The sequence below is a fragment of the Bacillus cereus genome (genome assembly GCF_007678085.1).
Classification (GTDB): Bacteria; Bacillota; Bacilli; order Bacillales; family Bacillaceae_G; genus Bacillus_A; species Bacillus_A cereus_BE.
This window is the reverse complement of sequence record NZ_VEDW01000004.1, coordinates 1-53,802: the sequence shown is the minus strand read 5'-3', so window position 1 is coordinate 53,802 and position 53,802 is coordinate 1. Positions and strand designations below refer to the sequence as shown.

Here is a 53,802-nt window from a genome sequence, read left to right as displayed (position 1 = left end):
AATAATGGGAATGAGCAAGGTAACAACGGAAGAGGATCCCAGAAAGAGAATGTTGGAAACGGGCAAGGGAACAATGGTAGGGGGTCTCAACAAGAGAATAGAGGGCACCAGTAAGGGAATGAAAAGAAGAATTAATAGAAATATGGAAGTGGGAGATTCATTTTAAAGCGAAAAGGAGTTATCTCGCTATTGCGGGCAGTAAAACTCCCATCTCAAAATTTGGCTGGGGCAAAGAAGTTAGGTGGGAGTTGGGCTGCTTAAAGTTGCACTTTATTATTCTATAGTTCTATTAAGAAGGAGTATGTGAGGAATATAATGGAGAAAAACATTCAACAAGAGAAAGATAAATCAAAACCTATTTTTTATGATCCGAAAGGAAGGAGAAACATAGCTTTTATCTCGTTTCTATGTATCTCAATAGTTAGCGTAAGTATTGTATTTTATTTTTTCTTTCAAAGTATTTTTACAACACCAGAAATTCCAAATATGAATCCTACTGTAAAACAAGATACGAAACTTGTACCAATTAATCAAAAGCTTAGTGACGAGCAGTTAAAGAAGGAAGAAGTCAAACCAAGTACCGAAATGAAGGATAATAAAAATTTGGTAAATCCGACGAACGATAGTAAACAACCTAAAGAAGTGTATGGTTTTTATGTAAATTGGGATGAAAATAGTACAGCGTCTTTAAAAGAAAATATTGATTCATTAACCACGTTAGTACCAGAATGGTATCATTTAAAAGAAGATTTAACGATTAGAAGTGAGATAAAACCAGAGATTGTAAAACTAGCGCAAAAAAATCTTGTGAAAATTATGCCGTTACTTACTAACTATACAGAAAAAGCTTCTGGACCTGATAGTGAGCTTATTCATAAGTTATTGAATTCGCCGAATGATGTGAAGACGAAATTTATTAATGATTTAGTAAAACAAGTTGAAAAGAATCAGTTTTCAGGTATTAATATTGACTTTGAGGCCGTACCTGAAAGTGATAGAGAAAACTTAACAAATTTTATGAAAGAACTTACTACGGTCTTTCATAAACATGATTTGCTCGTTACACAAGATGTTCCAGCTAATGATAAGGCTTTTGATTATGGTGCATTAGCAAAAATAATAGATCGTATGATTGTAATGATGTACGATGAGCACTATGGAGCGGGGGAACCAGGACCAATTGCTTCAAATAAGTGGTTCCAACATACATTGAATGAACTGAATATTCCGTCTAATAAACTTATAGTTGCTTTCGGTAACTACGGATATGATTGGGAAGTAAATAGTAAAAAACCTGCGAAGTCTTTAACTTTTTCAGAAGTTATGACAATGGCGAATGATTCCAATATGAAAATTCAATGGGATAACATGAGTGGAAATCCTTATTTTAGATATAAAACAGGAGAGAAAGAACATACTGCTTGGTTCTTAGACAGTGTTACTCTCTATAATCAAGTGAAAATCGCAATGGACAACAATGCAAAGGGGTTTGCGTTATGGAGATTAGGAGCAGAAGATCCTACAATATGGAAAGTTTTAAAAAATCCGATTGAGGCACAAAAAAATCCTGATGTATTACATAAAATCACTAGTTTAGATGAAGTGAATTATGCTGGACAAGGTGAAATTTTACAGATTGAGAATGAAAAGCAAAATGGATTGAGAGATTTTAAAGTAGGCAAAGATGGTTATCTTACAGATGAAGTATATCAATCTTTACCATCTGCATACGAAGTGCAACGATATGGAAAACCCAAAGGGAAACAAGTAGTATTAACATTTGATGATGGACCAGACCCGAAATATACGCCGGAAATTTTAGATATATTAAAAGAGAATAAAATAAAAGCTGCTTTTTTTGTCCTTGGTGAAAACGCGCAACTAAATCCTAGTATTGTAAAAAGAATATACGATGAAGGGCATGAAATTGGCAATCATACTTTCAAGCATCCTAACGTAGCTGATACGTCTTTACTACGAACAAAAGTAGAACTTAATACGACGCAACGTCTGATCCAGGAAATAACTGGGCATTCTACAGTTTTGTTTAGGCCACCATACGAAGCGGATGCTAACCCGGATTCCTCAAATGAAATATTGCCTATTTTACGGGCACAAAATATGAACTATACAATGGTAGCAGAAAAAGTGGATCCTGAGGACTGGGCAACACCATCAACTAATGAATTAGTAAAGCGTGCTCTTAATCCCGTTTATAAGGGAGAGGGAAATATTATTCTTCTCCATGATGCGGGAGGGAATCGTACCCATACGGTAGAGGCATTGCCGATCATTATTAAAGAGCTTAAAAAGCATGGATATAGTTTTGTAACAATTTCAGATTTAATGAATAAAGAACGAGATGAAATTATGCCCCCAGTTTCTTCTGAGGGTGAGCAATATTTACTTTACAATAAAGCTGTCTTTTCAGGGGCGGGATACTTTAAACATATATTAACAACTATTTTTTATATTGCTATTGGATTAGGGATTTTTCGATTCTTATTCTTAATTTATTTTGCATGGAAGCAAAAAAGAAAAACGTTATCTCGCTCTATTAATTCGTCCTACCAACCTTTTGTTAGTGTTGTCATAGCAGCATATAATGAAGAAAAGGTGATAGCTAAGACAATTCGCTCAATTTTGGATAGTAAGTATGGAGAATTTGAAGTTATTGTTGTGGATGACGGATCGACAGATGGTACGTCAAAAGTAATGCAAGAAACATTTTATAAACACCCTAAAGTTCGTTTCATTCAGAAAGAAAACGGCGGGAAATCATCGGCAATGAACCTAGGGTTTCAACAATCTCGAGGAGAGATTATTGTCACTTTAGATGCGGATACTATTATTGCGCAAGACGCTATTTCTCTCATGATTAGACACTTTGAAAATCAGAATGTAGCGGCAGTTTCAGGTAATGTCAAAGTGGGAAATAGACGAAACTTGTTAACTACTTGGCAACATGTTGAGTATATTACCGGGTTTAATTTAGAACGTAGAGCTTTTGATGAGTTAAATTGTATTACAGTAGTTCCAGGAGCTATTGGAGCATGGCGTAAAAAAAATGTAGTTGAATCTGGATATTTAAGTGAGGATACGTTAGCAGAAGATACGGATCTTACTATTACATTTTTACGTCAAGGATATAAAATTGTATATGAAGAAAAGGCCTATGCTTTTACGGAATCACCTGAAGATGTGAAAAGTCTCATTAAACAGCGATATCGTTGGTCATATGGTACACTCCAATGTCTTTGGAAACATCGAAAAGCAGTGTTTCATACAAAACATAAAACGTTAGGATTTATTGCATTGCCTAACATGTGGTTATTCCAATATGTTCTGCAATTCATTGCTCCTTTTGCAGATATTTTAATGATTATGGGGCTGTTTGGTAGCAATCCGCTAAAAGTGTTAGGGTTTTATCTTGTATTCTTTTTATTAGACCTTTTTGCATCTCTGTTTGCATTTAAATTAGAGAAAGAGGACCCTAAACCGTTAGTGTGGTTAATTTTACAACGCTTTATTTATCGTCAATTTATGACTTATGTTGTCATTAAATCTATATTCTCATCTATTCGAGGAGTAGCGGTAGGATGGAATAAATTAAAGAGAATGGGGAGTGTTAAGCATTCCGCGGAACATAAGGAGGCATCATAAGAGGGCAGTTGACCTGCTCTCTTTTTCATTAGTTTTAGTAAGTTGACTTTAGTTTTTGGACTAAAGTTTTTTTATTTTTTTTTAAATGACGGACACAAAATCTTATATCCTTTCGAATTATATATATGGATATCAATAATGTTTACATAAAAGGGGAGTAAGAAATATGAAAATGAATAAAGAAATGTACGTAGAAATCACTGAAGTGTTAAAAGTATTGGCACATCCTGTCCGTTTATCTTTAGTAGAAATAATGCTAACAAAAGGCCCTACTAATGTAACAACAATGTATGAAACATTACAAATGCCTCAAAGTACAATTAGTCAACATTTATCTAAACTAAAAGCCACTAAAATGGTTACAGGTACTCGGAAAGGATTAGAAATTTATTATGAAGTAACTGACAGTCGCACAAAATCAATATTAGCATGTTTAGTTTAAATACTGATTGTCTAGACATTAAGAAGATGATGCTAAAGTAATTCTATGACTACAATTTTTAAGATTTTATACGAAAGTAATATGTATAAGTGTATGTGATTTTCTTACTAACATAAGTTGTATGTAGACTGGTTATTAATTTGTTATACTTCTTAATTAGATTATTTTATTTAATAATATTGTATGATTTTTACCTTGTTAAATTTAATATTATTTTATTAAAAATTAGTAAGGTGAAGGATCATTTATGTACACATGAAATGTTTTATAAAGAGTACGACTTTACTCCAAAGCTACATTTTTAGTTTTTTATCTATAGATCTAATACTAAAGGGAAAAGAACTGAAATATAAATGTAATTGAAAGGAGTGAAGTAACAATGGAGGTAAGCCTTTTTTTAGGATTTTTTTGGGGATGGATAACGGTTATCATCTCAGGAATACTTTTTATGCGACCATCTATACTACGTGAACTGAAAAAGTTAGTGGTAGAAGACAGAGGATTTGGAATTATGTATGGCTTTCTATCAATTTTCCTCGGGTTAGGTACAGTTATCCTACATAATGTTTGGACACTTAATTGGCAGGGACTCATTACACTTATTGCATGGCTCGCACTATTAAAAGGGATTTATGTAATTGCATATCCTGAACCATCCAAGAAAACCGATTTTGAAGTAAGAGTGCTATCTACTCGTATAGTGCTTGCTATCCTTTGTGCTTTATCTTTATGGATGCTTATCATACTTTATATGAAATAGAGACAAATGTTTTTGAGCATGAGAGTATGTAGGTGGAAGTTTTCTATAGTTCATTGGAGTGGAATTTTATAGTTAACTGTAAGTTTAGTATTTTTCCCTTGTAGACATGTTTTTATAAATAGTGAGATGGGTAAAACGAAAAGAATCCTAAATAAATAGGATTCTTTTCGTTTTATAAAAGTGAATTTATCTTGTATCACTAATACAATTGATAATCGTTTTTCAGGAATATTCCCAGTTATCTATCTTGGTATACTCAATGTCGGCTATGTGACCATCTGGTCGAATCAAAATGGTATCTATATTTTTTAACTCGGAATCTTGTATTTCTCCTACAACTACCTTTATGTGCGAATCAATATTCATTTTATTTATCTTATCTATATAAGAAGGGTGAATTAATAAAATAAAGTTACCATCTTTCATTAATTCAAAGAGTTTATAACTTTTCTTATTTAGAGAAGAAATAGTGAGATTTGTACATCTTTTTCCTATTAATGGATGCCCTTCTGTATCGTGCATCGACGAATACATTATCCCTAAGCCACTTACTCTTTCAGATAAATCGTGATTTATCTCGGGGTATGTAAGTAGGTGCGAAAATAAATCCCTTAATTCCATTCCTGCGTTTGAAAAGTTTATCATTAATTGTTCTTGTGCTTGTACTTCCTTGAAAAATTGTTTTCCCACAGCATGTCTTTCAATATGATAACTTTCTAATAGGCTTTCATATTTTTTTTGTTTTATTGCGAGTCCTAATTTCCAGCCTATATTAAAAGCATCTTGTAGACCTACATTCAAACCTTGTCCTCCAGCAGGGAAATGAATATGTGCTGCATCCCCTGCTAAGAATACACGCTTATGTTGATAAGTATTTGCTAGTTTGGTTGCATTGCCAAAACGAGAAAGCCATATTGTGCTCTTAATTGGAAGATGTTCACCTGTAATACTATAAATACTATCTATAAACTCTTTTTCTGTAACAGCAACATGAACGGGTATTGTCTGATTCTTAGAATCAACAATTGCAAAACGAAATACATCAGGTGTAATAGGTACCATCATTAATATCCCATTTATATTAGAAGTAGATAAAAATGGAGTATCTGGTATATCTTCTAAAATAACATCACCTAATATAGCAGTAGTTGTTGTGTTTGTTCCATTAAACGGTATATTTGATAATTCACGAACTTTACTTCTTGCTCCATCAGCTCCTATTACATATGGAACTTCTATTATAGATATTGTTTCTCTTTGTTCTATTTCTAGTTGTACGAATGTTTCATATTGTTTTAAGTCTTTCAGAGTATGCCCGCGTTTAATGACTACACCTAATTCTAATGCACGTTCTTCTAATATTTCTTCTGTAATAGATTGGGGAATAAAAAGTGTATACGGAAAATCAGTATTTAAATTTTTAAAGTTTAATCTTGTATCTAAGGCAGCAAAATGACTCGTATTTAATTTCTTGCCTCTAGCTAAAAATCGATCTGCAATACCTCTCATAGCCATCAATTCTAAGGAGCGGGGGTGTAGTGTGAGTGCTCTAGAATTTCGTACCCGGTCTAATCTTCTCTCTAAAACAACAACTTTTACGCCTTGGATAGCTAATTCACATGCTGCCATAAGTCCAACTGGACCACCACCAACTATCGCTACATCATAATAATTGTCCATATCATACCCTCCATTTATTTAATTGTTTAAGAGCTAATGTAAAAATGTAAATAGATTTATAAATGCTATCTATTGTACATATATAATTATACTTCATTTTAGTTTCCTTGGAAACTAAAATGAAGTTCCTAGGAGAAGTCTACATAGTAAGTGTGTAGTTAAAGCTGTATAGCGTGTCTGCAGCAGTAGCCATTGGATAGCATTGATATGTAATGGCTACTGCTGCAGATTCTTCTGCTTGTGCTATTTGGGGTAAAAATGCTACTACTGTAGTTCTATGTGGGAGTTGTAAAGGTCTTTCTGCTATTCGTAGTTTTAATGAAGTAGTAGTGGTTTTAACTCGACTTCAAATAATTCGCTTTCCATTTCATTAAGTGCATACATTGATACAGGATATGGAGAGGTATTAGATAAGACTTGTGATGAAAGAAGTTCTCCTGATGATGAGTAAAATGTAACAAACACTTGTGAAAATGGAGGGACCATAATGATTACACGATCAGCTTTTTGTAACGTATTAACCAACTCCAAAATAATATAGTTTTATAAAAATCAAAAAATAATAGATAAATATAAAGATATTATTATGGGTACTTTTCCGATAGTGAATTAAGAAAATTAATAAACTCTTTATTTTATTGTAAATAATTTAAGAGCACACAAATATGCGTGCTCTTAGAATAGAAAGGTAGTTTTCTATGAGTAGGGAGTCCCCATATAATAAAATATGCTTGTCCAATTTAAATGTGAGAAGTTTTTTATAAAAATGCTATTTGGTAAGTCTATGTGAAAAAACACCTTGTACAGAAACTCTTTGCAAAGTATTTTGTCTGCAGTCATGATTATTAAAGTTGATGAGAGCTGTTATCCGACTAATAAAACTAGCCATTAAGCTCCCAAAAAAGAAACCCCATCGACCAGTTACTAGAGCGACAGTTAAGAAAAGAGTGCTATTAAAATAATTAGTATTAAAGATGTTCCTTTATATGAAGTGAATTCTGAAAACAGGAAACAATTATAGTCCATCTATCACTTATGATTGCTGTTAATTATATGGAGCATGTAGAACTAGGATTGAAGAAAGTCCCGATATTTGTGCATATTCCACTTCAGATTATTATACAGGTAATTTATATTTGTTATTGCTATAATTCGCAAAAGGATACATTCATAAGGGGATATTTTAAAAGATTAGCGGTGATCAATATATATAGTGTCAAATGCAGTGACGATGTTTTACTATGACTATGAGATAACCTGTATTTTTCTAGGCATAATAAAACCACATCTCAAATTGTTGATTATATGTCTAACAACTAGGATGCGGTTCAATTAATAAAAAGTGTCCGAGTTAAATATAAGGTAAAAAGTATAGGATACTTTTGTTATAAAGAATATTTATAGATCAATGTTATTGTTTTTTACTTCTGAAAGATTTGGGGTTCTAAATTAAGAGTTGTTGGAGTCCCACTAATATAACATTTCAGTAGAAATATTGAACTACTAATATGAATGTAGAAGATTTAATAAAGACGGTAATGTTCTGTTAGTCATGTAATCTTTTCATTTGATGATCTTTTCCCCATTCACATAGTTCATCCATAATTTGCATTAAAGATTTCCCGTATTCACTTATTGTGTATTCAACCTTTGGTGGTACTTCTTGATATACAGTACGATAGATAATGCCATCAGCTTCAAGTTGCCGAAGTTGTTGTGTAAGAACTTTTTGCGTAATGTTTGGGATTTCTCGCCGGATTTCATTTGTCCGCATTTTTCCATCCATCAAAACACATAAAATATGAACTTTCCATTTTCCACCAATTACATCGAGTGTCGTTGCAATTGGGCAGTCTTCATTTTGATTCATATAACACCTCCACAGGTACTTTAAGGTTCCTATAGCACTTTAAAGTACGTACTTTTCAATTATATGTGACTCATTCATACTAATACGTAAAGGATTGATTAATTTATAAAGGGGATGGAAGATGATGAAAACACTTGTAATTGTAGCACATCCTGATATTGAAAAATCAAAAATTAATAAAAGATGGATTGAAGAACTTGAGAAATATTCGGATGAAATTACGGTGCATGAATTGTATAAAGTGGCACCGAATTGGGAGTTTAATGTGGAAGAGGAACAAAAGCTGTTAGTAGAACACGACCGATATATATTTCAATTTCCACTCTACTGGTACAGCTCACCACCATTATTGAAAAAATGGTTTGACGATGTATTAACATATGGATTTGCTTACGGATCAAAAGGGGATAAAGTGAAGGGGAAAGAGTTTGGGGTAGCTATTTCTATAGGTGGATTAGAAAAAGACTATGAAAATAGCGGAATCACGATGGATGAGTTAACGAAACCATTTCAAGCTACGTGCTTATATACAGATATGAAATTTATACCTTCATTTTATTTATATGGTGCCGAATATAAATTAAGTGATGAAGAGATTGATAAAAGTGCACCTGAGTATGTACGATATGTGATGAATAAGGAGTATTCTAATATATAAGAGGAAATAGCCATTTACTTGTTAAGTAGATGGCTATTTTTATTGATTTTATATTCACTAAGTGTAATCTTTAGTAAATTAATAGTTAATCTGATAAAATAAAAAATCTAACATATATAAAGGGGAGTTTTACTTGAGAACGATGCAAAAATTATTACAAAAAAGAGCAATGCAATCACCAAATTTGGAAGCGCTTGTAGGCGGAGAGAAAAGGTATTCGTTTCAGCAGTATAATGAACGAGTAAATCAGCTGGCACATTATTTGTTACATAATGGTGTGCAAAGAGGGGATCGTATAGGAATACTATGCAAAAATAATCACCCGTTTCCAAGCGTTATGATGGCAAGTTTAAAAATTGGAGCGGTATGTATTCCGCTAAATCATCAGCTTACTGTTTATGAACTAGAAACGATTGTAAAAGAAGCGAAATTAAAAGTGTTAGTTATTGATGAAGAATTTAGTGAAGTGTTATTAAAGATTGATGCTGTTAAAGAAATTCCTTATGTAATGAAAACGACAGAAGAAGGCTTTGGTTCATTTGAATTAACATTACAAGAACAGCCAATGACAGAACCGAACGTAGAGGTTCATGAAGATGATGATGCAATTTACTTATTTACTTCAGGAACGACTGGACAGGCGAAAGCATGTGTAATTGGACATAAAAACTTACATCATTATTTTATTGAAATTGCGGGCCAAAGAGAATTTCCTGCAGGTGAACGCTTTTTATCCGTGCATCCATTGTTCCATATGAGTGGCGTGCTTTCTATTTTAAATTGTATTTATCATGGCGTTACGATGATCTTCTTAGCTGATTCGAATCCTACTCTTATTTGGGATAAAATTGAAGAAGAGAATATTACAACGATGCTTGCGTTCCCAGCTGTTTATAGCTACATGCTTGATGAGCTAAATAAAAAAGAACGTAACATTTCAACTTTTAAAGTAGCACAAAGCGGTGGTACAAAAGTGCCAGAAACACTTATTCAAAAATATATGGAAAAAGGAATATATATGGTGCAAGGCTATGGGAGTACAGAAGGTTGGGTTGTAACTTCATGGCATCCAATGATGGGAAAAGAAAAGATGTCTTCTGTAGGAAAAACACTGAAACATGTAGAGTTAAAAATTGTTCATCCAGAAACAGGTGATGAACTAACAACAAATGAAGTCGGAGAAATTCATGTAAGAAGTCCATACATGTTTAAAGGGTATTGGAATAATGAAAAGGCGACAAAGAAGGTAGTAAAAGATAATTGGTTTAACATGGGCGATGCTGGCATGATAGATGATGACGGATTCCTGCATATTATGGGAAGATATAAAGACGTTATCATACGCGGTGGTGATAACGTATATCCAGATCAAGTAGAAGATGTCATTCATGAACTACATGGTGTTTTAGAAGTTGCAGTAATTGGAGTTCCAGATGACTTTTGGGGAGAGATTCCGACAGCGTACATTGTAAAAGATATGCAAACGTCTTTAACGGAAGAAGACATTATGCAGCACTGTAAAGAAAAACTAGCAAGCTATAAAATACCCGAAGTTGTATTTATGGAAGAATTACCGAAAAATGCTTTAGGGAAAGTGCTGAAGAGGGAATTAAGGGAAGACGTACTTGTAAAATAATAAGTGATTAGATGATGAGGAATCCAGTTATGTACAAACCATAACTGGATTTTTTGTTTATGATTCTGTTAGTGGATATTGTTAATATTTGAAACTTTTTGTTTATTTTTAGTGTAATATTGAAAATAAAGGAAGTTAATTCATTTCAGTACAAGGGGGAGAAAATGTGGCTATAAAATTAGAATCTGAGCATTTATGTATAGAACCTTTTACCAATGATGATGTATGTAGAATTAAAGAATTAGCTAATGACAAGGAATTAGCCAATATTCTTGGGCTTCCACACCCATATAAATTGGAGTTCGCGCAAGATTGGGTTGATATGCAACCAGAACTTATAAGTCAAGGAATCGAATATCCTTTAGGAATCATTTCTAAAGAATCAAGAGAAATTGTAGGTACAATTACATTAAGAATTGACAAAGGTAACAATAGAGGTGAGCTTGGTTATTGGATTGGTAAGAATTATTGGGGGAAAGGTTTTGCAACCGAGGCTGTAAATAGAATGATTCATTTTGGCTTTATTGAATTAGGTCTAAACAAAATTTGGGCATCTGCTATTTCCAGAAACAGATCATCGATTAAGGTGTTAGAAAAGTCGGGTTTGCGTAAAGAAGGCACATTGAGACAGAATAGACTTTTATTAAATACATATGAAGATGTTGATGTTTATGGGATATTAAAGACAGAATATACCGTTTTAAATCATAGATAACATTGGTAGTGTAATGGCAAAAGGAAACCCTTCAGAACGGGGTTTCCTTTTTGTATGTCTCAAAAATCGACATTGTAGTTTAACAGAGCTCTGTTTATCAAAAACATAATAATTTACTAGATTTTGTATTTCATGTAAGATAATAAAGAATATTCAATCAATAATTAAAGGAAGAGATATAAATGAAGCTGCCGCTATTACAAATAGAGACAGAGAGACTTATGATTCGTCCGTTCCAAAATGATGATTATGAAAGTTGGTTCGATGGATTTCATAAGAGGTTACCATCGCAGTATAAATATGACGATGGCTATCAAGTTATGGCATCATCAACGAAAGAATGGTTTACGGAATGGATAAGAGGTTTTGATGAAGCAGCACATCGAGATGAGATGTATGTATTAGGTATTTTTCGTAAAGAAGACGGGGCTAATATTGGAAAGCTAGAGCTGATAAAAATTTTACGTATGGACTATCAATGGGCGATGATGGGGTATTCCATACATAATCAATACTGGAAAAATGGATATGGTATTGAAAGTGTGAAAGCTGCGTTATCGTTATTTTTTAATAACCTTCGTTTTCATAGAATTGAATTACATATACATGTTGATAATGAGCCATCCGTCCGTCTCGCGGAAAGAGCAGGTTTTTCTTTTGAATGCAAGAGAGAGGCATTTTCTTTAGAGAATGGTAAGTGGATGGATTTTCTTATTTATTTTAAAAATAAGGAGATGAATATATGAGAGTGTTTATTACAGGTGGAAATCGTGGATTAGGATTACAGTTGGTAAAAGTATTTCATGAAAATGGGCATATTGTTTATCCGTTAGTTAGAACTGAGGTTGCGGTAACACAATTGAAGCAAATGTTTAGTTGTAGATGTTTTCCTATATTGGCAGACTTATCACTTGATGAGAGTACGGAGCAAATTAAGAACCAGCTTGCGGAATATACAGGGTATTTGGATCTAGTTATAAATAACGCTGGCATTACTGGAAAGGAGACTGAAGTTTTACATACGAATTCAGAAGAGTTAACGGATGTATTTAATATTCATTGTTTAGGTGTAATTCGAGCTGTAAAAGGTACATATGTAGCTTTAGAGAAATCGGATCATCCGAGAATAATAAATGTGTCCTCTCGATTAGGTTCATTACATAAAATGGCGAACAAAGAGTTTTCGCAAGGTCAGTTTTCCTATTCCTATCGAATTGCTAAAGCTGCACAAAATATGTTAACGCTTTGTCTGCAACAAGAATTTGAAGATAAAGGAATTCGTGTAACTGCCATTCACCCTGGAAAATTAAAGACTGACATTGGTGCTTTTGATGCGAATATGACTCCGGCTGAAGGAGCGCAAAATATATATGATTGGGTAATAGATTCAAATGAGGATGTTTCAGGGAAGTTTATTGAGCCGGGGATAGGAGAATTAAAGTGGTAAAGTACGATCTTACAGTTGTTCAAAGTTTATTTGGTCCTATGAATAAAGTATTAAATGGTTTACCAAATGCAGTAACGATTGAAGAGATAGAAGAAGATGCCTTTTATAACGTACAAACTTATAAAGAAAAGATAAGTAGATTTGAAGAAATTTGTTTTAACTGGGAGTTAAAAAGAGCGAGTATTGTATTAAATAAGAGGTTTAGTAGTTATAACTCAAGTGCGAGAGTGTTACTTGATGCGGATTTTTCTTTACATGCAGCAAAGATAGAAGTGTGTAGAGAGTTAGACAATGTAGATGCACTTGAAAAACAATTTACATACCGTTCAATAGAAGAAAGATTATCAGAAAAAGAATTTAAACGCATTTGGGAGCAGTGTATGTTGAATTCAGGAAATCAAACTTCCAATTTAACTATTGATGAGCATTTTTATTCAGTGCAAACAGAGTTAGGTAAAGGCTGGGAGAAGTCATGTATTGTTTTTTATGATGAAAATGAGCCAATTGGTTTGTCCATACCGCATATAGAGCATGGAACAGAAAGTGAAGGACGATTATTTTACTTTGGGGTAATGCCTCATTATCGAGGGAAAGGAATCTCTTCTCAACTGCATCTTCAATCTTTACATATGTTAAAAGAAATGGGCGCTACTTATTATATCGGAAGCACACATACTTCAAATGAAAAGATGCAGAGGATATTTTGGAGAAATAATTGTTCGATGAAAACGGAGATAGAGCTTTATTATAAAATTTTTAAAGAAAGTTAAAAAAAGCCCGGCATTTTGCCAAGGCTTCCCTTTATCTGTTCAACACTTCAATATACGAAGCATCTCCAGTTGTTCTTAAAGCAGAGCGGAAATTGTTATTTTCTAACGTTTTAGCGACTTGTTGTAACTGCTGTGCATCATCATGGTGAATAAGTAAGCTGTCCGCACCGCTTTCTTCTATATGAATGTGCTCGACATTTCCAATGGCATCATGTACAGCTTTTAAAAATTCTGGTTTCATATTGACCTCCTATATGTATATAGCGTTGTTTTTATTATTTCCTTATTTTTGAAATATAAAAGTAAATGAATTTTTGTTATATTAAGATTTTGGAAGGGTTTCCTATTTGTTTGTCAAATAATAGTAAAGTTGTCTTTTTAATTGAGGGAATCTTCGGAATTAAAGGGTGAGGGAATGGATATTTCAATAATTGCTGCACAACTCGTTAAGGAGAAAGTTATTTTACATTATCCAAATAGCGTGAAAGTGTTGAACGGAGGAACGACAAGTACTGTATATTTGTTGGATGAAAAATATGTAGTAAAGCTGAATGAAGCGGAAGTAATACGTGAAGAATCTCATTTTCTTTCGTTTTATGAGGGGAATACTTTATTGTCAAAGCTTTTGTATAAGGAACCTTTCCATACATATTTCGTGTATTCTTTCCTTGAAGGCAGTACGTCGTGCGAACAAGGATATAAACGAAGTACGCTTCGTACACTTGTAAAAGAAGTGATCAATAAGTATAAAATTGTTCCAGAGGCAGGTGGCTGGGGATGGAAAGAAAATCCGGTTCAATCTTGGAATGAATTTTTAACGGGAAACGTGAAGACAGCTTATGAAAATGTAAAACGTTACACAAGTGAGGAAGAGTATAGAAAAGTTCTTAAACTAGCAAATAGGGATGCCGGAGTAAATCAGCCATTCTTATTACATGGTGATTGCGGATTTCATAATTTTATATTCCGGCAGAATAAGTTACATGGAGTAATTGATCCGTTACCAGTCCTTGGAGATCCTTTATATGACTTAATTTATGCGTTCTGTTCAACTCCGGAAGAGTTAACGAAAGAAACGATTAATTATGCGATGAAACAATGTGTATTTCATAAACAAGAACGAGATTTGTACGAGGAAATAGTCATAGGATTATATTTGCGTATAGATATATGTGTAAGACATCACCCGAAAGATTTAGAAGATTACTTAATAGCTTGGCGTTATTGGATGGACGAAATTGAGCCGGCTTTACAGTACAAATAGTTTGGGGGAGGTAGTGAAATGAACATAGCAGAAGCAAAAAGAGATTTAGCACAAAGAACGAAAAGAGGATTTCCAGTTATAATAGCTGGTATTTTATTTTGGATTGTAGCGAGTGTAACTGGTGTTCTTCTTTCAGAAAAGCAAGTTGTTTGGGTGTATTTAATTGGTATGGGCTGTGTGTTTCCTTGTGGCCTAATGATAGCGGCTTTATTAAAAATAGATATGTTTGCGAAAGGAAATCCGCTAGGGACTTTAGCTGGATTAATTGGCGGGATAAATGTATTAAATATTCCGTTTGTATTACTTGCCTATTTTCAATTTCCAGAGTGGTTACCTTTTGTAGTAGCGATGTTAATAGGGGTTCATTTTGTACCGTACGTATGGATTTATGAAAGTAAAAGTTATGGTTTATTGTCAGTAGGGACTGTATTCGTAACGTCAGTTTGCGGGATTCTTTTTGCAGACGCTGGATTTACTGTCATTCCATTGTCAGTTACAGTGGTCTATTTACTGACTTTAATAGGTTTATTGATTGAAAATAAAAAACTAGATCATTATCAGCAAAAATCAGCTTAATAAAAATATAGGGATAGGGGGAATTATTATGAAAAATTTCATTTGTACAACGTGCGGCGTACAATATGCAGCGAGTGTGGAAGAACCGGTGAGTTGTGTTATTTGTGATGAGGAGAGACAATATGTAAATCCGAAAGGGCAGTCTTGGACGAATTTAGAAAACTTGCGAACGAGTGACACATATAAAAATGAAATGATAGAAGAAGAGCATGGACTTTATAGCATTACGACAAAACCGAAATTTGCAATCGGTCAAACGGCATTTGTCGTAAAGACGGATTCCTATCGTTTATTATGGGATTGTATTACGTATTTAGATGAAACGACAATTGAGAAGATAAAAGAGTGGGGCGGGTTAGATGCGATTGCACTATCTCATCCTCATTATTATTCGACACAAGTAGAATGGGCAGAAACGTTTGACGTACCAATTTATATACATGAAGATGATAAAGAGTGGGTAGTACGCCCGAGTAGTCGTATTATTTACTGGTCTGGGGGGTCTTTACAATTAGCGGACGGAATTACTATTCATCGTCTCGGAGGACATTTTAGCGGCGGTTCTGTATTACATTGGGAAGAAGGAAATGATGGGAAAGGTATTTTGTTAACAGGTGATATTATTCAAGTCGTAGCGGATCAGCAGTGGGTGAGTTTCATGTACAGCTATCCAAACTTAATTCCATTGCCAGCGAGAAAAGTGGAGGAAATGGCGAATCGAGTGAAGCCATTACAGTTTAATCGTTTATATAATGCTTTTCACGGAGTAGTGAAAGAGAATGCAAATGAGGCAGTGGAACGTTCCGCTGAAAGATATATTAAGGCGGTAGAAGGGAAGTTATTTCGTACGTAAAAGGAGAATTAGCTCTATGAAAACGTTAGTATGCTTCGGTGATAGTATTACAGCTGATGAAATGTTTTTTGATGGAACGCCGAGATTAACACCGCGTTTGCAGGAGATGCTTCCAAATTGGAAGGTAGTAAATGCGGGGGTTCCGGGTGATACTACGTTCGATGCGTTACATAGGGTTGAAGATGATGTACTATCCTATAAACCAGACTTTGTAACAGTTTTTCTTGGTACGAATGATTCGGTGTTATTTGATCCAGTACCATTACAAGTATACAAAGACAATTTAGAGAAGATTGTAAGTATGACTTCACCAGAAAAAGTATTACTTATTAGTCCGGCGCCAGTTGATGAAGAACGCCAGCACAATAGAAACAATAAAGTACTTGGTCAGTATGCAGACGTAGTAGAGGAAGTGGCGAAGGAAACAGGAAGTTATTTTCTAAATTTATATGCTGAAATGATTCAAGAGCCTCATTATAAAAGATTTGTAGAAGATGATGAAAAAGACGGTTTACATTTTGGCCGACAAGGTTATGAATATGTAGCGGAGTTAATTGGTAAAAAGTTAAAAGGGATTTTGTAAAAAGCAAAGTGTGCGCGCTTTGCTTCTTTGCTCTTGCCAAATTTTGAGGCGGTGCACGCAAATAGCGGGATAAAATGTACTTTAAAGAAGTGGTTAGCCGTAATACTATGAGACATTCGTACAAAAGAAAATGATTTGTTGTGCTAATGGAATGCATCCAAGACTTAACAGTTGATTAATTGAACTGTAAAGTTTAAAATTACAGTATAGTTTTTAGAAGTGAGTTGCCATCGTTTGTAAAAAACAGATAAATTAAATATTCTCGAATAAAGTGAAACTTTAATCAGTGGGGGTTTTGTTCATCCCCCACTGATTATCAGCCCTCACCAATCGGGCTTTTACGGGCAGTTGATCCCCAAACTAACTTCTTTGCTTCCCCTGAATTTTGAGGTGGGGGTCTTATTGCCCGTTAATGCGGGATAAATAATCTAACGTGTATTTCATCCTAAACTGTAATTTTTTTTAATACATTTCAATAATCTATATAATGATTTTAAAAGTAAAGGAGTGTGTGTAAAATATGGTGATTTTATATACGACAGCAAGCTGTAGTTCATGCCGAAAAGCAAAAGCGTGGCTTGAAGAACATCAAATTGATTATACCGAAAAAAATATCGTATCAAATTCGCTTACAGTCGATGAACTGAAATCCATTCTTCGTTTAACTGAAGATGGTGCTACTGAAATTATTTCAACTAGATCTAAAACTTTTCAGGAATTAAATATAAATATTGAGGCGCTTTCGCTTAATGAGTTTTATCAATTAATAATTGAGTATCCTCAAATGTTACGTCGTCCAATTATGCTGGATGAAAAAAGATTACAGGTTGGTTTTAATGAGGACGAAATTCGCAAATTTTTACCGCGTAGCGTTCGAACATTTTTGAATATTGAATTGCAAAAAATGGCTAATTAATAAGTAATATTTTGAAAGGAGGAGACAGAAGTGATTGAAGTATGTGTTACAGTTAATTATAAAGATAGAAACTATCACACAAATGTTATTGTGAGTAAAGATACGATTTGGACACAAATTAAACAATTGGCAGAAGAACAAGTTAAGAGACAGTGGACTGTTTAAATTTATTTGCAAATTAAAAAGCTATATGAAGTTAGGAGATATAGGGGAGTTCTGATAGAATATAAAGAGATTTATTTTTTCATGCTAAGCATGCTTCTTATATATTTTAACGTTTGACTAACCTATCTGTAATATTTATGGCTACAGTAAGTTACTAAGCGAGAAATCATATTTTTTATCGTAGGAGGACAACAATGAACAGCGACTTTACCTTGGCCATACACAGTTTAACTTATTTAGCTTTACAGCCAGATCGGATGTCAACAAGTAATGCTATTTCCGAAAGTGCAGGTGTTCATCCAGTACGCATTCGTAAAGTGCTAAGTTTGTTAAAAAAACATAAGTTTATACAATCAAAAGAGGGAACTGGTGGAGGTTTTATTTTTGCCCGTGATTTAAGTGAAATTAATCTTTGGAATATGTATCAAATAACCTCTGAAGGTGCATTGCAGCCGAAGTGTCCAGAATCAAATGATCAGTGTATTGTAGGTTCGAACATGCGGAAAGTTCTGTTTGCTATTTTCTTAGGTGCGGAAGAACATCTAGGTGAATATTTAAAGAATTATACAATGAAAGAAGTTGTTGACCTTATTAATCAAGAACGTTAAGCGGCTTAATTATTATGTAGCTGTGAGTTCTTTGGGGAAACTGTAATGTAAAATATTACAGTATAAGTTAGTTTATATATCTTTTTATCGTTACAAAAAATCTTTATAAGAAGGTGAAAAAGTATGGTGTCAAATAATAATCATGTTTTAAAAGTGGGAGATTGGGTTCGTGGAATATCAAATGAGGGTGAATTCATAGTTGGTTACATTGTATCACTTGATGAAGTAGAAGATGTAGTTACAGTTAGTATTGTGAAACGTGACGACAAGTACACAAAAAATGAAGCGATTTTACTTTTTAGTAAACATGTTAACAAACTCCCTGAATCAAAGGTAATAAATAAGGAGCAAATCCTTTATCTTATAGACCTTGCATTATTAACAGGGGATGAAGAATGGTTTATTGAGCTCTCAGCAAAATTAAAATCGATAAGAGAGCTAGTTAATGAAGGGTTTTAAAGATTACATTATTATATTTTCTATGTAACTGTGCAAATTCAAACTTTTGAAGGGGCACACAATCCGCCTTATGGAGAGGACACAATTACTTTTCGTATAAAAGGAAATGAAATAAAACCCATTCAATACAAACATAGAAATATTCCTGAAGAAGTGTTGAAAAACTAAAATTAAGATGACATTGAAGTGATTTGTTTGCCGACTCCTAATAATGATAATGATGTAAATAAGCTGTCCATATGGGCAGCTTATTTTATTTTTTCGTGTAGCAAAATGTGAGCGGTTCTCTCATTAGCATCAAGTTTAAAAATGTATATGAATGCACCGTTCATAATATATATCCTAAAATTTGGTTTATGCATTTAAAAAGATATTTCTTTTTCACCACATTAATTGTTTATTAGGATATCTATTTTAATTTGAAATAAAATTTTTCGATAAAGAAAAATATAAAATTTTTAAAAATGAGTAGCTTAAATAAACAATATTTTACTGTATTTTATGCTAATTAATTCCGTTATAAGTGATAGGGACAAGGGTTGCGTGCTAACTGTAAAATATTATCCATGTAAAATTATATCCAATTAATATTTCTGAAAATATAAAAATATTAATTTTATAAATATACACGTTATAATGAGTGCGTCGAGAGAAATTTTATTATCTCTGGAGAAAATATAAAAAATGCGATTATTAGTAAGAAGGGTGTGTGGTTAGAGGCGAAGTGTATGTAAGGTGCTTCAGTGGCTTGTGTAATCAATACCATAAATGCTGCCGAAGCTATTAAAGTGATGTATAGAATTGAGAAAGAAATGCCTCATAAATGAAGAGAGGCCGGTTTAACTGAAATTACTGTTACAAGTAATTTAGAGAAACCATTAAAGTAATACACTGTTATTAGAAATGTTGCAACGTATTTATGAAGTCTATTCAATATTGTTCTCTTAAGCGGTCTTTATATAAAGGGCGGATATTACGAGTAAACTTTTTTGTGAACGCTAACATTTATGTTAGGACGCTAACTAGCGAATGTTTCAATTTGGATTCATTATGATGAAGAACATACAATGTGGGGCAACTTGTAAGGAATTCATTATCCAAAAAGGTAAATATTTGTTAGCTATAAAGAGAGAAGTAGGAATAGATACAAGGGGGAGTTATTATATGAACGGGAATACTGCAAAGAAAATAGAAGTTCAAGCTGAAAATACCGCACTAAAAAATGAGCAATATGCAGATCCGAAAAAGTGGCATAAGCAGGATACTACATGGGCATTGAGCCTATTTGGAACTGCAATTGGAGCAGGGGTGCTCTTTTTACCGATTAATGCAGGTTCAGGTGGTTTATTATCTTTACTACTAATTACATTGCTTGCATATCCAGTTATGTACTACTCACATAGGGCACTTGCTAAAATGATTTACGCTTCTAATTCTGCTGATGAGGGGATCACAGGTACGATTAGAGAGTATTTCGGAAATAAAGCGAGTATCATTTTTAACATCGTATATTTCGGTTCAATTTATACAATCGTACTAATGTATTCGGTTGCGCTTACAAATACTGCAAGTAGTTTTATCGTGCATCAATTGCACATGCCAGAACCTCCAAGGGCTATTTTATCACTTGTATTAGTTCTTGGTCTTATCGCTATATTGAATTTTGGTCAAGATATTACTGTAAAGATCATGAGCATGCTAGTGTATCCTTTCATAGCTTCTCTACTGTTTATCGCGATATCTTTAATACCGCAGTGGAATACGTCAATGCTTAGCTTCTCAGCTGTTTCTACTGCTTCAACAGGAACAGGATATTTAGGAACAATATTAATGATTCTACCAATCATCGTATTCTCATTTAATCATTCACCTATGATTTCATCATTTGTTGTGAAACAGAGAGCTACGTATGGAATAGAAGCTACTGATGCTAAATGTGCGCAAATACAAAAAGTTTGTTATATCATGACATTCGTTGTAGTTATGTTCTTCGTTTGGAGTAGTGCACTAAGCTTGACTCCAGAGGATTTAAAAATGGCAAAAGAGCAAAACTTATCAATTCTTTCATATCTTGCAAATGAACTTAATTCACCTGTAATCACGATTGCAGCTCCAATCATTGCTTTTGTGGCTATTACAAAATCTTTCCTTGGTCATTATATCGGAGCATTTGAAGTAATGCGTGACATGATTATTAAGTTCGGTAAATCACGTGGAAAAGTAATTGAAGAAAAAACAATTAAGACAATCGTCCTTACTTTTGTTGTATTATCATGCTGGTTTGTTGCTTATACAAATCCAAGTATTCTTGGACTTATTGATTCTCTAAGTGGTCCATTAGTTGCTGCTATTTTATGTCTACTACCGATGTATGCGATTCAAAAAGTACCAGTACTAGCTAAATACAAAGGGAAAATGAGTAACGTATTTGTTATTATTGTAGGTGTACTTACTGTTTTAGCAAGTATTAAATCATTATTCTAATTCACGATTGTTAGTTCTAATATAAAATAGAACGATTTTGGGACAGGCTTCTCCGTTTGGAGAGTCTGTCCCTTTTTAAATTAGTGAGTAAAGATCATCTTTTACTAAGACTCTTCTCGTACATAAGGTTGCTTTATTACGTTACAATTTTATCTTATTGATTTTATAAGATAAAATTGTAACTAAGGGAGATGATTCTAATTTGAGTAAACTGAATATTAGCACGACAGTTTCGGGAGATATAGTTGTTACCCGTCTAATTGGCAAGATTAAAACAGATGATGTGTATGAATGGTTTAATGGTTTCGAACAAGTTTGTCACCAATTCATTTCCGAGGGGCGGAAATACAAATTGTTGGTCGATAGAAAAGGATACATACCAGATCATTTTTCTGTTCAAAAAGCATGGAAAGAGAAGTTTTTCAATGAAACGATTTTGAAACACAGTAAGGCAATTGCTTTTCTTCTTGAAGAAGGAGAGATACTGAATTATTTACAACAATCTAATACAAAAGAATCAGTAAAATTTTTCGATGATTATGAACAAGCATTCCTTTGGTTGAATGAATATCCCATATGAAATTGTTAGCGAACCAGTTGCTTAAGTAACTGGTTTTTTTATGCTTGTAAGTAGTAGCAGGAAGAAAACTTCTATACGAAATGTTTAGCACTAGAGGACATACATTTTTAATGCGTTAAATATAATTCATAATAGTACCAAGAAGAAAAGAGTACGCTTTGCGGTATTAGTTATATGGAAAGGGCGTACGATAGAGTCACAGAAATTCAACAATATCAATGTGACATAAAGTGAGTAAGGGGGATAAACATATGAGCGCTTCAAATTTGAATGAAATCAGTAAACAAATTTTAATAGAGGAGGAAACACTTCAATTTTCCTCTTTTACAAATGAAGATGCACTGCAAATAGGTTTATTTATCGTTGAAACGGCGAAAAAGGAAGGGAAATTAATCGCTGTTGATATAGCGAAAAATGGTGTGCAACTATTTCATTTCAAGATGACAGGGACAACTGCGGAAAATACGCAATGGATTGAGCGTAAAAAACGAGTTGTTTCTTTGCATAATCATAGCTCGTATTATATGCAAATACAAAGTGAAATAACGGGCGTTCCATATAATGAAAAGTATCTGTTAGATAGGTCGGATTATGCTGCGTTTGGTGGCTGCGTTCCTGTCCAAATAAAAGATGTAGGGGTTATTGGGATGATAACAGTTTCAGGATTACCACCAGAAGAAGATCATGAATTAGTTATAAGGGCAGTTAAAAATCATTTGAAACAATAATAAAAAGGCAAGACCGAACAAGAATATGTTCGGTCTTGCCTTTTTATTATTCATGTTATGAACCTGTTTCTAATAAATAGACAAGCACGCAAAAAATATTACGGACGGAAAACCTTTAATTCGAGACACTTTTCTTGACGATAATAAACTATGTAGTTAATATGATAGACATAAAATAACTTAATTACTTTTAATAATTAAGTTATTTTATATAAGTTAAGGGTGAGTAGTATGTGGTAAAAATGCTTTGAATTGCCACTATTAATATTGGGGACAATTAGAAAGCGACAAATATAAAAAATTAGAAGTTAAGAAGCAAGTGTGAATCACTAATAATAGTAGCTTCTGTACAATGCATTTTTACTATAGTGACAATGACTATACATCACGAGGGGGACTGAAATTGGAATCAATGACCTTTGTTTTATTTGGAGCAACAGGGGATTTAGCTAAAAGAAAAATTTACCCCGCGCTATATAACTTATATAGAGATCAAAAGCTTCCAAAGCAAATATCCGTTATTGGGCTTGGAAGACGTGAAGTATCTCATTTAGATTTTCAAAAGAGAGTAAAAGAATCCATAGAAACTTTTTCGCGTCGCAAGGAAGAAGGTACTCCGAACATAGAAGCTTTTTTAGAGTATTTTCGTTATTGTCCGTTAGATGTGAATAAGCCAGAAGACTATAAAAGGTTATTACAAGTAGTTCTTGAAAGGGAAGAAGAACAAAATATACAAGGGAATAGAATGTTTTACCTTTCAGTTACTCCTGACTTCTTTGAGACCATTGCTTTAAATATTAAAGAAAGTGGACTGGATAAAACGGATGGATGGAAGCGCCTGATGATTGAGAAACCGTTTGGTCATGATCTTCCATCTGCTCGAGAGCTGAATGATAAGCTTAGTCGAACGTTTGAAGAAGACGAAATATACCGTATTGATCATTATTTAGGTAAACCGATGATTCAAAATATTGAAGCACTTGAATTTGCAAATCCTGTTCTCCAATCGATTTGGAATAAAGAACATATTGCGAATGTACAAATAACAGCTAGTGAAACGGTTGGGGTAGAAGAAAGGGCAGGATATTATGATCATGCAGGAGCCATTCGCGATATGGTTCAAAATCATATGCTGCAAATATTAATGATGACTGCAATGAATCTGCCGGAAAAGATAAATGCATGTGAAATTCGTGAAGAAAAACGAAAAGTGATGGAGACTCTTCGTAAAGTGAAAAAAGAAGATGTTCAGAACCATATCATTCGCGGACAATATGATTCAGGTGAGATAAAAGGACAACAAGTTGTAGCGTATAGAGAGGAGCCAGGAGTAAATCCTTCTTCTCAAACAGATACATTTGTTGCGGCTCGCTTATGGATTGATAACCCATTTTGGACTGATGTTCCTTTTTACATACGAACAGGAAAAAGAATGAAAGAAAAGTCTACTCGTATTGTAATTGAGTTTAAAAATACATTAAAACAGCAGTATCAAGATAGTAATCCAAATGCAGCGCCTAATTTGTTAATCATTGAAATTAGTCCAAATGAAAATGTTTCACTCCAATTAAATAGTAAAAATCCATTGAACAATGGAGAGCTTGAACCGATCCGTATTCATTTCACTTGTGAGCAAACAGGAGTGGGAATACCTGAAGCTTACGAAAGGCTTATCTATGATGCTATATGCGGAGATTCTACATTCTTTGCACACTGGAGAGAAGTTGAATTGTCATGGGAATGGGTGCAACCAATTCTTGAAGCGTTCGAAGAGAACTTGTTACCTCTTCATGAATATGAGTCTGGCTCGTATGGTCCGGATGCTGCTCATGCTCTATTACAAGAAAGTGAATTTAAATGGTGGTTAGATGAAGGATTGAAAAAGTAAGTACATCCTTATAAGTAAAGCAATATGACAAAAAGATATTCATCATTTTATTAACATGTATTTATGGTGAAAGGTAATTCAAGGAGGAATTATATTATGAGAGTAGGATTAATTGGTTTAGGTAAAATGGGATTGAATTTAGGGAAGAATTTAATGGACCATAAACATGAAGTAGCAGCATTTGATTTAAATACGAGTGCAGTGGAAGAAATGAAAGAGTATGGTGCTACAGGTGTATCAAGTTTAAGCGAACTTGTTCAATCATTAGAATCACCAAGAATTCTTTGGGTAATGGTTCCGCACGTTGTTGTTGATTCTGTTATTAATGAAGTTACCCCGCTGTTATCAAAAGGAGATATTTTAATTGAAGCTGGGAATTCACATTATAAAGAATCTATTCGCCGATACGAGCAACTAAAGCAAGATGGCATTCACTTTATGGATGCAGGAACTTCTGGTGGAATGGAAGGCGCTCGTAATGGTGCTTGTTACATGATCGGAGGCGATCAAGAAGCTTGGGATATCGTTGAACCTATTTTCCGTGATACAGCTGTAGAAAATGGATTCTTATATGCTGGAAAAGCTGGTAGTGGTCATTTCTTAAAAATGGTTCACAACGGAATTGAATACGGTATGATGGCTGCTATTGGTGAAGGATTTGAAATCCTAGAGAAAAGTGAATTTGACTACGATTATGAAAAAGTATCAAGAGTATGGAACAACGGTTCAGTTATTCGCTCTTGGTTAATGGAATTAACTGAAAATGCATTTTCTAAAGATGCGAAACTGGATGAAATTAAGGGCGTTATGCATTCTTCTGGAGAAGGGAAATGGACAGTAGAAACAGCGTTAGACCTTCAAACAGCAACTCCGGTTATCGCAATGTCTCTATTAATGCGCTACCGCTCATTAGATAATGATACGTTTACAGGAAAAGTTGTAGCAGCACTGCGCAATGAATTTGGCGGACATGCGGTAGAAAAGAAATAAACATTTTAAAAGTATAACTCGTTAACATTTAAAAAATGGAGGGAATAAATCATGAAGTTTTTTATTGATACTGCAAATCTTGAGGACATAAAAAAAGCATATAAATTAGGGGTTTTAGCTGGCGTTACAACGAATCCGTCTTTAGTAGCAAAAGAAGGAATTAAGTTTGAAGACCGTATTGCAGAAATTTGTCAGGCAGTACCTAACGTTGAATCTGTTTCGGCAGAGGTAACGCCAGATGCTGTTACAGCGGAAGAGATGATCGCCCAAGCAGAAGAACTGATTAAAATTAACGGTGGCGATGAAAAAGTTACAATAAAACTTCCGATGACGCTAGCAGGACTAGAAGCTTGTCGTTACCTTACTGAAAAAGGTGTGAAAACGAACGTTACACTTATTTTCACTGTGAACCAAGCTCTTTTAGCTGCTCGAGCAGGTGCAACGTACGTTTCTCCATTTTTAGGTCGTTTGGATGATATTTCTGAAGATGGCGTGTTATTAGTTGCTAAAATTGCTGAATTATTCGATGTTCATCTATTAGATACACAAATTATTGCGGCTTCTGTTAGACACCCAGATCATGTAACGCGTGTAGCGATGGCAGGTGCTCACATTGCAACAATTCCTTATAAAGTCATTGAACAACTTGCTATGCATCCATTAACTGATCAAGGTATTGAAAAGTTTGCTGCGGATTGGGCGAAAGCACCTAAGTTATAATGAAGTGAGGCTTTCATTTTTCAAAATAGCACTATAGTTAGGAAAAGGACCTCCTTATGAGAGTGAAGTTTATGAAAACGTAGCTCTCATAAGGAAGCGTCTTTTTTGTATAAACAATGGTGCTATTTTGTTATAGGAATGTTTTGAAAGGGGTTACATGGTGGACTCAAAATATATGATTGGTGTAGATATTGGAACAACTAGTACAAAAGCAGTTTTGTTTTCAATCGATGGATCTGTTATTGCAAGTCATGGGATTGAATATCCTTTATATTCACCTGCGCCAGAAATAGCAGAACAAGATCCAGAAGAGATTTTTCAAGCGGTCATACATACGATTAAAGAAACTATACAATCAAGTAATGTGCAGCCAGTTGATATTCTTTGTGTTTCTTTTAGTTCGGCAATGCATAGTGTCATTGCTGTAGACGAAGCAGGGAAGCCGTTAACGAGATGTATTACTTGGGCAGATAATAGAAGCGCAAGCTGGGTAGAGAAAATAAAAAATGGTATGAATGGTCATGAAATTTACCTTCGTACTGGGACACCAATTCATCCTATGTCACCACTTTCGAAATTAGTTTGGCTTAAAAATGAACATGCTGAGTTATTTGCAAAAAGCTATAAATTCATCTCAATTAAAGAGTATGTTTTCTATAAGTTATTTAAAGAATATGTAATTGATTATTCTATTGCATCAGCAACAGGAATGTTTAATTTGAAATCTTTAAATTGGGATGAAGAGGCCTTGCGTGTTGTTGGAATTACAGATGAAAAGCTATCTACAGTTGTTCCAACGACGCACAGTTTAATAGGGATAAACGAAGAACTTGCAAGAGAGATGAATATACTTGTTACGACTCCTTTTATAATAGGAGCGAGTGATGGAGTACTATCGAATTTAGGTGTAAATGCGATAGAACCTGGAGTAGTTGCTATTACAATTGGTACGAGCGGTGCAGTGCGAGTTGTCACAAATCAGCCTGTAACGGATCCGAAGGGGAGGACTTTTTGTTACGCGTTAACTGAGGACCTTTGGGTAATTGGTGGACCTGTGAATAATGGCGGTATAATTTTTAGGTGGGTTCGCGACCAATTATGTACGTTAGAAGTTGAGCAGGGGAAGCGCTTAGGAAAAGATCCTTATGAATTGCTTACGGAAATAGCCGCAAAAGTGAATCCTGGGTCGGATGGTTTATTGTTTCATCCGTATTTAGCAGGAGAAAGAGCTCCTTTATGGAATGCCAATGCACGGGGATCTTTTTTTGGGCTTGGCCTACATCATAAGAAAGAGCATCTTATCCGTGCTGTTTTAGAAGGAATCATTTATAACTTGTACACAGTTCTTCTTTCATTAAAAGAATTAATTGGCGAACCGAAAAAAATTCAAGCGACAGGTGGTTTTGCAAGGTCAGAACTTTGGAGACAGATGATGGCAGATATTTTTCATCAAGACGTATACGTTCCGGAAAGTTTCGAAAGTTCATGCCTAGGAGCAGCTATCCTCGGGTTATATAGCATAGGTGAAGTAGATACATTACATGTAGTTTCTAATATGGTAGGTGCCAATTTTTATCATGAGCCAAACATGGAAAGTGTGGAAAAATATAAAGATTTAACACCGATCTATATTCGTCTGGCACGTCATCTGGAAGAAGAATATGAAAGTATTGCAGCGTATCAAAAAAAGTGGGTTTAAAGGTAATTTAGTAGGAAAATATGGTAACGTATAAAGAGGTACTCCGATTTTTTTAGGATACTCTTTCAACATAAAATATTTTAAGTAGTATGGTGAACGAAAAATATAGGGAGAGAGGGTTATGAAAATGAAGGAAAACAAAGAGTTTATTGGATATGTTGGAACTTACACGAAAGAAAATAGTGAAGGAATATATAAGTTTACTTTAGATACGGAAGCAAAGAAAATTAGTAATGTAACACTTGCGGCTAAGCTGGATAACCCTACATATGTAACGATTAGCAAAAATAATGAATATCTCTATTCTGTTGTTAAGGAAGGCGAATCTGGTGGTGTAGCTGCTTATTCGATTCATAGTCATACTGGAGAGCTAACGGAACAAAACAGACAAGTAGTAGAAGGGGCTTCTCCTTGTCATATTAGTGTTGATAGTGGAAATCGTACGGTAGTTACAGCGAATTACCATAAAGGAACGATTGAGTCTTTTGTAGTTAATGAAGAAGATGGAACTGTAAATCCTGCCACATCTATTATGGCACATGAAGGTTCAGGTCCGAACAAAGAAAGACAAGAAAAACCACATGCACATTACGCAGGATATACTCCAGGTGAAAAGTATGTGGTAGGTGTTGATTTAGGGATTGATAAAATACTTACGTATGAAATAAAAGATAGTAAGTTAAAAGAAGTAAATAGCTTGTCTGTAAAACCAGGAAGTGGTCCGAGACATATTGCTTTTCACCCGAACGGGAAGTACGCTTATGTGATGACTGAACTTAGCTCGGAAGTTATTGCATTATCATATAATCCGGAAGAAGGGTCCTTTACAGAGTTGCAGTATATTTCTACCGTTCCGAAAGAATTTGATGACAATAGTCAAGGAAGTGCTATTCATATTTCTTCTGACGGCCGTTTTGTATATGCAGCGAACCGCGGTCATAATAGTATTGCTGTTTTCAGTGTGGATCAAAATTCAGCTGAGCTTACATTTGTTGCACATACATCTACAGAAGGAAATTGGCCGAGGGACTTCGTATTAGATCCGACTGAAAAGTTCCTTATTGCTACAAATGAAAAGTCACATAACCTTGTGCTATTTTCAAGAAATGAAACGACAGGGAAGTTAACATTGTTACAATCTGATGTTGTTGTACCAGAGCCTGTTTGTGTGAAGTTTTTGAATGTTTAATTGGAGTTTTAATGCATATAGAAATTTCGTTATTTGTCGGTAAGTCGATATATTAAAAAAGTCGTTGATATAATTTCAAATCCTCAAAAATAATAAAAAGCAAAGCGAGATCGCTTTGCTTTTTATTATTTCTTTTTCGGTCTACGAACTAATTCGCCGCCGCAGTTTGGGCAAACGTTTTGTCTTTCTTCTGTACAGGGTGCACAAAATGTACATTCATACACGCAAATGTAAGCTTCGGAATTTGATTCGAGAGTTTGATCGCAAATTTGACAGTTTGTTTTCATTTCGAGTGCCATAGTAAGTCTCCTTTTAATTTGAATATTTGTAATTTAATTATAATTCATTTGATAGAAACTGTCTTTTTCAATTGAAAGGAAATCAAATGATAAAGTTATGATTTGAAATGAAAGATGCTATTTTATTTTAAAATTGATTATTTAGTGCAGTTGGAATATTATGAAATAGTCAAAAGACAACAGGGGGTATATATTTTGACTAATCATAATGAACATTTAAAAGCAAACTGCGAAAAATGCTTCGGTTTATGTTGTGTAGCGTTACCGTTCGCAGCATCGGTAGATTTTGCGGTGAATAAAGATGGCGGGAAACCATGTTCTAACTTACAATCAGATTTTAAATGTAGCATACATAAAAATCTTAGAGGAAAAGGTTATAAAGGTTGTACAGTATTTGAATGTTTCGGCGCTGGACAGAAGATTTCGCAAGTTACATTTAACGGGATTGATTGGCGAAAAGATGCTAAGCATGCGAGAAAAATGTACGATGCTTTTCCAGTTATGCATCAACTTCATGAAATACTGTGGTATTTGAATGAGGCTCTTCTGTTAAAGGCGACACAATCGATTCATAAAGAACTAAGTAAAGCGATTGAAGAGACGGAGCGCCTTTCAAATTTAAATGTGGACGAGTTAATGAAAGTAAATATTCCATTACACCGTGCAGAAGTAAATGTGTTACTTTTAGAAACGAGTGAGCTAGTTTGGAAGGAAATGAATGCCACGCGTAAGAAACGAATTAGTCACCGTGGAGCAGACCTTATGGGAGCAAATTTGAAAAAGAAAGATTTGCAAGGAGCGAATTTAAGGGGAGCTTATTTAATTGCGGCTAACTTAAATGGAGCAAACTTAAGAGGAGCAGATCTCATCGGAGCAGATTTACGAGATGCAGATATTCGAGGGGCTGATTTTACAAATAGTATTTTTCTGACGCAAGTTCAAATTAACGCGGCGAAAGGGGATGCACATACGAAATTGCCGAAAGTGTTGTCCCGTCCATCGCATTGGAGTGCGTAAAGAGTATATACGAACAGGCAGAGATTAAAAATCTCTGCCTGTTTTTTCATTTCTTTTCAAAAGTAGTAATGAAAACACTACATATAATAAGAATGCCACCAATAAAAAAGTTAATATTTAATGTCTCATTTAATAAGAGCCAACCGAGCAATGATCCGACGATAGGTTGGAAGAAGAAAAATAACGATCCGATGCTTGCGTCCATTAATTCTAATCCTTTATTCCAAAGGAAAAAGGCACCTGCTGTTGAGACGATTCCTAAATAAAGTACGCCTAATAATACATACATGTTCATATGTTCAATAGAACTTGATGGTAGTTCCCATATCATAAAAGGTGTAATAAAAAAGAGTGAAAAGAATATGGCGTACGTTGTAATTACTAAAGATGAAAATCGAGCTGAAGTAATTTTTACGTAAATGGATAGTAAAGCCCACGTAATAGCGGCCCCGACTAATATGATTGTACCGATAAAATAGGAACCAATTTCAATATTCCATCCAATGACGATAATGACACCGATTGTCGCTATGATAGTAGATAGCAGTCTACGAGCGGTTAGCTTTTCTTTTAAAATGATCGCTGCAAATATAACCATAAATGCAGGTGTAGCAGATGTTACTAACGATCCTGTATGAGCGTCAGAAAGTTTTGTACCGATAAATTGACATGTAATCGAAATGAAATAGCCGATAAATCCAATCCAAGCGAATAATAGCCAATCTTTTTTACGAATGGTTACTTTTTTCTTTTGCTTTTTCTCAGCTATTTTCAAAATTGCATATAAAACAACAAAAGCAATGATAAAGCGTAGCCAAACGAGTGTCAGTGGTGGGATAAAGTCGAGTACGTATTTACTAACGACATACATACCGCCCCATATACTAGCTGCTAATGATAAACATATAGCTCCTAAAATTGTTTGTTTCATGTAAAGTACCTCCGTCTATTTTTAGGGTATTATGAGTTCCCTAAGACGAGGCATAGTGTATGTGTTATATGAATGCCGGCCTTAGTTTATAGACGGCCTACAGGTTGATCGTTTTCGAATGAAGTGTTGTAGTACATGAGTGCATTCCTCCTTCATATTTTATAATGATATTATAACTTAATTTTCAGTTTATTGGGATGTTTCTTTAGAAAATGCTGCTTGTTTAAGAAAGCATAGTATATGGTAGAAAAACATATTTTTAAAATAACAGAAACCAATTACATAACTGATAAGTATAGTAAGTGTAGGATGAAAAAGTAGATTGATAGAGAATGAGGAGGAGATTTACATTACTACAACCGTTATTTCTCATTTTTATAATGAAGAATATTTATTACCGTGGTGGCTTGCTCATCATACGAAACTGTTTGATCATGGCATTTTAATTAATAAAGGTTCAACAGATCGTTCAGTGAAAATTTGTAAAAAATTCGCACCGCATTGGGAAGTGCGAGATTCTTTAAATCCAGAATTTGATGCACTAGCGACAGATAATGAAGTGATGATGGTAGAACAAGAAGTAAAGGGATGGAAAATGATTTTAAATACGACTGAGTTTCTTTGCGTGCAAGATAAAGATCAATTTTGGAAATCCCTAAATGAATTGGGAGGGAGGATGTATTGGCTGGAAGGGCTTATTATGGTCGATGATCTTAACTATAATTATCCAGACCTTAACTTTGGAATACCTTTAATGAAACAGCGATTTCACGGTTATTTACCAGAAGATTGGCCGTTATGGAGAAGAGGTAGATTTATTCATAATCATGAATACGGAAGTTATACGGTTGGAAGACATTTATCTGCACATGAGTCTATGATTTATCCGCCTCTAGCATGTATTGCATGGTTTGGTTTCAGTCCATGGACCGATGCGATGAGAAAGAGGAAATTACAAATTGGACCGACACTTTCAGAAGCTAGTAAGCAAGGGGGAATGGGAACGCATCATATTATTACACCTGAAAAATTAGAAGAATGGTATAAGGATTTAGCAAGAGGGACGAAGGATTTACGTTTTAGTGGTGCGTATCGTTATGTTTTTTTATAAATGATTCCCACCATAAAATTGTTTCTTCGATTCCTGTATTTAGATCGTATGTTGGTTTCCAGTTTACTTCAGTTTTTAAACGTTTTACATTAACGCCGACGAATAAAGGTTCATTTTTAGAGAAAGAGATTGCGCCTAGTTTAATTAAATGTTCTTTTCCTATCTTTTTAGCAATGATAGAAGCTAATTCTTTAATTTGTATAGATTGACCAGAAGCGATATTGATTGTGCCTGTAACGCCGTGTTCTAATACAGTTACGAGAGCATCAGCGACGTCACTCACATGGAGGAAATCTCTTGATTGTTTTCCATGTGTACATAGTGCTTCCTCATTCTTTAATAAGGAAGTGATAATGTTAGAAACGAGCCGATTCCCTTGTTCGTGAGGGCCATACATATGAAAAATGCGGCCCCAACACATGCTGAGGCCTGTTTGCTCAGCGTATGATTGTAGCCAGGAGTGTAGTGCGTTTTTACATAATGAATACGGGGTTTTATAGGAAAGAAGCGGTGAATCTTCAAATAGTACGCCGTTAAACCATTCATATTCTGCGCCAGTACCGGCAACAACGACTCGCTTTCCGCCGCAAGTTGTGAAGTGTTGAATCAACGAGATACTGGATGTAAGCCAATAGTAATTATTAATAGATACATAACACGCTGGTGGCACTGCTTCCCAAGCTAAATGAATGAGATGACTAGGCTTCATGTCGTAAATGAGTTTTTTTACTTCTTCATCGCAAAGTAAGTTTACTTTATGCCAGTGGCAAGAGATGTGAGGAGGCTTATTTGTATAATAAGTGGCGTGCACTTCATAGCCCTTTTGTATAAGAGAATTTACAACATATTTACCAATCCATCCGCTACCGCCTGTTACAAGGATTTTTTTCATGGCTCAATTACCTCAACTTCTGGAATTGTTACTAAAAATTTGCCGCCCCATTCACGAATGAAAGAGCATTCTTTCATAATTTCGTCTTTTAAATTCCAAGGCAGTATGAGAATGTAATCAGGTTTTGTACGTTTTATTTCTTCTGGAGATTGTACTGGAATACGGGTTCCTGGTAGAAGGAGATTTTGTTTGTGAGGGTTTTTATCTACGGTATAAGTTAGAAACTCTTTTCCTATCCCGCAATAGTTTAAAAGGGTGTTTCCTTTTGCTGGCGCACCGTAACCGATAATTTGTTTGTTTAAAGCTTTTGCTTCGATAAAAAACTGTAAAATATTTATTTTCAATTGTTCGATGTGTTTAGAAAAAAGGAGATAGCAATCTAATGTATTTAGCCCGTGATCTACTTCTTTTTGGATTAATTTTGTAACACTAGATTGGATAGTGGATTTGTCACTATGATGTTTTACAAAAATACGTAAGGAACCACCGTGCGTTGCAAGCTCTTCTACATCGACAATTTGTAAATGATGGTGAGCTAAAACTTTTTGAAGACTTATAAGTGAGAAATAGGAGAAGTGTTCATGGTAAATAGTATCAAACTGTTTAAAGGATATAAGGTTTAATAAGTGCGGGAATTCAATTGTTATCGTGCCATCTTGCTTTAATAACGTTTTTAAACCGGCGACAAAATCATGTAAGTTCGGAACGTGTGCTAATACGTTATTTGCGACGATTAAATCAGCTTTTGGTAATTTTTTTGCTAAGTCATTACTGAAAAAAATTACTTCAGTAGGGATTCCTTTTTGAATAGCGATTTTTGCTACATTTTTTGCTGGTTCAATTCCTAACGTCTGGATATTTTCTTTTTGAAAGTATTGTAATAAGTACCCGTCGTTACTCGCGATTTCAATTACTTTTGAATGGTTTGTTAAGTTAAAACGTTTCATAGCCATTTCTACATATTGCTTAGCGTGTAGTAGCCAGCTTGATGAGTATGAGCTGAAGTATAAATAGTCATGAAAAATATTGTGCGGAGATTCAAATTCATCTAATTGTACAAGTAAACAAGAGTGACAAACAAACGTGTGCAGCGGATAAAATGCTTCCATTTTATAGGAGTGTTCTGGATCTACAAATGAGTTAGCGAGAGGGGAAACACCTAAATCTAAAAAAGTATTTGTTAGTAATGTGTGGCAAAAACGGCATTTTTTCTGTTCCAATTTATAGCCCCCTTATAAATTTTTGAATGCATCGATTTGTTGTCGCGTGAAAGATTCCAAATTTTCACCAGATGCATATTTTTTGTACCAATCAATCGTCCAAGCGATAGAATGATCTGTTGATAACTTAGGAGTCCAACTGAGTTTATTTACTGCTTTTGTACTATCAAGTGTTAAAATTGGCGATTCATAAGGGGGATTTGTATGAGGAGAAAGGACTGTTAATGGTTGATTCCATAATTTCATTATAGATTGAATGACATCATGAACTGTTCTGTTAGGTTCATTCATCGGGCCAAAATTCCAAGCTTCTGCATATTCAGCGTCCTGCCAAAGTTTTTCGGCTAAAAGGATATAGCCATGTAAAGGATCTAATACGTGTTGCCACGGGCGAATAGCGAGTTTGTTTCTAATATTTAACGTAGCATCTTGTGAATATGCACGAATGACATCTGGGAATAATCGGTCTTTTGCCCAATCACCACCGCCGATAACGTTACCTGCTCTTACTGAGGCAAGGTTAAGTGCATTCGTGCGGAAGAATGATTTTTGATAGGATGTTGCCACTAGTTCAGCGCAAGCTTTACTAGCGCTATAAGGATCGAAACCTCCTAACCGGTCAGTTTCCACGAATGCTCGATTACCACTCCCGTCATTTTCATAGCATTTATCACTTGTAACATTAATGATGCCGCGTATACTTTCTATATGTTTTGCCGCTTCTAATACGTGAACAGTACCTAAAACATTCGTTTTAAATGTTTCGATAGGATTTTTGTATGAAGTAGTGACGATTGGCTGAGCTGCTAAATGAAATAGTATGTCAGGGGTATGTTGCTTTAGGGCATGGAATAAAGAATCGTAATCTGTAATGTCGCCATTAATTGATGTGCACTCTTTTGCTACGTTACCTTGTACAAAAAGGCTAGGAGTTGAGGGGAGTGGAGAGGAGTATCCGATTACTTCTGCGCCTAAAGAAGTTAAAAAAAGGGTGAGCCATGAGCCCTTAAAGCCAGTATGTCCCGTGATAAATACTTTTTTCTTATTCCAAAAAGATGATGAAGTCATATTACCAAACCTTCCACGGAGCGTTATTACTTTCCCATAGCTCGACTAATTTATTTTTATCGCGCAATGTATCCATTGGATGCCAAAAGCCAGTATGTTGATATGCTGTTATTTCATTTTTGTTTACTAACTGAACTAAAGTGTCTGTTTCAAAAACAGATTTATCTCCACTAATGTAATTGAAAATATCAGGATTTAAAATGAAAAAGCCACCGTTAACCCATCCGCCATCCCCTAGTGGCTTCTCTTGAAAGGATGTGACAGACTGTTTATCTAATACGAGAGAACCGAATCTACCAGGAGGTTGTACGGCTGTAACAGTAGCCGTTTTTCCGTGTTTTTTATGAAATGCAATAAGTTCTTTTATATTTACATTGCTTAACCCATCACCATAAGTGAGGCAGAAAGGTTCGTCCCCAACGTAATTTTGTATTTTCTTAACCCGTCCACCCGTTTCAGTATTTAGACCGGTATCAATTAATGTAACTTTCCACGGTTCTATACGATGAGAATGGTTAGTGATTGTATTGTCACTTAAATGTATCGTGAAGTCGGACATGTGTAAGTTGTAATTTAGAAAGAATTCTTTAATTGCATATCCTTTATAGCCTAAGCAAATAATAAACTCAGTAATGCCGTAATAGCTATATAAACTCATAATGTGCCATAGAATAGGCTTTGTTCCAATTTCAATCATAGGTTTTGGTTTTAAATGAGTTTCTTCTCCAATCCTTGTTCCGTATCCACCTGCAAGAATAACAGCTTTCATTTTTTCCTCCTACTTATAAAAAGAATTTGATATCGATGTTATTATGATATGTACTTAAATGAGAAAGGAACGGGCAATTTCATGGTTATAGTTCGTTCGTTTTTGTTTTTGGAATTTAAGTATTTTATTATTTTATTATAAAGTTAAGTTAATAGATTAAACCATATAAAATGAAACGATAAATTTTGTATAAATTTTGAATAATAAACCGTCACGTTTGACTGTACAGTTTATGTATTGTATGATGGTAGTAATATAAACAAGGGGGGAAGATCGTTGGGAAGGTGTATCGAATCGGACAGTTGGCTCTCATGGCTCACGTGTCGAAACGAACGATTGATTATTATACGAATCTAGGAATCTTAAAAGCGGAGCGATCTCAATCTAATTATCGCTATTACGATGAAACAGCATTTGAGACATTACAATTTATTGAGAAGTGCAAAGAAATGCATATGCCGCTTTGTGAGATTAAAGAGAAAATCGAGGAGAAGAAGAAGCTGCTCGGTATCAATGAACACGTTTCGAAACAAGTGAATGAAGTGACAGACCATATTCATCGATTAGAAGCAGAGTTAACGGAGTTAAAGCCGCTTTTAGATGGATTGACTGATTCACAACGTGAAAAAATATCGAAATCTTTATCTGGTCAAACGACAGCTTTAATACAGACACTTGCTCTATTATTATAGAAAAAAGTGAAATCCGACCTCTTTAATTTTTGTATCGGGCTATGTTTTCTAATGAACAAATAAGAAAACATTATAGTATACAGGAGGTGGACACCTTAGTTTTTTAAACTAAGGGGATTCATTGGAAATATTTAATTTAGTCATGGTTGCGATTTTAATCGCATTTACTGGATTTTTCGTAGCAGCAGAGTTTGCGATTGTAAAGGTACGTTCAAGTCGTATTGATCAGCTTGTTGCGGAAGGGAAACGCGGTGCTTTAGCAGCGAAAAAAGTAACAACAAATTTAGATGAATATTTATCTGCTTGTCAATTAGGTATTACAGTTACAGCTATGGGATTAGGTTGGTTAGGTGAACCGACAATCGAAAAGTTACTACACCCGTTATTTGAGAAATGGAACTTAAATCCTTCTATTTCATCAGTATTAACATTTGGTCTTGCTTTTATGCTAATGACGTATTTACACGTTGTAGTAGGGGAATTAGCTCCGAAAACGATGGCAATTCAAAAGGCTGAAAAAGTAACGTTATTATTGGCAACTCCGTTAATGATGTTCTATAAAATCATGTATCCATTTATTTGGGTATTAAACGGTTCAGCTCGTGTTGTAACTGGATTATTCGGTTTAAAACCAGCTTCAGAACATGAAGTAGCTCATACAGAAGAAGAATTACGTCTTATCCTTTCAGAGAGTTATGAAAGTGGCGAAATTAATCAAGCTGAATACAAGTATGTAAATAACATTTTTGAATTTGATAATCGTATTGCAAAAGAAATTATGGTACCGCGAACGGAAATCATTGGTTTCTACCTGGAAGATTCAGTAGAAGAACACATGAAAGTAATCCAAAATGAGCGATACACACGTTATCCGATTTTTGGAGAAGATAAAGATGATATTATCGGTATGGTCAATGTAAAAGATTTCTTTATTCGATATATGACCGAGGATCAAAAAGATTTATCATCTATTCGCTCGTATATGCGTCCGATTATTGAAGTGATGGAAACGACTCCAATTCACGATTTATTACTTCAAATGCAGAAGAAGCGAATTCCGATGGCTGTTTTATATGATGAGTACGGAGGAACAGCAGGGATTGTAACGCTTGAAGACATCTTGGAGGAAATCGTCGGCGAAATTCGTGACGAATATGATGAAGATGAAGCACCACCAATTCAGCATGTGAATGAGCACCATAAAATCGTTGATGGAAAAGTGCTTATCTCAGAAGTAAAAGATTTGTTTGGATTACACATTGAAGAAGACGATGTGGATACAATCGGTGGCTGGATTATGATGCAAAATCATGAAATTGAAGAAGGACAACACGTTGAGGCCGAAGGTTATGAATTTAAAGTGTTAGAAAAAGACGCTTACCAAATTAAACGTGTTGAAATTCGTAAAATGGAACAAGAGCAAGAAGAAGAGAAAGCAGCAACTGTGTGAGTTGCTGCTTTTCTTCTAAAGTATAAAAAATGCGAGATTAGGAGCGGATATTTTGATTCAAGCAGCCTTACGTGTATATCGATTACAATTGTATGCGATCTTTAGTGGTTTACTACTTATGTGGACGATTACTCCGTTTGGAAAACAAGTAACAGGATTTGGTATCGGATTAGCTGTAAGTGCATATTGTCTTTGGTTATTAGCTCGCAGAGTGGAGAAACTCGGAAAAAGTATCGTAATGAAAGAAAAGGCTCCGGGATTAGGAGTTTTAAACCGATTCGCTGCAGCCATTTTAGGAGCTATTATCATGTATGAAATTGAGCATGAAATGGAAATGTGGGCATTCGGTACAGGCATTTTAGGTGGTCACTTTTTAATGATTGCAAATTTAGCTTATGCGAATATGCAATTAGTGAAAGAGGAAGAGAAGCAAAGAGAACATGCTTCGAAAAACATAGAGCTATGATGAAAGGGGGCCTAATGGGGTTCCTTTTTTGTGTTTAAGCGAGTTAATGAAAGGAATCAAATTAACGACAAATATAATACGCTTCTTTTTTGCGTTTTTCAATAGTATGAAAAATAATGTGAAAAAATTTAAAAACCCATCGATTTCTAAAGGTTATGTATGTTATTATGACAAAAGACTTTTTGAAAGAGGTGGATACCAATGTTACAAGCGTTACTTATTTTTGTGCTTCAAATTATTTACGTTCCCATTTTAACAATCCGTACGATTTTGCTTGTAAAGAATCAAACAAGATCCGCTGCTGGTGTTGGATTGTTAGAAGGAGCTATTTACATTGTCAGTTTAGGTATTGTGTTTCAAGATTTATCAAATTGGATGAACATCGTTGCCTATGTCATTGGCTTTAGTGCGGGACTGTTGTTAGGCGGTTATATAGAGAATAAATTAGCAATTGGTTATATTACGTATCAAGTTAGTTTACTAGACCGTTGTAATGAATTAGTAGATGAACTACGTCACTCTGGATTTGGCGTTACAGTATTTGAAGGTGAAGGAATTAATTCTATACGTTATCGCTTAGATATCGTTGCAAAGCGTTCTAGAGAAAAAGAACTGTTAGAAATTATTAATGAAATTGCACCGAAAGCGTTTATGTCTTCTTATGAAATCCGTTCATTTAAAGGTGGATATTTAACGAAGGCGATGAAGAAAAGGGCGTTAATGAAGAAGAAAGATGAACATGCGTCGTAAAAAAGGGGAGTAGTGCTGCATTAAAAGTGCAGTATAAGGCGATATGTAAAAGAGAGGAATCTATTTTGATGTAGATTTCTCTCTTTTTTATGAAAAGATTATCAGTTAATTGAAAAACTAAATCGTATAATTATTTTTTCTACTCATTCTCAAATTAATGATTAGCCATATAACTTGAAAAAATACCGGTATGATAAACGCGATTAATAAAACGATAAGTGATATGGATTTAATTTCTGGTGTTTGGATAACACCAGCGCCATCAACGTCGCGTAACCAAATAATAGCGGCCCATATTCCAAAAATGATAATCCAAAATATGTTACCGATCCACCAAGAAATCCATCGTTTTTTCATGTTAACACCCCTTACATTTCTCCTCTTTTAAAAGTATATTTTCGTTCGTTACATTTATAATGAAATGACTATAAAATTAGTTTTTATTAACTGTATATCTAACTTGTTTAAAGGTTACCATTTCTCCATCTTTATCATCATCTTCATTCTGTAAAAGCTGAACTCGTGGTTTGTAGCCTGTCCTATGAGCATCCTTGATACCTGTAATATCAAGCTTGTAGGACTCACCATTCTTTATTTTTTTTTCGAATACTTTTGTATTGGCAACATAAATAAAAGTTACTTTATTTTCATCAATGCCTTCGGTCTTAATTTCTAATTCGTTATCTTTTGTAGTAATCGTTGGTGTTAATAATTCAATACTGCCATTTCCGGTTTCTAAAGAATGTTCTACTATAGTTGAACATCCAGATAATATGATTGCGGTGAATAGAAGTATAGCTACTTTCTGTTTCATAACATCCCCCAATTTCAATTGATTTTTGATTTTGACATTGCTAGGCTGGTAGTGTTTTATGTAAATGTTTAGCTAACACTCTTTTTAATTGTACCATAATATGTAAAGTGAAACAGGTTATACATCCAATTTGTGGATAATAGGAAAACTTACTTATGACCGAGAATCAATACTTTTACAGTAAGTATATATTTTCGTTAGAAAACAGTGTTGCTAAAGACATTATAAATTGGATGTCCAAATGTGGGATAATGAATTTATTTTTTATGGAAATTATAATTTTTACATTTTAAAATAATGATAGGGAATAGAGGAATTCATTTACATCGGAGGTAGTTACTTGAACATTAACGAGAAGGCAATTGAAATGTTTGAACAAAATAAATATGAGGAAGCGATGGAACTGTTTCAACGAGCGGTACATGAATCTAGAGGTGTACAATCCCTCAATAATCTTGCTTGGATGTACTTTTATGAGGAAGAGAATGATGATAAAGCTCTTGAATTAATAAAAGAAGTTGTTAAGTTGAATCCTTCCTCATACTTTCCTTATAACATTTTAGGGGACATTTACTTGAAGCAAAAAAAGTGGGCAGAAGCGAAAGAAGCATTACAAAAATCTATTTCAATTCAACCATCGGATGAAGCATATCACAATGTAGCTGTAGCTCATTATAATCTTGGAGAGCTGGAACAAGCTTCGGAATTTTTCTTACGAGTTGCAGGGGATTCGGACTATATCATGTATTGCTATGTAAAATGTTTAATTGATTTAGGGAGAACGACAGAAGCGAAAGAGAAGTTAGATGCTTTTAATAGCAAATCTGATGATTTTTTAGGAGAAGTTAGTGTAGCAGATTTATATGTTGAGTTGAATTGCTATAATGAAGCAATTGAATGGTTCGAAAAGGGATACAAAGAATGCTGGAAAAGTCCTAATTGGATTGGTAGATTTGTTTACGCTCTATATAAAGCGAATAATTTCTCGCGTATAAATGAAGTTATACGGGAATCTATCGAAGCGAAAACAGAAGAAATAGAAGATGTTCAGAATGAAGAAGTAGAAGAAAACTGGACAGAAGAAGATAAGAGAGAGTTAATTGAGGAATATACAGAAGAGAATAATTGTTATAAAACAATGATAGAACGTATCCAATCTGGATATGTTCCAGGTTTAGAATTTGAAACGGATTATATTGGGGGTTGCTATTTATTTGGTTGCAAAAGACATAATCATCTTGAATATAAAGAATAAAAAATTCGACTGTCACATATGACGGTCGAATTTTTTATTATAGGTCGTTTGTTTAAAGGTACTATTTCAATTGTAATGTGTTAAAGGTGTTTCGTATCATTACATAGGTATATATCTTCTTTAGGGAATCCTTTTTTAATATTTAAAATATGTAGTGAAATAAAACCAATAAGTCCTATTCCGCCGAAAATAAGCCATGGTGTATACATTCCGCTTAAGTTGGCTGTAAAAGATGTACCGGTATAATTACCGATGATAAAACCAAATGCGAGTGATAGTTGATAGAATCCGAAGTAAGTAGCTGTATATGATTCGTTACTGTAACTTGCAATAGCGATATCAGCGTTAGGTAATACGAGTGTTTCACCGATTGTAAATAAAATTATACAAATAAATAGCCAATTTGGGTGTTGAAATAAAGGAATGAGTAAAAAGGAAATGCTCATTAATAAAACACCGTATTTAATAATCGAAAGTGTGTTGTATTTGTGAAATAGTTTTCGGAATAACACCATAAATATGACGCCTGTTATTGCGTTTATCGTAATAACGAGTGTAGCAAGCTGGTTGCTATTACTAATGTTTTTCATATGAAGTGGAAGTGCGACAGTAAGCTGAGTAAACATAATATAGAAGAAAATCATGATAAATGAAAACAGAAGAAAAGGCTTGTTTTGTAAGATAGCCTGTATTCCTAATGTAATAGACGTGTTTTCAGTAGTGACTAGGAAGTGATTTTTAAGTAAGTAAAAGATAAAAGCGAATAACAGCATAAGTGATCCTGTTAGAGAAAAAGCATAGATTGGATCGAGTAAGAGTAAGAACCCCCCGGCAATTGGTCCAATTATTGCACCGCAATTAAAACTAAGGTTTAAATATGTAAATAAATTTTTTCTTGTAGGAGCTGGTTGTGAGCCGAATATGGCGCGCGCAGCAGGTTCATAAAATGCAGTTCCGAAGCCGATAAGTGCAGAAGAAATAGATATGGTATAGAAATCAGAGCATATTCCTAAAGCGATAAATCCAATTCCTCTTAAAGATAATCCGGCTATCATCATAATGATATAGCCTATTTTGTCAGCGATTAATCCTGAGAATAAAGGGACAACTCGTGATGTGATTGTCATAACCGTCAACACTGTTCCTACTTGGACAGCAGAAAAATGAAGAAAGGTTAATAGATAAATAGCTAAAAATGCGTATACAGCAAAATACCCAAAAGACATAAAAAATGAAGAAATAAGCATGAAACGTATCGGTATTGAGAAACTTTTCATAGAACTCCTCCTAATATTGTAACCAGTAAAATTAATTGATGGTTAACTATTTTATATTATAATTATACATAAAGTCAGAAAAAAGTAAATTTTAAGAAGAAGGTGGATGGAATTGAATCAAAATGCACCAAATGAACTAGAATATATTCGGGAATTTTTAAATACATGGAAAATACCAAATGATACGAGAGAAGCAATTGATTTGTTGCAGACCGAAGATGATATAAAGCAATTTATGAACAAACATTTTCATGAAGAGTTTCCGTTTCATACGATAGAGGAATTAAAAAGTTTTCGAGAAGACATTAGGACGACAATTGAAGGCGAAGGATCATTGCAAAAGTGGTTAGAGAAATACCCATTTCATGTACAGATAAAGGAAGATATGAAAGTTATTACATATGGGCCTGTGCATGAAGAGAATGTATATACAAAATTATTAAGTATTGTTTTAGTGTCAATTCAAGAAAATTTTTGGGGAAGGTTAAAAGCATGTCCAGATTGTCGCTGGGTATTTTATGATTATTCGCGAAATGGAAGTAAAAGATGGTGCGGTATGTACGCTGGAGAAGAAGGAGGGAGAGCGTGCGGTACGATAGCGAAAGTGAAAAATTACCGAGCGAAGAGAAAAGGAAGATCAGGTTATAATGTGTAATTTATAGTAGGGGAAGAAAATGGAATGGGGGGAATGTAGAGTATGAAAGATACACAAATGTTAGTGTTAAATAAAAAGTGTTGGGATACAGTAGCACCATATTTCTTTCAAGTAGATTGTTTACCGAAATATGGTCCGTATACAGCGTCTGAAGATGAGATTCATTTGTTTGATTCAATTAAAAATAAAAAGGTTCTTGATATTGGGTGTGGAAGTGGGCATTCGTTACAATATATGGCAGAGCATGGGGCGGAAGAGTTATGGGGTCTTGATCTTTCAAGTGAACAAATTAAAACAGCAAATGAAACGTTAAAGAGTTGGAATCCAAAGTTAATATGCAGAGCAATGGAAGAGGAATCGGATATTCCGAAAGGGCATTTTGATATTGTATACTCCATTTATGCATTAGGTTGGACTTCGAATTTACGAAAAACGTTGGAACTGATTTATTCATATGTAAAGCCAGGAGGAAGTTTTATTTTTAGTTGGGAGCATCCAGTGTATTCAAATTTACAGTATGGCACAGAAGAAATTGCTTTAAAGTCTTCTTACCATGAGGAAACGCCTATTACGTTTGAAACATTTAAAGGAGAAAATGTACAAGCGACATTATATAAGAGAAAAATAAGTACATACATAAATGAGTTAAATAGAGCGGGATTTACAATTGAGAGGATAGAAGAACCTGAGCCATCTAGCGTGTTTGATGAAGAATTAGCTGAGCCGTCTACGAAATATTATTCGTTATATAAAGCTAGAATGGTGCCAACTACTTTTATTGTTAAGGCGAGAAAATGAAAAATACAGCGTACGCTTTTTTCAGTGTACGCTGTATTTTGTTAAAGGTCAGTACTTATCTCTTCGGTTGAAAAATATGTTGAAAGAAGTATTTGTGATGTAAATTATCGACAACTTTATTTGCTTGATATGTGCGGTGTTGTTCAAGTCGAAGTCTTTGCTCCATCATTTTTATTGCGTGATCAGATAAACGTAACATTTTACATTTCTCCTTTTCTATAAATATAGGTGACTAATTGGCATCGATTCCATATTTATAATTAAGGAGGCAAAATGTGTAACATAGGCAAAAAGCACCTTCCTCTCCCATTACGCTTACGAGGTTAGCTGTCGGACTCGGGAAGTGAGAGTTTCCCTACTTAAATAAGATTCGCCCCAAGTAGCATGGCTACAAAAATGGTTCCCCCGCTCCAAAATTTGGACTCAGCAAAAGGTTTTATAAAGTAAAAGATAACATAAATAAATTGATGAGTCAAACTATTTTTTGTTTTCTGATTTTTCAAGAGAGGTTAAAACCACACCATCGGGTAATATGATATCCTTTATTTCAATAAAACCATGTTTTTTATATAAAGACAGAGCAGGGGTATTTTCTTTCCCTGTTTGTACAATATATGTTTTGGAAGGGGAGAACATGTCAAATACATATAGTAGTAGTTTAGTTGCAATTCCTTTATGAAAATGATCAGGGGATACTACTAAACGATGAATATCAACTTCCTCTTCATCCATTTTAAAAGAAATAAACCCGGCAAGTGTATCTTCATAAAAATAGCCGTAAAAAATTTCATCACATAATTGAATATCGGCTACAGTATCATAAAGACGAGGGATAGCCGTACTATTTATATATTTTGCTTCAATTTCATAAGCGGGTATTTGAATGTTTAAAATAGAAGTAGCAGTGTTGTGAGAAGTTGTTACTAATTTTTGAATCATAGGGTAAAACCTCCTTATAGGCATTATTTTCATAGATTTGACAAGATTTTTCTTTATTGGATATAATAATTATAATAGTTACATAACAATTTAGTATTAAAAAGAAATACACCATAATAGAAATGGAGGACTAAAAATGGGATGGATTATCACATTAATAGTTGGTGCTATTATAGGTGCAATTGCAGGTTCTATAACGGGTAAAAATTTTCCGGGTGGTATGTTTGGAAATATTATCGCAGGTTTATTAGGTGCTTCGTTAGGTGGTAGATTATTTGGATCTTTTGGGCCATCATTTGGTGGGATTCATGTCGTGCCAGCATTATTAGGAGCAATCGTGTTAATTTTTATTGTATCATTTGTAGTGAAAGCTGCAAAGAAATAGATATATAGATTATGATAAAAAGCCCTGAATAAGGGCTTTTCATCATTCGAAGAGGTGGTTTCGTTGGAGAAAATAAATATAAGAAAAAGAGATAAGCTGAAAAAGTTTTTTAGAGAACACAATTATTTAGCAGTGTTACTTGGGTTTGCACTATTGTTCATTAATATTTTATTACTAACAAAAATATCATTTGTTTTTACACCGTTTATCGTCTTTTTAAAAACAATTTTCTTCCCGGTATTATTAGCGGGCGTACTATTTTACATTTTGCATCCATTCGTTTCACTTTTAGAAAAGAAAGGTGTTTCAAGAATTGTATCGATAGCCTCGATATACTTAATCGTAATTGGATTATTTGTGTTTTTAGTTTTAACGGTTATTCCGATTATTAAAGATCAAATTGATGCATTAATAGATAACTTACCGTATTTCGGTCATGAAATTGAACGAGCAGCACGACGATTCGGGGAAAGTAACTTACTAGGAAAAATTCAGGAGAATTTAAATATTGATGTAGCGAGTATGGTAAAAGACTATACAGTTGATTTTACGAAGTCGTTATCATCAGTAACAGGAAATGTAACTGGATTTTTAAGTACTGTTACAGAGGTCGTTTTAACGTTTGTAATGGTTCCGTTTATATTGTTCTATCTTTTAAAAGATGGTGAGCAATTACCGAATCATTTCTTAAAGTTTATTTCAGAACAAAGACAACCAGCAGCGATGAGAATACTAGATGATATGCATTATGCGATTAGCTCGTATATTAGAGGGCAAATTATCGTTAGCTTGTTTATTGGTATTATGTTATTAATCGGTTACCTGATTATTGGTATTAAATATGCGGTACTACTTGCTATTTTAGCGATGATTGTAAATATCGTTCCGTACGTAGGACCGATCATTGCAATTACACCAGCATTAATTATCGCATTTATTGACTCGCCAGCAATGGTTCTAAAAGTAATTATCGTTATGATGGTCGTACAATTAGCAGAAGGTAAATTTATTTCTCCGCAAGTCATGGGGAAAAAGTTAGATATTCATCCAATTACAATCATATTTATCATTTTAACTGCTGGAAACTTATTCGGTATTATGGGGATTATTTTAGCGATTCCAGGGTATGCGATATTAAAAGTGTTAGTGACGCACGGGTATAGATTTGTTAAGTTGAATACGTGAAAAAATAGCTAAAACAGATAAAACTGTTTTAGCTATTTTTCATTTATATTCTTGTTATAGTAAACAAATTCACCTTATGCGTAGGCTTTTAATTCAATAATAGGTAGATTGCTTTCCTTTAGTTTGTAGTCAAATATTAAATCGTCCATGCGAAAATTAGCATCTACTTCAAGAGAAATGAAAGTACCTCCAATTTCTACCTGTTTTCCGTTCTCGTTTTCAAAAGTGAGCGCACCGTCAAATGTTTCTATGTACTCATCGCAAGTGTATACATATATAGCGATAGGTGTGAAATGTATAATCACGCCTAAAGTATCATCTTGCGTTTTATCATCGTTCTTAAACGTATCAATCTTTCCATCATTCTTTTTAGTAAACCAACCCATGACATCACCTCGTTTTTATATTGCAAATCGATTCTATATATATTGATTATATATCGCTCGGAATAAATTGGTAATCAGTATTGCTAAAATCTAACAAAAAAGAAAATTCAGTTTTAGATGAACGAGAAATGTGATAAACTGTAAAAAATAATGAAAAGCAATGAAAGAGAAGAGTACATATTCGAAACTTTTCAGAGAGCTGATGTGTGGTGGAAATCAGTAAGGGATGAATATGGAATGGGCTCTAGAGCTTCTAGCTGAAATGAGTAGGCAAAGACGGTTACTTCACGTTAAGAAGTTGAAGTGAGCTATGATGATAGCTAATGAAGGTGGTACCGCGGGAGTCTCTCGTCCTTTTTTAAGGATGAGGGGCTCTTTTTATTTTGAGAAAGGAGGAGTTAGGTTGAGCGGAAAAATAATGTTAACAGGAATTAAGCCGACAGGTTATCCGCATTTAGGGAATTATATTGGCGCGATTAAACCTGCACTGCAAATGTCAAAGAGTAATGAAGGAAAAGCACTATATTTTATAGCGGATTATCATGCATTAAATGCTGTACATGATCCAGAAAAGTTCAGTAGTTATACGAAAGAGGTAGCAGCTACTTGGTTATCACTCGGACTTGGAGAGGATGTTATTTTTTACAGGCAGACAGAAGTGCCGGAGATTCTAGAATTAGCTTGGATATTAGCTTGCTTAACTCCGAAAGGACTCATGAACCGTGCTCATGCGTATAAAGCGAAGGTAGAGCAAAATAAAGAAGCGGGTTTAGAGGTAGATGCAGGCGTGAATATGGGATTATATACGTATCCGATTTTAATGGCAGCTGACATATTACTATTTCAAGCTACTCATGTGCCAGTCGGAAAAGACCAAATTCAGCATATTGAAATCGCGCGTGATATTGCGACGTATTTTAATCATACATTTGGCATGACGTTTACGCTTCCAGAGTATGTCATACAAGAAGAAGGTGCCATTTTACCTGGTCTTGATGGAAGGAAGATGAGTAAAAGTTACGGAAATGTAATCCCATTATTTGCAGAACAAGAAAAACTACGAAAGTTAATATTTAAAATCAAAACAGACTCTTCACTTCCAAATGAACCGAAAGAACTAGAAACGTTATTTACGATATATAAAGAATTTGCGACAGAAGATGAAATGCAGTCGATGCGTGAAAAGTATGAAACTGGAATCGGATGGGGCGATGTGAAAAAAGAGTTGTTTCGCGTTGTAGACCGCGAATTAGCTGAACCCCGTGAGAAATACGCTATGTATATGAATGAGCCGAATTTATTATATGAAGCGTTAGAAAAAGGTGCTGAGCGGGCAAGAGAAATCGCGAAGGTGAATTTAGCGGAAATTAAAAATCGGATTGGATTTGAGAGGGAACGTTAAGAGTTCCCTTATTTTTTTACAAAAAAACCGAACGGAATTCCAATTTGTTACCAATATAGAGTGAGGAGGGATAGAAATGGTCACAACTCTCGAATTAAAAATGTTGCTAGTTCAAATAGGAATAGAAATTGTACCACCTAGTAATTTAAAAGAAAAAATTTTAATTCAAGTTAATCTGATGGAGGAAATAACATTTAATCATGTTGAGGTGAATAAAGATGAGTGAAATTGTGTTAGCAGTTCAAGGATTAAGTAAGACTTATGAGAGTGTAGATACAAATGTTAGAGCTTTACAAAATGTATCTTTGGAGTTAAATAAAGGAGAACTCCTTGCCGTAATGGGGACGAGTGGGTCTGGGAAGAGTACATTACTTAACATACTTGGTGCTTTAGACAAGCCTGATGAGGGAGTCGTATATGTAAATGGTGAAGTCCCTAAAAATATGTTTGTTGAACCATACGCGACGGAGTACAGGCGGGATAACATAGGATTTATATTTCAGTCATTTCATTTATTAAAGGATTTATCTGTAGAAGAAAATATTGCGTTACCTCTCATATTATCAGTCGATTCAGAAGAAGAGATACGAGAAAAAACAAATAACATATTAGATGTTCTTGGTTTAGTAAATTGGAGAAATCATCGACCAGTTCAGCTTTCTGGGGGACAACAACAACGTGTTGCAATTGGTAGGGCGTTAATAACATCTCCTCCAATTGTTCTTGCAGATGAACCTACTGGAAATTTGGATTTCAATACGTCTAATGATATTTTACGAGTACTAGTCGATATGAAACAAAGATTTAAGCAAAGTATGATTCTTGTTACTCATGATCCCCATATCGCTACGTATGCAGATCGGGTTCTCTTCTTTCATAATGGAGAAATTGTTGATGATTATACGTGTACTCATGGAGTAAATGATATAAATATCATTTTAGGTAAATTTAAAAAAATAATGGAGAAATCAAAATGATAAAATCAGTACGAGGATTAAGTTTACGCTTTTTTAAGACGAATAAATATACTGCTATTTCCTCTATAGTTAGCGTTATGTTGGCCGTTTCTCTAATTGTTACGATGATTATATTTTCGAGTCATGCGAAACAGTCTGTTATAAATGAAGTGAAAAATGTATATGGAGATATGGATTTATCAGTTGGATATAACCTTGATCAAAATAAATTGATGGATAAATCCTTGCTACAAAATATTAAGAAACAAGAAAATGTTGAATACATGTCAAAAGTATTAGTAAATCATTTGCAAGTGAATAAATTGAATACAGCTATTTATACAGTAGGTGTTCAAAATGATTCGTTATCTAAAAGTCGATATCACTTTTCTAAAAATCTATCAAATGAGGAAGTAACATTAAATGATGGATTAGCCGAAACTTTACAAGTAAAAGTTGGGGAAAAGATTGAAATAGAAAATAAATCATATGTAGTAAAAGAAGTTTTATCTGATATAGAAGCTGGAGGTTCAGCTCCAGATATACTCATTTTATCGGAAGGTGCAGTGAAACAGCACGTATATGAAAAAACAGGTAAACACAATGAGGCTACTTATGTGTTGATAAAAGCAAAAGAGAATGCAGATGTACTAGCCTTGTCTAGTCAAATTCATAAAATAGACAAAGAATTAAGAATTGATATTGCGGAGGAAGACGAGTTTTTAAAAAGTAACTTAGCATCATTACATATTTTTATAATCGTTTTATCTATATTAACACTTATTATTACTGCATTATTATTGATGTCTAATTTTGAAGTGTTTTTATATAAATATAAAAGTCAATTTGCTATTATGCGATCAATGGGAGCAACAACGAAACAAATGTTTAAAGTTATATTTATTCAATGTAGTGTAATTAATTTTTTTGGTGGAATATTTGGCTTGTTTCTAGCTGTAATAAGTGACCGTTTTTTACAAAGTTGGCTAGAACAGTTATTTGCTTTTCAAATTAATTCGATGAGTTTTGACTATAAAATAGCAATTGTAACAATGATTTGTAGTATCTTTTTTATCGAACTGTTTATGTTATATCCTTCATACAGAAGTTCGAAAATATTGCCAGTAAAGCTTATGCGTGAAAATGAAGAATCCGATTTTTCTAATAAAAAAACACGCAGTATGATGGGGAAATTCCTTTTAATTAGTAGCATATTTTTAACTGTTTTAGGTGGATTTGTAGCAAATACGGGAGATACGCAGGCAATAGTGATAGTAATAGGATCTATATTTCTCGTTTTAGGAGTATATATTTTATTTCCGACTTATCTTTCTTCGATATTAATAGCATGTCTTCCTATAATGAAAAAAATATTTGGAAGGAATACATTTGTTGCTATTAAAAATGTAATTCCACAAGTAAGGAAAAATACATTTGTTATCTTAATGATAAGTACAATGATGGTGATAGTTGTCTTCGGCTCCACCATATTTAAAACGATGCAAAAAAATAATGAAAGATATTTAAAACGAGAATTTCCAACACATATTGTTGTGGAAAATCGTTTGAATAATGATTCAACCATTACCTTACCTCATATACAAAATATATTTAAAGAAATAAGTAGTGTAAAAGGAGCTAGTACAATTAGTACGAACTCACTGGCAGAATTAAAACAAGGTGAAAATTATATTACTTTTGACTATAATTTAGGTGATTTAAAGGAAATGGAAAAGCAAGGATTACTGCCAGAAGTACCTGCAAATTTGGAGAATAGTATAATTGTTACAAAAGAGTTAGCGGAGCGGTATAAACTTCATGCAGGTGATATCGTTCAATTGGGTCTATTTTCAGAACAGGAACAAAAAGTTAGACCGACTAGTAAGGTAGAAATCGGATTAATTGTTAATGAGCTACCGAATTCTCCTGCGGTACTTATGGATTGGAGTAATGTAACATATAAACAAGATTATACAGTTTTTGAGCGAGCATTTATTAGTTCAAATAATGAGAGAGAGACGTTGGAGCAATTAAAGAAATTGAAAGGTCAATATCCACAATTAAAAATAAGTAGTTATACTCAATCGTTAAAGCAATCTAATTTAATATTTCAGCAAAGGTGGTCCATCTTCATCGTTGTTATTGTAGTAATTTTATTTAGTGTAACATTAGGGGTATGTAATACGCTTATAAATAATATTCAATCTAAAAGAAAAGAGTTTGCTATTTTAAGAGCAATAACAGTTAAGAAAAAGGGGATTGTACAAGTTATTTTGACGCAAGTTAATTTATATGTACTTATTGGAATCGTACTAGGGGCTGTTATAGGAATATTATTAACCTATATGGTAAGTATAATAGATCGTACACCTTTATTTTTTGATTTCCAACTTATCGTAACGGTAATAGCGGGGATGTTCGGAATAGTCCATATTATTTTTATTCCTTTTGCTAATAGAATAGGGAAAAGGGACATTGTAGAAGAGTTAAATAAGGATAATAAATAAAAGAGGTTAACCCAAGTAGTTATTCAGCTACTTTTGGGTCAATCTCTTTTTTATTAACAATTGATTTGCGTATTGTTGTGCTCATTCATAAATGTAAAGTGCATTATTTTAGTTAGATGCCACCGAGTAATATCATTAGGTGAAGTAAGGAGTTCGTATTTCTTTTTGAAACTTATTAGTTGCATATATTAAAAAGTATGCTACTATAGGGATACTTTTTAAACTTGTTTAATAAGTATAATTAAAATCACTTATTAAAGGTGTTTAATAAGTGTGGTTCATTCGATAACAAAGGAGATGATTCTATGAAAACAGAAAAAGAAAAGATGTTAGCGGGAGAAATGTATATTGCGGATGACGAAGAATTAGTAGCTGATAGGGTGGAGGCAAAACGTTTAACACGCCTTTATAACGAGGCGATGGAGACAGGAGATGAGAGACGTTTTACGTTATTAAATCAGCTTTTAGGTTCTTCAGCTGATGGGAAAGCCCAAATTAATCCTGATTTTCGTTGTGATTATGGCTACAATATCCATGTTGGAAAGAGCTTTTTCGCAAATTTCAATTGTGTGATTTTAGACGTTTGTGAAGTTCGAATCGGTGATCATTGTATGTTTGCACCTGGTGTTCACATTTATACTGCTACGCATCCTTTACATCCGGTAGAGCGGAATTCTGGTAAAGAATATGGGAAGCCTGTAAAGATTGGTAACAACGTTTGGGTTGGCGGGGGAGCTATTATTAACCCTGGTATTTCAATTGGAGACAACGCTGTAATTGCTTCAGGGGCAGTTGTGACAAAAGATGTACCTAATAATGTAGTAGTTGGTGGTAATCCAGCTAAAGTTATTAAAACGATAGACTTATAGAAATCATTTTTCATGGGTATATGAATAAACTGGTGTCGTATCGTATAGACAATGTGAAAGGTGTTTTATTATGAAGAAAGATAGTACGAACAATTGTACAAAGACATTACTGGCTTCTTGAAACGTTCTTTTTCTCTTATTTGTTTTGCCGGTTTTCTCGTTTGCTGTAAGTTTCTATCATGCCTTTCGAGAGGACTCCCACCTCTAAACGTAAGTGAAGGTGGTGAGGTGAATCGAAAGAAATATTTTATTTTCAAGAAAACAATAGAAACATACGTTCCGTTTTTGTTATAATATCCTTAACAAGGAGGTGAATAAAATGACAAAGGAAAATCCATCAAACTATAAAACTCTTCAAATTTGGAT

General features: G+C 34.2%; 56 protein-coding genes, 1 pseudogene, 1 riboswitch and 1 other annotated feature. Of the genes and pseudogenes, 42 read left to right on the top strand and 15 right to left on the bottom strand.

All coding sequences use genetic code 11. From position 1 onward, the window contains the following. Positions 1–315: 315 nt before the first annotated feature. The 3 genes from FS742_RS17505 (at position 316) to FS742_RS17495 (ending at position 4,865) form a co-directional block, all read left to right on the top strand. Positions 316–3,663, top strand: coding sequence for a trifunctional glycoside hydrolase family 18/polysaccharide deacetylase/glycosyltransferase family 2 protein (locus FS742_RS17505; protein ID WP_144613985.1), 3,348 nt, complete (start codon positions 316–318; stop codon positions 3,661–3,663). A gap of 166 nt (positions 3,664–3,829) precedes the next feature. Then, positions 3,830–4,105 (top strand): ArsR/SmtB family transcription factor, encoded by a 276-nt coding sequence (locus tag FS742_RS17500; RefSeq protein ID WP_144613983.1) that lies wholly within the window; start codon positions 3,830–3,832, stop codon positions 4,103–4,105. A gap of 379 nt (positions 4,106–4,484) precedes the next feature. Continuing rightward, positions 4,485–4,865 carry a hypothetical protein gene (locus FS742_RS17495; protein WP_144613981.1) on the top strand — a complete coding sequence of 127 codons (381 nt, stop codon included), beginning with the start codon at positions 4,485–4,487 and terminating at the stop codon, positions 4,863–4,865. Positions 4,866–5,087: 222 nt separating this feature from the next. Here the strand turns inward: FS742_RS17495 and FS742_RS17490 are convergent, their stop codons facing one another. Then, on the bottom strand, positions 5,088–6,545 hold the full coding sequence (locus FS742_RS17490; RefSeq protein WP_144613979.1) for an FAD-dependent oxidoreductase: 1,458 nt from the start codon (positions 6,543–6,545) through the stop codon (positions 5,088–5,090). A gap of 1,546 nt (positions 6,546–8,091) precedes the next feature. Then, a complete protein-coding gene (locus FS742_RS17480) occupies positions 8,092–8,415 on the bottom strand; it encodes a winged helix-turn-helix transcriptional regulator (protein WP_144613977.1) in 324 nt (107 codons plus the stop codon). A gap of 124 nt (positions 8,416–8,539) precedes the next feature. Here FS742_RS17480 and FS742_RS17475 point away from each other — a divergent pair, with 124 nt between their 5' ends. The 6 genes from FS742_RS17475 to FS742_RS17450 all read left to right on the top strand — a co-directional run bounded on the left by FS742_RS17475 (position 8,540) and on the right by FS742_RS17450 (position 13,641). Further along, entirely contained in the window at positions 8,540–9,073 is a 534-nt protein-coding gene (locus FS742_RS17475; protein WP_141539405.1) for an NAD(P)H-dependent oxidoreductase, read from the top strand. Positions 9,074–9,206: 133 nt separating this feature from the next. Then, complete coding sequence (locus FS742_RS17470) at positions 9,207–10,709, top strand: class I adenylate-forming enzyme family protein (RefSeq protein WP_144613975.1); 1,503 nt, start codon at positions 9,207–9,209, stop codon at positions 10,707–10,709. A gap of 166 nt (positions 10,710–10,875) precedes the next feature. Beyond that, the gene (locus FS742_RS17465; protein ID WP_144613973.1) at positions 10,876–11,424 is read left to right on the top strand and encodes a GNAT family N-acetyltransferase; all 549 of its coding nucleotides are present in this window, start codon (positions 10,876–10,878) and stop codon (positions 11,422–11,424) included. A gap of 182 nt (positions 11,425–11,606) precedes the next feature. After that, entirely contained in the window at positions 11,607–12,170 is a 564-nt protein-coding gene (locus FS742_RS17460; RefSeq protein WP_144613971.1) for a GNAT family N-acetyltransferase, read from the top strand. Beyond that, a complete protein-coding gene (locus FS742_RS17455) occupies positions 12,167–12,871 on the top strand; it encodes an SDR family NAD(P)-dependent oxidoreductase (RefSeq protein WP_144613969.1) in 705 nt (234 codons plus the stop codon). The genes FS742_RS17460 and FS742_RS17455 overlap by 4 nt, the downstream gene beginning before the upstream one ends. Before the next feature lie 38 nt (positions 12,872–12,909). After that, on the top strand, positions 12,910–13,641 hold the full coding sequence (locus FS742_RS17450) for a GNAT family N-acetyltransferase (RefSeq protein ID WP_144614691.1): 732 nt from the start codon (positions 12,910–12,912) through the stop codon (positions 13,639–13,641). A 31-nt stretch (positions 13,642–13,672) separates the two neighbouring features. Here FS742_RS17450 and FS742_RS17445 read toward each other — a convergent pair whose 3' ends face one another. Continuing rightward, complete coding sequence (locus tag FS742_RS17445; protein WP_000801653.1) at positions 13,673–13,882, bottom strand: hypothetical protein; 210 nt, start codon at positions 13,880–13,882, stop codon at positions 13,673–13,675. 174 nt (positions 13,883–14,056) lie between these two features. On the opposite strand from FS742_RS17445, the gene FS742_RS17440 reads away from it, so the two are divergent. The 17 genes and pseudogenes from FS742_RS17440 (at position 14,057) to FS742_RS17360 (ending at position 29,343) form a co-directional block, all read left to right on the top strand. Beyond that, positions 14,057–14,905: a phosphotransferase gene (locus FS742_RS17440; RefSeq protein ID WP_144613967.1), complete on the top strand. Its 849-nt coding sequence runs from the start codon at positions 14,057–14,059 to the stop codon at positions 14,903–14,905. A gap of 18 nt (positions 14,906–14,923) precedes the next feature. Further along, a complete protein-coding gene (locus FS742_RS17435) occupies positions 14,924–15,481 on the top strand; it encodes a DUF7010 family protein (protein ID WP_144613965.1) in 558 nt (185 codons plus the stop codon). 28 nt (positions 15,482–15,509) lie between these two features. Then, on the top strand, positions 15,510–16,334 hold the full coding sequence (locus FS742_RS17430) for an MBL fold metallo-hydrolase (RefSeq protein WP_144613963.1): 825 nt from the start codon (positions 15,510–15,512) through the stop codon (positions 16,332–16,334). 16 nt (positions 16,335–16,350) lie between these two features. Beyond that, positions 16,351–16,917 carry an SGNH/GDSL hydrolase family protein gene (locus FS742_RS17425; protein WP_144613961.1) on the top strand — a complete coding sequence of 189 codons (567 nt, stop codon included), beginning with the start codon at positions 16,351–16,353 and terminating at the stop codon, positions 16,915–16,917. 520 nt (positions 16,918–17,437) lie between these two features. Next, complete coding sequence (spxA, locus tag FS742_RS17420; RefSeq protein WP_144613959.1) at positions 17,438–17,833, top strand: transcriptional regulator SpxA; 396 nt, start codon at positions 17,438–17,440, stop codon at positions 17,831–17,833. 30 nt (positions 17,834–17,863) lie between these two features. Beyond that, positions 17,864–17,998 carry a BA3454 family stress response protein gene (locus tag FS742_RS17415; RefSeq protein ID WP_144613957.1) on the top strand — a complete coding sequence of 45 codons (135 nt, stop codon included), beginning with the start codon at positions 17,864–17,866 and terminating at the stop codon, positions 17,996–17,998. Between the two features lie 194 nt (positions 17,999–18,192). Next, positions 18,193–18,606, top strand: coding sequence for an Rrf2-family transcriptional regulator SaiR (gene saiR, locus FS742_RS17410; protein ID WP_001083471.1), 414 nt, complete (start codon positions 18,193–18,195; stop codon positions 18,604–18,606). Between the two features lie 123 nt (positions 18,607–18,729). After that, positions 18,730–19,065, top strand: coding sequence for an IDEAL domain-containing protein (locus FS742_RS17405; RefSeq protein WP_144613955.1), 336 nt, complete (start codon positions 18,730–18,732; stop codon positions 19,063–19,065). Between the two features lie 15 nt (positions 19,066–19,080). Then, positions 19,081–19,233, top strand: a pseudogene (locus FS742_RS17400) (DUF3888 domain-containing protein); the annotation flags it as partial. A 996-nt stretch (positions 19,234–20,229) separates the two neighbouring features. After that, positions 20,230–21,549 (top strand): aromatic amino acid transport family protein, encoded by a 1,320-nt coding sequence (locus FS742_RS17395; RefSeq protein ID WP_144613953.1) that lies wholly within the window; start codon positions 20,230–20,232, stop codon positions 21,547–21,549. Positions 21,550–21,724: 175 nt separating this feature from the next. Continuing rightward, positions 21,725–22,129 (top strand): STAS/SEC14 domain-containing protein, encoded by a 405-nt coding sequence (locus FS742_RS17390; protein WP_144613951.1) that lies wholly within the window; start codon positions 21,725–21,727, stop codon positions 22,127–22,129. A gap of 251 nt (positions 22,130–22,380) precedes the next feature. After that, on the top strand, positions 22,381–22,857 hold the full coding sequence (locus FS742_RS17385) for a heme-degrading domain-containing protein (protein ID WP_144613949.1): 477 nt from the start codon (positions 22,381–22,383) through the stop codon (positions 22,855–22,857). A gap of 403 nt (positions 22,858–23,260) precedes the next feature. Further along, positions 23,261–24,745 (top strand): glucose-6-phosphate dehydrogenase, encoded by a 1,485-nt coding sequence (zwf, locus tag FS742_RS17380; RefSeq protein ID WP_144613947.1) that lies wholly within the window; start codon positions 23,261–23,263, stop codon positions 24,743–24,745. Between the two features lie 96 nt (positions 24,746–24,841). Further along, positions 24,842–25,735 (top strand): phosphogluconate dehydrogenase (NAD(+)-dependent, decarboxylating), encoded by an 894-nt coding sequence (gene gnd, locus FS742_RS17375; RefSeq protein WP_144613945.1) that lies wholly within the window; start codon positions 24,842–24,844, stop codon positions 25,733–25,735. 51 nt (positions 25,736–25,786) lie between these two features. Continuing rightward, on the top strand, positions 25,787–26,455 hold the full coding sequence (gene fsa / locus FS742_RS17370) for a fructose-6-phosphate aldolase (protein WP_000667684.1): 669 nt from the start codon (positions 25,787–25,789) through the stop codon (positions 26,453–26,455). Positions 26,456–26,612: 157 nt separating this feature from the next. Next, a complete protein-coding gene (gntK, locus tag FS742_RS17365) occupies positions 26,613–28,154 on the top strand; it encodes a gluconokinase (protein ID WP_144613943.1) in 1,542 nt (513 codons plus the stop codon). 127 nt (positions 28,155–28,281) lie between these two features. Beyond that, positions 28,282–29,343 carry a lactonase family protein gene (locus tag FS742_RS17360; RefSeq protein WP_144614690.1) on the top strand — a complete coding sequence of 354 codons (1,062 nt, stop codon included), beginning with the start codon at positions 28,282–28,284 and terminating at the stop codon, positions 29,341–29,343. A 125-nt stretch (positions 29,344–29,468) separates the two neighbouring features. Here the strand turns inward: FS742_RS17360 and FS742_RS17355 are convergent, their stop codons facing one another. Next, positions 29,469–29,642 (bottom strand): DUF1272 domain-containing protein, encoded by a 174-nt coding sequence (locus FS742_RS17355; RefSeq protein WP_144613941.1) that lies wholly within the window; start codon positions 29,640–29,642, stop codon positions 29,469–29,471. A gap of 195 nt (positions 29,643–29,837) precedes the next feature. Between FS742_RS17355 and FS742_RS17350 the strand changes: the two genes are divergently transcribed. Beyond that, the gene (locus FS742_RS17350) at positions 29,838–30,659 is read left to right on the top strand and encodes a pentapeptide repeat-containing protein (protein WP_144613939.1); all 822 of its coding nucleotides are present in this window, start codon (positions 29,838–29,840) and stop codon (positions 30,657–30,659) included. A gap of 46 nt (positions 30,660–30,705) precedes the next feature. Here the strand turns inward: FS742_RS17350 and FS742_RS17345 are convergent, their stop codons facing one another. Next, entirely contained in the window at positions 30,706–31,590 is an 885-nt protein-coding gene (locus tag FS742_RS17345) for a DMT family transporter (protein WP_144613937.1), read from the bottom strand. A 322-nt stretch (positions 31,591–31,912) separates the two neighbouring features. Here FS742_RS17345 and FS742_RS17340 point away from each other — a divergent pair, with 322 nt between their 5' ends. Next, positions 31,913–32,701 carry a glycosyltransferase family 2 protein gene (locus tag FS742_RS17340; RefSeq protein ID WP_144613936.1) on the top strand — a complete coding sequence of 263 codons (789 nt, stop codon included), beginning with the start codon at positions 31,913–31,915 and terminating at the stop codon, positions 32,699–32,701. Here the strand turns inward: FS742_RS17340 and FS742_RS17335 are convergent. From FS742_RS17335 to rfbF, 4 genes are read right to left on the bottom strand one after another with little or no spacing between them, the layout of a single operon-like run. Continuing rightward, positions 32,670–33,593 (bottom strand): NAD-dependent epimerase/dehydratase family protein, encoded by a 924-nt coding sequence (locus tag FS742_RS17335; RefSeq protein WP_144613934.1) that lies wholly within the window; start codon positions 33,591–33,593, stop codon positions 32,670–32,672. The two genes, FS742_RS17340 and FS742_RS17335, sit on opposite strands and share 32 nt — an antisense overlap. Further along, on the bottom strand, positions 33,590–34,813 hold the full coding sequence (locus FS742_RS17330) for a class I SAM-dependent methyltransferase (RefSeq protein ID WP_144613932.1): 1,224 nt from the start codon (positions 34,811–34,813) through the stop codon (positions 33,590–33,592). Before FS742_RS17330 ends, FS742_RS17335 begins: the two co-directional genes overlap by 4 nt. Before the next feature lie 12 nt (positions 34,814–34,825). After that, positions 34,826–35,881: a CDP-glucose 4,6-dehydratase gene (rfbG, locus tag FS742_RS17325; protein WP_144613930.1), complete on the bottom strand. Its 1,056-nt coding sequence runs from the start codon at positions 35,879–35,881 to the stop codon at positions 34,826–34,828. A 1-nt stretch (position 35,882) separates the two neighbouring features. After that, entirely contained in the window at positions 35,883–36,650 is a 768-nt protein-coding gene (gene rfbF / locus FS742_RS17320) for a glucose-1-phosphate cytidylyltransferase (protein WP_144613929.1), read from the bottom strand. A gap of 284 nt (positions 36,651–36,934) precedes the next feature. Here rfbF and FS742_RS17315 point away from each other — a divergent pair, with 284 nt between their 5' ends. From FS742_RS17315 to FS742_RS17300, 4 genes are all read left to right on the top strand, one after another. Next, positions 36,935–37,342, top strand: coding sequence for a MerR family transcriptional regulator (locus FS742_RS17315; protein WP_000285637.1), 408 nt, complete (start codon positions 36,935–36,937; stop codon positions 37,340–37,342). A gap of 121 nt (positions 37,343–37,463) precedes the next feature. After that, positions 37,464–38,792, top strand: coding sequence for a hemolysin family protein (locus tag FS742_RS17310; protein WP_144613927.1), 1,329 nt, complete (start codon positions 37,464–37,466; stop codon positions 38,790–38,792). A gap of 52 nt (positions 38,793–38,844) precedes the next feature. Then, the gene (locus tag FS742_RS17305) at positions 38,845–39,258 is read left to right on the top strand and encodes an ATP synthase subunit I (RefSeq protein ID WP_046957915.1); all 414 of its coding nucleotides are present in this window, start codon (positions 38,845–38,847) and stop codon (positions 39,256–39,258) included. A gap of 201 nt (positions 39,259–39,459) precedes the next feature. Further along, complete coding sequence (locus FS742_RS17300) at positions 39,460–40,008, top strand: DUF2179 domain-containing protein (protein ID WP_000938438.1); 549 nt, start codon at positions 39,460–39,462, stop codon at positions 40,006–40,008. A 117-nt stretch (positions 40,009–40,125) separates the two neighbouring features. Here FS742_RS17300 and FS742_RS17295 read toward each other — a convergent pair whose 3' ends face one another. Together FS742_RS17295 and FS742_RS17290 are read right to left on the bottom strand one after the other, a co-directional pair. After that, entirely contained in the window at positions 40,126–40,365 is a 240-nt protein-coding gene (locus FS742_RS17295; RefSeq protein WP_087958920.1) for a DUF3923 family protein, read from the bottom strand. Between the two features lie 76 nt (positions 40,366–40,441). Next, positions 40,442–40,822 (bottom strand): hypothetical protein, encoded by a 381-nt coding sequence (locus tag FS742_RS17290; protein WP_144613925.1) that lies wholly within the window; start codon positions 40,820–40,822, stop codon positions 40,442–40,444. A gap of 340 nt (positions 40,823–41,162) precedes the next feature. On the opposite strand from FS742_RS17290, the gene FS742_RS17285 reads away from it, so the two are divergent. Continuing rightward, positions 41,163–42,077 (top strand): tetratricopeptide repeat protein, encoded by a 915-nt coding sequence (locus FS742_RS17285; protein WP_144613923.1) that lies wholly within the window; start codon positions 41,163–41,165, stop codon positions 42,075–42,077. An 80-nt stretch (positions 42,078–42,157) separates the two neighbouring features. Here the strand turns inward: FS742_RS17285 and FS742_RS17280 are convergent, their stop codons facing one another. Then, complete coding sequence (locus FS742_RS17280; protein ID WP_144613922.1) at positions 42,158–43,354, bottom strand: MDR family MFS transporter; 1,197 nt, start codon at positions 43,352–43,354, stop codon at positions 42,158–42,160. A 112-nt stretch (positions 43,355–43,466) separates the two neighbouring features. Here FS742_RS17280 and FS742_RS17275 point away from each other — a divergent pair, with 112 nt between their 5' ends. Continuing rightward, the gene (locus FS742_RS17275) at positions 43,467–44,009 is read left to right on the top strand and encodes a CGNR zinc finger domain-containing protein (RefSeq protein WP_144613920.1); all 543 of its coding nucleotides are present in this window, start codon (positions 43,467–43,469) and stop codon (positions 44,007–44,009) included. A gap of 42 nt (positions 44,010–44,051) precedes the next feature. Next, complete coding sequence (locus FS742_RS17270) at positions 44,052–44,807, top strand: class I SAM-dependent methyltransferase (protein ID WP_144613918.1); 756 nt, start codon at positions 44,052–44,054, stop codon at positions 44,805–44,807. A 55-nt stretch (positions 44,808–44,862) separates the two neighbouring features. Here the strand turns inward: FS742_RS17270 and FS742_RS27670 are convergent, their stop codons facing one another. Next, positions 44,863–45,006, bottom strand: a complete 144-nt coding sequence (locus tag FS742_RS27670; protein ID WP_000945246.1) for a hypothetical protein — start codon at positions 45,004–45,006, stop codon at positions 44,863–44,865. Positions 45,007–45,103: 97 nt separating this feature from the next. Beyond that, a riboswitch (cyclic di-AMP (ydaO/yuaA leader) is annotated at positions 45,104–45,246 on the bottom strand. Positions 45,247–45,284: 38 nt separating this feature from the next. After that, complete coding sequence (locus FS742_RS17265; protein WP_144613916.1) at positions 45,285–45,746, bottom strand: GNAT family N-acetyltransferase; 462 nt, start codon at positions 45,744–45,746, stop codon at positions 45,285–45,287. Positions 45,747–45,882: 136 nt separating this feature from the next. Here FS742_RS17265 and FS742_RS17260 point away from each other — a divergent pair, with 136 nt between their 5' ends. Further along, the gene (locus FS742_RS17260; protein WP_087967622.1) at positions 45,883–46,131 is read left to right on the top strand and encodes a GlsB/YeaQ/YmgE family stress response membrane protein; all 249 of its coding nucleotides are present in this window, start codon (positions 45,883–45,885) and stop codon (positions 46,129–46,131) included. A gap of 63 nt (positions 46,132–46,194) precedes the next feature. Further along, the gene (locus tag FS742_RS17255; RefSeq protein ID WP_141526003.1) at positions 46,195–47,316 is read left to right on the top strand and encodes an AI-2E family transporter; all 1,122 of its coding nucleotides are present in this window, start codon (positions 46,195–46,197) and stop codon (positions 47,314–47,316) included. Between the two features lie 74 nt (positions 47,317–47,390). Here FS742_RS17255 and FS742_RS17250 read toward each other — a convergent pair whose 3' ends face one another. Then, a complete protein-coding gene (locus tag FS742_RS17250) occupies positions 47,391–47,702 on the bottom strand; it encodes a hypothetical protein (protein WP_144613914.1) in 312 nt (103 codons plus the stop codon). A 151-nt stretch (positions 47,703–47,853) separates the two neighbouring features. Further along, positions 47,854–48,061, top strand: a binding site (T-box leader). Positions 48,062–48,066: 5 nt separating this feature from the next. Here FS742_RS17250 and FS742_RS17245 point away from each other — a divergent pair. From FS742_RS17245 to FS742_RS17230, 5 genes are all read left to right on the top strand, one after another. Then, positions 48,067–49,104 (top strand): tryptophan--tRNA ligase, encoded by a 1,038-nt coding sequence (locus FS742_RS17245; protein WP_144614688.1) that lies wholly within the window; start codon positions 48,067–48,069, stop codon positions 49,102–49,104. Positions 49,105–49,180: 76 nt separating this feature from the next. Then, positions 49,181–49,330, top strand: a complete 150-nt coding sequence (locus FS742_RS27665; RefSeq protein WP_186327190.1) for a hypothetical protein — start codon at positions 49,181–49,183, stop codon at positions 49,328–49,330. Continuing rightward, positions 49,323–50,081 carry an ABC transporter ATP-binding protein gene (locus FS742_RS17240; RefSeq protein ID WP_144613912.1) on the top strand — a complete coding sequence of 253 codons (759 nt, stop codon included), beginning with the start codon at positions 49,323–49,325 and terminating at the stop codon, positions 50,079–50,081. The genes FS742_RS27665 and FS742_RS17240 overlap by 8 nt, the downstream gene beginning before the upstream one ends. Next, on the top strand, positions 50,078–52,567 hold the full coding sequence (locus FS742_RS17235) for an FtsX-like permease family protein (protein WP_144613910.1): 2,490 nt from the start codon (positions 50,078–50,080) through the stop codon (positions 52,565–52,567). Before FS742_RS17240 ends, FS742_RS17235 begins: the two co-directional genes overlap by 4 nt. A gap of 305 nt (positions 52,568–52,872) precedes the next feature. Beyond that, entirely contained in the window at positions 52,873–53,436 is a 564-nt protein-coding gene (locus FS742_RS17230) for a maltose O-acetyltransferase (protein ID WP_000845610.1), read from the top strand. The last annotated feature ends 366 nt before the right edge of the window (positions 53,437–53,802 follow it).

What these genes read in the sequence shown, in the direction of transcription:
- FS742_RS17230 (WP_000845610.1), top strand. Translation starts at nt 52,873, where the DNA reads ATGAAAACAGAAAAAGAAAAGATGTTAGCGGGAGAAATGTATATTGCG.
- FS742_RS17430 (WP_144613963.1), top strand. Translation starts at nt 15,510, where the DNA reads ATGAAAAATTTCATTTGTACAACGTGCGGCGTACAATATGCAGCGAGT.
- FS742_RS17455 (WP_144613969.1), top strand. Translation starts at nt 12,167, where the DNA reads ATGAGAGTGTTTATTACAGGTGGAAATCGTGGATTAGGATTACAGTTG.
- FS742_RS27670 (WP_000945246.1), bottom strand. Translation starts at nt 45,006, where the DNA reads ATGTTACGTTTATCTGATCACGCAATAAAAATGATGGAGCAAAGACTT.
- FS742_RS17445 (WP_000801653.1), bottom strand. Translation starts at nt 13,882, where the DNA reads ATGAAACCAGAATTTTTAAAAGCTGTACATGATGCCATTGGAAATGTC.
- FS742_RS17460 (WP_144613971.1), top strand. Translation starts at nt 11,607, where the DNA reads ATGAAGCTGCCGCTATTACAAATAGAGACAGAGAGACTTATGATTCGT.
- FS742_RS17360 (WP_144614690.1), top strand. Translation starts at nt 28,282, where the DNA reads ATGAAGGAAAACAAAGAGTTTATTGGATATGTTGGAACTTACACGAAA.
- FS742_RS17435 (WP_144613965.1), top strand. Translation starts at nt 14,924, where the DNA reads ATGAACATAGCAGAAGCAAAAAGAGATTTAGCACAAAGAACGAAAAGA.
- FS742_RS17290 (WP_144613925.1), bottom strand. Translation starts at nt 40,822, where the DNA reads ATGAAACAGAAAGTAGCTATACTTCTATTCACCGCAATCATATTATCT.
- FS742_RS17480 (WP_144613977.1), bottom strand. Translation starts at nt 8,415, where the DNA reads ATGAATCAAAATGAAGACTGCCCAATTGCAACGACACTCGATGTAATT.
- FS742_RS17405 (WP_144613955.1), top strand. Translation starts at nt 18,730, where the DNA reads ATGGTGTCAAATAATAATCATGTTTTAAAAGTGGGAGATTGGGTTCGT.
- FS742_RS17280 (WP_144613922.1), bottom strand. Translation starts at nt 43,354, where the DNA reads ATGAAAAGTTTCTCAATACCGATACGTTTCATGCTTATTTCTTCATTT.
- FS742_RS17245 (WP_144614688.1), top strand. Translation starts at nt 48,067, where the DNA reads ATGAGGGGCTCTTTTTATTTTGAGAAAGGAGGAGTTAGGTTGAGCGGA.
- FS742_RS17450 (WP_144614691.1), top strand. Translation starts at nt 12,910, where the DNA reads ATGAATAAAGTATTAAATGGTTTACCAAATGCAGTAACGATTGAAGAG.
- FS742_RS17235 (WP_144613910.1), top strand. Translation starts at nt 50,078, where the DNA reads ATGATAAAATCAGTACGAGGATTAAGTTTACGCTTTTTTAAGACGAAT.
- FS742_RS17270 (WP_144613918.1), top strand. Translation starts at nt 44,052, where the DNA reads ATGAAAGATACACAAATGTTAGTGTTAAATAAAAAGTGTTGGGATACA.
- FS742_RS17240 (WP_144613912.1), top strand. Translation starts at nt 49,323, where the DNA reads ATGAGTGAAATTGTGTTAGCAGTTCAAGGATTAAGTAAGACTTATGAG.
- FS742_RS17295 (WP_087958920.1), bottom strand. Translation starts at nt 40,365, where the DNA reads ATGAAAAAACGATGGATTTCTTGGTGGATCGGTAACATATTTTGGATT.
- FS742_RS17260 (WP_087967622.1), top strand. Translation starts at nt 45,883, where the DNA reads ATGGGATGGATTATCACATTAATAGTTGGTGCTATTATAGGTGCAATT.
- FS742_RS17475 (WP_141539405.1), top strand. Translation starts at nt 8,540, where the DNA reads ATGAAAACACTTGTAATTGTAGCACATCCTGATATTGAAAAATCAAAA.
- FS742_RS17490 (WP_144613979.1), bottom strand. Translation starts at nt 6,545, where the DNA reads ATGGACAATTATTATGATGTAGCGATAGTTGGTGGTGGTCCAGTTGGA.
- FS742_RS17250 (WP_144613914.1), bottom strand. Translation starts at nt 47,702, where the DNA reads ATGGGTTGGTTTACTAAAAAGAATGATGGAAAGATTGATACGTTTAAG.
- FS742_RS17345 (WP_144613937.1), bottom strand. Translation starts at nt 31,590, where the DNA reads ATGAAACAAACAATTTTAGGAGCTATATGTTTATCATTAGCAGCTAGT.
- FS742_RS17265 (WP_144613916.1), bottom strand. Translation starts at nt 45,746, where the DNA reads ATGATTCAAAAATTAGTAACAACTTCTCACAACACTGCTACTTCTATT.
- rfbG (WP_144613930.1), bottom strand. Translation starts at nt 35,881, where the DNA reads ATGACTTCATCATCTTTTTGGAATAAGAAAAAAGTATTTATCACGGGA.
- FS742_RS17440 (WP_144613967.1), top strand. Translation starts at nt 14,057, where the DNA reads ATGGATATTTCAATAATTGCTGCACAACTCGTTAAGGAGAAAGTTATT.
- gntK (WP_144613943.1), top strand. Translation starts at nt 26,613, where the DNA reads ATGGTGGACTCAAAATATATGATTGGTGTAGATATTGGAACAACTAGT.
- FS742_RS17300 (WP_000938438.1), top strand. Translation starts at nt 39,460, where the DNA reads ATGTTACAAGCGTTACTTATTTTTGTGCTTCAAATTATTTACGTTCCC.
- FS742_RS17505 (WP_144613985.1), top strand. Translation starts at nt 316, where the DNA reads ATGGAGAAAAACATTCAACAAGAGAAAGATAAATCAAAACCTATTTTT.
- fsa (WP_000667684.1), top strand. Translation starts at nt 25,787, where the DNA reads ATGAAGTTTTTTATTGATACTGCAAATCTTGAGGACATAAAAAAAGCA.
- FS742_RS17495 (WP_144613981.1), top strand. Translation starts at nt 4,485, where the DNA reads ATGGAGGTAAGCCTTTTTTTAGGATTTTTTTGGGGATGGATAACGGTT.
- saiR (WP_001083471.1), top strand. Translation starts at nt 18,193, where the DNA reads ATGAACAGCGACTTTACCTTGGCCATACACAGTTTAACTTATTTAGCT.
- spxA (WP_144613959.1), top strand. Translation starts at nt 17,438, where the DNA reads ATGGTGATTTTATATACGACAGCAAGCTGTAGTTCATGCCGAAAAGCA.
- gnd (WP_144613945.1), top strand. Translation starts at nt 24,842, where the DNA reads ATGAGAGTAGGATTAATTGGTTTAGGTAAAATGGGATTGAATTTAGGG.
- FS742_RS17425 (WP_144613961.1), top strand. Translation starts at nt 16,351, where the DNA reads ATGAAAACGTTAGTATGCTTCGGTGATAGTATTACAGCTGATGAAATG.
- FS742_RS27665 (WP_186327190.1), top strand. Translation starts at nt 49,181, where the DNA reads ATGGTCACAACTCTCGAATTAAAAATGTTGCTAGTTCAAATAGGAATA.
- FS742_RS17335 (WP_144613934.1), bottom strand. Translation starts at nt 33,593, where the DNA reads ATGAAAAAAATCCTTGTAACAGGCGGTAGCGGATGGATTGGTAAATAT.
- FS742_RS17500 (WP_144613983.1), top strand. Translation starts at nt 3,830, where the DNA reads ATGAAAATGAATAAAGAAATGTACGTAGAAATCACTGAAGTGTTAAAA.
- rfbF (WP_144613929.1), bottom strand. Translation starts at nt 36,650, where the DNA reads ATGAAAGCTGTTATTCTTGCAGGTGGATACGGAACAAGGATTGGAGAA.
- FS742_RS17355 (WP_144613941.1), bottom strand. Translation starts at nt 29,642, where the DNA reads ATGGCACTCGAAATGAAAACAAACTGTCAAATTTGCGATCAAACTCTC.
- FS742_RS17385 (WP_144613949.1), top strand. Translation starts at nt 22,381, where the DNA reads ATGAGCGCTTCAAATTTGAATGAAATCAGTAAACAAATTTTAATAGAG.
- FS742_RS17395 (WP_144613953.1), top strand. Translation starts at nt 20,230, where the DNA reads ATGAACGGGAATACTGCAAAGAAAATAGAAGTTCAAGCTGAAAATACC.